This window comes from Pseudomonas soli (assembly GCF_021283165.2).
Lineage (GTDB): Bacteria > Pseudomonadota > Gammaproteobacteria > Pseudomonadales > Pseudomonadaceae > Aquipseudomonas > Aquipseudomonas soli.
Genome location: NZ_CP128543.1, coordinates 4184605 through 4242275, shown reverse-complemented (window position 1 = coordinate 4242275; position 57671 = coordinate 4184605). Strand labels below are relative to the sequence as shown.

Annotated in this window: 46 protein-coding genes and 11 tRNA genes (1 of these 57 running past the window's edge); 46 read left to right on the top strand and 11 right to left on the bottom strand. The window is 63.7% G+C overall.

Annotation, left to right across the window (positions count from 1 at the left end; translation table 11 throughout):
* Window positions 1-13: 13 nt before the first annotated feature.
* Window positions 14-89, bottom strand: a tRNA-Asn gene (locus tag LU688_RS19600).
* A 61-nt stretch (window positions 90-150) separates the two neighbouring features.
* Window positions 151-1347 (bottom strand): amino acid aminotransferase, encoded by a 1197-nt coding sequence (locus LU688_RS19595; RefSeq protein ID WP_038706545.1) that lies wholly within the window; start codon window positions 1345-1347, stop codon window positions 151-153.
* 288 nt (window positions 1348-1635) lie between these two features.
* On the opposite strand from LU688_RS19595, the gene uvrB reads away from it, so the two are divergent.
* The gene (gene uvrB / locus LU688_RS19590) at window positions 1636-3651 is read left to right on the top strand and encodes an excinuclease ABC subunit UvrB (RefSeq protein WP_038706544.1); all 2016 of its coding nucleotides are present in this window, start codon (window positions 1636-1638) and stop codon (window positions 3649-3651) included.
* Window positions 3652-3699: 48 nt separating this feature from the next.
* On the opposite strand, the gene LU688_RS19585 is transcribed toward uvrB, so the two are convergent.
* Together LU688_RS19585 and LU688_RS19580 are read right to left on the bottom strand one after the other, a co-directional pair.
* Window positions 3700-5250 (bottom strand): MDR family MFS transporter, encoded by a 1551-nt coding sequence (locus tag LU688_RS19585; RefSeq protein ID WP_094012466.1) that lies wholly within the window; start codon window positions 5248-5250, stop codon window positions 3700-3702.
* The gene (locus LU688_RS19580; RefSeq protein ID WP_232888123.1) at window positions 5240-6295 is read right to left on the bottom strand and encodes an HlyD family secretion protein; all 1056 of its coding nucleotides are present in this window, start codon (window positions 6293-6295) and stop codon (window positions 5240-5242) included. Before LU688_RS19580 ends, LU688_RS19585 begins: the two co-directional genes overlap by 11 nt.
* 140 nt (window positions 6296-6435) lie before the next feature.
* Here LU688_RS19580 and gltX point away from each other — a divergent pair, with 140 nt between their 5' ends.
* The 12 genes from gltX to LU688_RS19520 all read left to right on the top strand — a co-directional run bounded on the left by gltX (window position 6436) and on the right by LU688_RS19520 (window position 12575).
* Window positions 6436-7917 (top strand): glutamate--tRNA ligase, encoded by a 1482-nt coding sequence (gltX, locus tag LU688_RS19575; protein ID WP_094012468.1) that lies wholly within the window; start codon window positions 6436-6438, stop codon window positions 7915-7917.
* Window positions 7918-8198: 281 nt separating this feature from the next.
* Window positions 8199-8274 (top strand) — tRNA-Ala (locus LU688_RS19570).
* A 72-nt stretch (window positions 8275-8346) separates the two neighbouring features.
* Window positions 8347-8422, top strand: a tRNA-Glu gene (locus tag LU688_RS19565).
* Window positions 8423-8475: 53 nt separating this feature from the next.
* A tRNA-Ala gene (locus tag LU688_RS19560) sits at window positions 8476-8551 on the top strand.
* A gap of 42 nt (window positions 8552-8593) precedes the next feature.
* Window positions 8594-8669 (top strand) — tRNA-Glu (locus LU688_RS19555).
* A 67-nt stretch (window positions 8670-8736) separates the two neighbouring features.
* Window positions 8737-8812: transfer RNA gene (locus tag LU688_RS19550), tRNA-Ala, on the top strand.
* A 42-nt stretch (window positions 8813-8854) separates the two neighbouring features.
* Window positions 8855-8930, top strand: a tRNA-Glu gene (locus tag LU688_RS19545).
* Window positions 8931-9101: 171 nt separating this feature from the next.
* On the top strand, window positions 9102-9641 hold the full coding sequence (locus LU688_RS19540) for a TetR/AcrR family transcriptional regulator (protein ID WP_232888297.1): 540 nt from the start codon (window positions 9102-9104) through the stop codon (window positions 9639-9641).
* Between the two features lie 24 nt (window positions 9642-9665).
* Complete coding sequence (locus LU688_RS19535) at window positions 9666-10499, top strand: alpha/beta fold hydrolase (protein WP_160291294.1); 834 nt, start codon at window positions 9666-9668, stop codon at window positions 10497-10499.
* A gap of 44 nt (window positions 10500-10543) precedes the next feature.
* Entirely contained in the window at window positions 10544-10978 is a 435-nt protein-coding gene (locus tag LU688_RS19530) for an acyl-CoA thioesterase (RefSeq protein WP_023632910.1), read from the top strand.
* Between the two features lie 52 nt (window positions 10979-11030).
* On the top strand, window positions 11031-12002 hold the full coding sequence (locus LU688_RS19525) for a tRNA dihydrouridine synthase (protein ID WP_038706541.1): 972 nt from the start codon (window positions 11031-11033) through the stop codon (window positions 12000-12002).
* A gap of 129 nt (window positions 12003-12131) precedes the next feature.
* A complete protein-coding gene (locus LU688_RS19520) occupies window positions 12132-12575 on the top strand; it encodes an Hsp20 family protein (protein WP_031315058.1) in 444 nt (147 codons plus the stop codon).
* A gap of 74 nt (window positions 12576-12649) precedes the next feature.
* Here LU688_RS19520 and LU688_RS19515 read toward each other — a convergent pair whose 3' ends face one another.
* Both LU688_RS19515 and LU688_RS19510 read right to left on the bottom strand, forming a co-directional pair.
* Window positions 12650-15946: a PAS domain S-box protein gene (locus LU688_RS19515; protein ID WP_023630509.1), complete on the bottom strand. Its 3297-nt coding sequence runs from the start codon at window positions 15944-15946 to the stop codon at window positions 12650-12652.
* Window positions 15947-16008: 62 nt separating this feature from the next.
* Window positions 16009-16887: a LysR family transcriptional regulator gene (locus LU688_RS19510; protein ID WP_023630510.1), complete on the bottom strand. Its 879-nt coding sequence runs from the start codon at window positions 16885-16887 to the stop codon at window positions 16009-16011.
* 132 nt (window positions 16888-17019) lie between these two features.
* On the opposite strand from LU688_RS19510, the gene leuC reads away from it, so the two are divergent.
* The 4 genes from leuC to asd all read left to right on the top strand — a co-directional run bounded on the left by leuC (window position 17020) and on the right by asd (window position 21464).
* The gene (leuC, locus tag LU688_RS19505; protein WP_094012469.1) at window positions 17020-18453 is read left to right on the top strand and encodes a 3-isopropylmalate dehydratase large subunit; all 1434 of its coding nucleotides are present in this window, start codon (window positions 17020-17022) and stop codon (window positions 18451-18453) included.
* Entirely contained in the window at window positions 18450-19091 is a 642-nt protein-coding gene (leuD, locus tag LU688_RS19500) for a 3-isopropylmalate dehydratase small subunit (RefSeq protein ID WP_094012470.1), read from the top strand. Before leuC ends, leuD begins: the two co-directional genes overlap by 4 nt.
* A 114-nt stretch (window positions 19092-19205) precedes the next feature.
* Window positions 19206-20288, top strand: a complete 1083-nt coding sequence (gene leuB / locus LU688_RS19495) for a 3-isopropylmalate dehydrogenase (protein WP_023630513.1) — start codon at window positions 19206-19208, stop codon at window positions 20286-20288.
* Between the two features lie 63 nt (window positions 20289-20351).
* Window positions 20352-21464, top strand: coding sequence for an aspartate-semialdehyde dehydrogenase (gene asd, locus LU688_RS19490; protein ID WP_023630514.1), 1113 nt, complete (start codon window positions 20352-20354; stop codon window positions 21462-21464).
* 893 nt (window positions 21465-22357) lie between these two features.
* Here the strand turns inward: asd and LU688_RS19485 are convergent.
* The gene (locus tag LU688_RS19485; protein ID WP_104443889.1) at window positions 22358-23536 is read right to left on the bottom strand and encodes an integrase core domain-containing protein; all 1179 of its coding nucleotides are present in this window, start codon (window positions 23534-23536) and stop codon (window positions 22358-22360) included.
* A 355-nt stretch (window positions 23537-23891) separates the two neighbouring features.
* On the opposite strand from LU688_RS19485, the gene LU688_RS19480 reads away from it, so the two are divergent.
* From LU688_RS19480 to LU688_RS19405, 16 genes are all read left to right on the top strand, one after another.
* Window positions 23892-24899, top strand: a complete 1008-nt coding sequence (locus LU688_RS19480) for an aspartate-semialdehyde dehydrogenase (protein WP_038706539.1) — start codon at window positions 23892-23894, stop codon at window positions 24897-24899.
* A 71-nt stretch (window positions 24900-24970) separates the two neighbouring features.
* Window positions 24971-27604 (top strand): FimV/HubP family polar landmark protein, encoded by a 2634-nt coding sequence (locus LU688_RS19475; RefSeq protein WP_160290886.1) that lies wholly within the window; start codon window positions 24971-24973, stop codon window positions 27602-27604.
* Window positions 27605-27739: 135 nt separating this feature from the next.
* Window positions 27740-28594: a tRNA pseudouridine(38-40) synthase TruA gene (truA, locus tag LU688_RS19470; RefSeq protein WP_023632367.1), complete on the top strand. Its 855-nt coding sequence runs from the start codon at window positions 27740-27742 to the stop codon at window positions 28592-28594.
* A 59-nt stretch (window positions 28595-28653) separates the two neighbouring features.
* Entirely contained in the window at window positions 28654-29274 is a 621-nt protein-coding gene (locus LU688_RS19465) for a phosphoribosylanthranilate isomerase (protein WP_038706537.1), read from the top strand.
* A 208-nt stretch (window positions 29275-29482) separates the two neighbouring features.
* Window positions 29483-30376 (top strand): acetyl-CoA carboxylase, carboxyltransferase subunit beta, encoded by an 894-nt coding sequence (accD, locus tag LU688_RS19460; RefSeq protein WP_028690439.1) that lies wholly within the window; start codon window positions 29483-29485, stop codon window positions 30374-30376.
* Window positions 30376-31683 (top strand): bifunctional tetrahydrofolate synthase/dihydrofolate synthase, encoded by a 1308-nt coding sequence (gene folC / locus LU688_RS19455; protein ID WP_094012613.1) that lies wholly within the window; start codon window positions 30376-30378, stop codon window positions 31681-31683. The genes accD and folC overlap by 1 nt, the downstream gene beginning before the upstream one ends.
* Window positions 31667-32329: an SPOR domain-containing protein gene (locus tag LU688_RS19450; protein WP_094012614.1), complete on the top strand. Its 663-nt coding sequence runs from the start codon at window positions 31667-31669 to the stop codon at window positions 32327-32329. Before folC ends, LU688_RS19450 begins: the two co-directional genes overlap by 17 nt.
* Before the next feature lie 187 nt (window positions 32330-32516).
* Window positions 32517-33071, top strand: coding sequence for a CvpA family protein (locus LU688_RS19445; RefSeq protein WP_038706536.1), 555 nt, complete (start codon window positions 32517-32519; stop codon window positions 33069-33071).
* 42 nt (window positions 33072-33113) lie between these two features.
* On the top strand, window positions 33114-34619 hold the full coding sequence (gene purF, locus LU688_RS19440; RefSeq protein ID WP_023631895.1) for an amidophosphoribosyltransferase: 1506 nt from the start codon (window positions 33114-33116) through the stop codon (window positions 34617-34619).
* A gap of 15 nt (window positions 34620-34634) precedes the next feature.
* A complete protein-coding gene (locus LU688_RS19435) occupies window positions 34635-35846 on the top strand; it encodes an O-succinylhomoserine sulfhydrylase (RefSeq protein WP_232888288.1) in 1212 nt (403 codons plus the stop codon).
* Window positions 35843-36616 (top strand): SDR family oxidoreductase, encoded by a 774-nt coding sequence (locus LU688_RS19430; protein ID WP_031316683.1) that lies wholly within the window; start codon window positions 35843-35845, stop codon window positions 36614-36616. The genes LU688_RS19435 and LU688_RS19430 overlap by 4 nt, the downstream gene beginning before the upstream one ends.
* A gap of 250 nt (window positions 36617-36866) precedes the next feature.
* Window positions 36867-36942 (top strand) — tRNA-Val (locus LU688_RS19425).
* 81 nt (window positions 36943-37023) lie between these two features.
* A tRNA-Asp gene (locus LU688_RS19420) sits at window positions 37024-37100 on the top strand.
* A gap of 83 nt (window positions 37101-37183) precedes the next feature.
* Window positions 37184-37260, top strand: a tRNA-Asp gene (locus LU688_RS19415).
* 139 nt (window positions 37261-37399) lie between these two features.
* A tRNA-Asp gene (locus LU688_RS19410) sits at window positions 37400-37476 on the top strand.
* Between the two features lie 197 nt (window positions 37477-37673).
* On the top strand, window positions 37674-38561 hold the full coding sequence (locus LU688_RS19405; protein WP_232888289.1) for a DUF2242 domain-containing protein: 888 nt from the start codon (window positions 37674-37676) through the stop codon (window positions 38559-38561).
* A gap of 203 nt (window positions 38562-38764) precedes the next feature.
* Here the strand turns inward: LU688_RS19405 and LU688_RS19400 are convergent, their stop codons facing one another.
* Window positions 38765-39805: an AraC family transcriptional regulator gene (locus LU688_RS19400; RefSeq protein ID WP_038706533.1), complete on the bottom strand. Its 1041-nt coding sequence runs from the start codon at window positions 39803-39805 to the stop codon at window positions 38765-38767.
* Window positions 39806-39809: 4 nt separating this feature from the next.
* Window positions 39810-40928, bottom strand: coding sequence for a nitrilase-related carbon-nitrogen hydrolase (locus LU688_RS19395; protein WP_094012616.1), 1119 nt, complete (start codon window positions 40926-40928; stop codon window positions 39810-39812).
* A gap of 205 nt (window positions 40929-41133) precedes the next feature.
* Here LU688_RS19395 and LU688_RS19390 point away from each other — a divergent pair, with 205 nt between their 5' ends.
* The 3 genes from LU688_RS19390 to LU688_RS19380 all read left to right on the top strand — a co-directional run bounded on the left by LU688_RS19390 (window position 41134) and on the right by LU688_RS19380 (window position 45081).
* Window positions 41134-43170, top strand: coding sequence for an NADPH-dependent 2,4-dienoyl-CoA reductase (locus LU688_RS19390; protein ID WP_094012617.1), 2037 nt, complete (start codon window positions 41134-41136; stop codon window positions 43168-43170).
* 780 nt (window positions 43171-43950) lie between these two features.
* On the top strand, window positions 43951-44178 hold the full coding sequence (locus LU688_RS19385) for a hypothetical protein (RefSeq protein ID WP_289678221.1): 228 nt from the start codon (window positions 43951-43953) through the stop codon (window positions 44176-44178).
* Window positions 44179-44187: 9 nt separating this feature from the next.
* Complete coding sequence (locus tag LU688_RS19380; protein WP_094012581.1) at window positions 44188-45081, top strand: 1-aminocyclopropane-1-carboxylate deaminase/D-cysteine desulfhydrase; 894 nt, start codon at window positions 44188-44190, stop codon at window positions 45079-45081.
* Here LU688_RS19380 and LU688_RS19375 read toward each other — a convergent pair.
* Window positions 45072-45617 carry a cytochrome b gene (locus LU688_RS19375; RefSeq protein ID WP_023631611.1) on the bottom strand — a complete coding sequence of 182 codons (546 nt, stop codon included), beginning with the start codon at window positions 45615-45617 and terminating at the stop codon, window positions 45072-45074. The genes LU688_RS19380 and LU688_RS19375 overlap by 10 nt on opposite strands.
* A gap of 124 nt (window positions 45618-45741) precedes the next feature.
* Window positions 45742-46737, bottom strand: coding sequence for a DUF1853 family protein (locus tag LU688_RS19370; RefSeq protein WP_094012582.1), 996 nt, complete (start codon window positions 46735-46737; stop codon window positions 45742-45744).
* 44 nt (window positions 46738-46781) lie between these two features.
* Here LU688_RS19370 and LU688_RS19365 point away from each other — a divergent pair, with 44 nt between their 5' ends.
* The 10 genes from LU688_RS19365 to LU688_RS19320 form a co-directional block, all read left to right on the top strand.
* A complete protein-coding gene (locus tag LU688_RS19365) occupies window positions 46782-47672 on the top strand; it encodes an NAD(+) kinase (RefSeq protein ID WP_023632574.1) in 891 nt (296 codons plus the stop codon).
* Complete coding sequence (locus LU688_RS19360) at window positions 47672-48643, top strand: metallophosphoesterase (protein WP_038706529.1); 972 nt, start codon at window positions 47672-47674, stop codon at window positions 48641-48643. Before LU688_RS19365 ends, LU688_RS19360 begins: the two co-directional genes overlap by 1 nt.
* A complete protein-coding gene (locus LU688_RS19355) occupies window positions 48640-49524 on the top strand; it encodes a rhomboid family intramembrane serine protease (RefSeq protein ID WP_094012583.1) in 885 nt (294 codons plus the stop codon). The genes LU688_RS19360 and LU688_RS19355 overlap by 4 nt, the downstream gene beginning before the upstream one ends.
* 13 nt (window positions 49525-49537) lie before the next feature.
* A complete protein-coding gene (locus LU688_RS19350) occupies window positions 49538-49798 on the top strand; it encodes a YeaC family protein (RefSeq protein ID WP_023630887.1) in 261 nt (86 codons plus the stop codon).
* Entirely contained in the window at window positions 49795-50625 is an 831-nt protein-coding gene (locus LU688_RS19345; protein WP_038706528.1) for a DUF2797 domain-containing protein, read from the top strand. Before LU688_RS19350 ends, LU688_RS19345 begins: the two co-directional genes overlap by 4 nt.
* Window positions 50626-50638: 13 nt before the next feature.
* Window positions 50639-53296 carry an aminopeptidase N gene (gene pepN / locus LU688_RS19340; protein ID WP_094012584.1) on the top strand — a complete coding sequence of 886 codons (2658 nt, stop codon included), beginning with the start codon at window positions 50639-50641 and terminating at the stop codon, window positions 53294-53296.
* Between the two features lie 194 nt (window positions 53297-53490).
* Complete coding sequence (locus tag LU688_RS19335; protein WP_094012585.1) at window positions 53491-54507, top strand: WD40/YVTN/BNR-like repeat-containing protein; 1017 nt, start codon at window positions 53491-53493, stop codon at window positions 54505-54507.
* Window positions 54504-56897, top strand: coding sequence for an efflux RND transporter permease subunit (locus LU688_RS19330; RefSeq protein ID WP_094012586.1), 2394 nt, complete (start codon window positions 54504-54506; stop codon window positions 56895-56897). The genes LU688_RS19335 and LU688_RS19330 overlap by 4 nt, the downstream gene beginning before the upstream one ends.
* Window positions 56898-56994: 97 nt before the next feature.
* Entirely contained in the window at window positions 56995-57285 is a 291-nt protein-coding gene (locus LU688_RS19325; RefSeq protein WP_023631373.1) for a DUF5629 family protein, read from the top strand.
* Window positions 57251-57671, top strand: the start of a protein-coding gene (locus tag LU688_RS19320; protein WP_031315541.1) for a lactonase family protein. Its footprint extends 710 nt past the window's final position; only the first 421 of its 1131 coding nucleotides appear in the window; the start codon lies at window positions 57251-57253; its stop codon lies beyond the right edge, outside the window. Before LU688_RS19325 ends, LU688_RS19320 begins: the two co-directional genes overlap by 35 nt.

Here is a 57671-nt window from a genome sequence, read left to right as displayed (position 1 = left end):
GGTTTTCAGAGTTTGGCTCCGCGACCTGGACTCGAACCAGGGACCCAATGATTAACAGTCATTTGCTCTACCGACTGAGCTATCGCGGAATCTGCGCGTATCTTACTGCGTGTCTCGGGGAAGTCAAGCTTCCCCTAGACAATCAAGCAGTTACAGCACTTCGACGATGGCTTTGGTGACCACGTGGATGTTGCTCTGGTTCAGCGCGGCGACCGCGATGCGGCCAGTGTCCAGCGCGTAGATGCCGAACTCGTTCTTCAGGCGTGCCACTTGCTCAACAGTCAGGCCCGAGTAGGAGAACATGCCGCACTGGCGGCCGACAAAGCTGAAGTCACGCTTGGCGCCGTACTCCGCCAACAGTTCGACCATCTGCTTGCGCATGCCGTGGATGCGCTCGCGCATCTCGGCCAGCTCGGTTTCCCACATCTGGCGCAGCTCGGGGCTGTTCAGCACCGCGGCGACGATGCTGGCGCCGTGGGTCGGCGGGTTGGAGTAGGTGGTGCGGATAACCCGCTTGACCTGCGACAGCACGCGGGTGCTCTCGTCCTTCGAGGCGGTGACGATCGACAGCGCACCGACACGCTCCCCATACAGCGAGAACGACTTGGAGAACGAGCTGGAAACGAAGAACTCCAGGCCCGACTCGGCGAACAGGCGAACGGCAAAGGCGTCTTCGTCGATGCCGGCACCGAAGCCTTGGTAGGCCATGTCGAGGAATGGGATGTGGCCTTTTGCCTTGACTACTTCCAGCACATTTTTCCAGTCGTCCAGCGACAGGTCGACGCCGGTCGGGTTGTGACAGCAAGCGTGCAGCACGATGACCGAACCAGATGGCAGGCTGTTCAGGTCTTCGAGCATGCCGGCGCGGTTGACGTCCTGGCTGGCGGCATCGTAGTAGCGGTAGGTCTGTACCGGGAAACCGGCGCTCTCGAACAGCGCACGGTGGTTTTCCCAGCTCGGGTCGCTGATGGCGACCACGGCACCCGGCTGCAGGCGCTTGAGGAAATCGGCGCCGATCTTCAGAGCGCCGGTACCGCCGACTGCCTGCACGGTGACCACGCGGCCTGCGGCCAGCAATGGCGATTCGGTGCCGAAGATCAGCTTCTGCACGGCCTGGTCGTACTGGGCGATGCCGTCGATCGGCAGGTAGCCGCGGGAGGCGTGCTGGGCGGCACGGGCGGTCTCGGCTGCGATCACCGCGCGCAGCAGCGGGATGCGGCCTTCCTCATTGCAGTAGACGCCCACGCCCAGGTTCACCTTGTCGGTGCGTGGGTCGGCGTTGAATGCTTCGTTGAGGCCCAGGATAGGGTCGCGGGGTGCCAGCTCGACAGCGGAAAACAGGCTCATTGTTACCTTGGCTCTGATAGGAGAGTGATAGGGTCGCCACGCTCCAGCCGAAGGCACTGAAGCGGTGCGCAAACGGGGAGTCAGTATAGTGATACCCACCGGTCACTGCGACAGTCTGGCGCAGCTTTTCCGGCTGTTTGCGCAAATATTTTTCGACCATTGGTCGAATTGCCCGGTCCATTGCCTTGAAGGGGCGAGGGTCGCACTTGAATCTGGCGCCCGGGGGGCGCATTTGGGTATAGACTACTGGCTAAATTTACAGTTGCCGCGACATCCACGAGGTCCGTCATGTCCGAGTTCCAGCTCGTCACCCGCTTCCAGCCGGCCGGCGATCAGCCCGAGGCCATCCGCCAGATGGTCGAGGGTATCGACGCCGGCCTTTCGCACCAGACCCTGCTCGGGGTGACCGGCTCGGGCAAGACCTTCAGCATCGCCAACGTCATCCAGCAGGTGCAGCGCCCGACCATGGTGCTGGCGCCGAACAAGACCCTGGCCGCCCAGCTGTACGGCGAGTTCAAGGCATTCTTCCCGAACAACGCCGTCGAGTATTTCGTTTCCTATTACGACTACTATCAGCCGGAAGCCTATGTTCCGTCGTCGGACACCTTCATCGAGAAGGACGCCTCGATCAACGACCATATCGAACAGATGCGCCTGTCGGCGACCAAGGCGCTGCTGGAACGACGCGACGCGATCATCGTCACCACCGTGTCGTGCATCTACGGCCTGGGCAGCCCCGAGACGTACCTGAAGATGGTCCTGCACGTCGATCGTGGCGACAAGCTCGACCAGCGCGCCCTGTTGCGCCGCCTGGCCGACCTGCAATACACCCGCAACGAGATGGATTTCGCCCGCGCCACCTTCCGCGTGCGCGGCGACGTGATCGACATCTTCCCGGCCGAATCAGACCTCGAGGCCATCCGCATCGAGCTGTTCGACGACGAAGTGGAGAACATCGCCGCTTTCGACCCGCTCACCGGCGAGGTCATCCGCAAGCTGCCGCGTTTCACCTTCTACCCCAAGAGTCACTACGTGACCCCGCGGGAAACCCTGGTCGAGGCAGTGGACGGCATCAAGGAAGAGCTCAAGCAGCGCCTCGAGTACCTGCACGCGAGCAACAAGCTGGTCGAGGCCCAGCGCCTGGAGCAGCGCACCCGTTTCGACCTGGAGATGATTCTCGAACTGGGCTACTGCAACGGCATCGAGAACTACTCGCGCTACCTCTCCGGCCGCCCGGCCGGCGCGCCGCCGCCCACGCTCTACGATTACCTGCCGGATGACGCGCTGCTGGTGATCGACGAATCACACGTCAGCGTTCCGCAGGTCGGCGCCATGTACAAGGGCGACCGCTCACGCAAGGAAACCCTGGTGGAGTATGGCTTCCGCCTGCCGTCGGCACTCGACAACCGTCCCATGCGTTTCGATGAATGGGAGGCGGTCAGCCCGCAGACCATCTTCGTCTCCGCCACCCCTGGCCCCTACGAGGCCGAGCATGCCGGGCGGGTGGTTGAGCAGGTGGTGCGGCCGACCGGCCTGGTCGACCCGCAGGTCGAGGTGCGTCCGGCACTGACCCAGGTCGACGACTTGCTGTCGGAGATCGGCAAGCGCGTCGCCCTGGGCGAGCGCGTGCTGGCCACCACGCTGACCAAGCGCATGGCCGAGGACCTCACCGATTACCTGGCCGATCACGATGTGCGGGTGCGCTACCTGCACTCGGACATCGACACCGTCGAGCGGGTCGAGATCATCCGCGACCTGCGCCTCGGCACTTTCGACGTGCTGGTGGGGATCAACCTGCTGCGCGAGGGTCTGGACATGCCCGAGGTGTCGCTGGTCGCGATCCTTGACGCCGACAAGGAGGGCTTCCTGCGTTCGGAACGCTCGCTGATCCAGACCATCGGCCGTGCCGCACGTAACCTCAACGGTAGGGCGATCCTATACGCCGACAACATCACCGGCTCCATGCAGCGAGCCATCGATGAGACCGAGCGGCGCCGCGAGAAGCAGGTCGCTTTCAACCAGGCCAACGGCATCGTGCCCAAGGGCGTGGTCAAGGACATCACCGACATCCTCGAAGGCGCCACCGTGCCTGGAGCCCGCAGCAAGAAGCGCAAGGGCATGGCCAAGGCGGCGGAGGAGGCCGGGCGTTACGAGGTCGAGCTGCAGACCCCGGCGCAGATCACCAAGCGCATCAAGCAACTGGAAGAGAAGATGTTCCAGTTCGCCCGCGACCTGGAGTTCGAAGCGGCGGCGCAATTGCGCGACGAGATCGGACAGTTGCGCGAGCGGCTGATCGCCAGCTGATTGCCGCCTGTTAGTGTTATGTGGTGTGGAAGCGGGCTTGCCAATGGGTCAATGGGCTTCCCCAGCTTTCAACCCCTGCGGCAGCTTGCGCGTCAACAGCACCGCCAGCATGCTCACCACAAGGCCGATGCCGACGAAATGGAAGGCATCGTTGTAGGCCATGATCAGGGCCTGCTGGTGGGTGATCTCCGACAGCTTGCCCAGTGCCGCGTTGTCGCTGCCCAGGCGTTCAGCCAGTTGCGCCAGGCGTTCGGCCACCTGCGGATTGCTCGGCACCACCGCCTCGCGCAAATAGTCGAAATACACTTTGGTCCTCGCATCCAGCAGCGTTGCCAGCAGGGCTATGCCGATGGCACCCCCCAGGTTGCGCAGGATATTGAACAGGCTCGAAGCCGACCCCGCGTCCTGCGGCTGGATGTAAGCCGTGGCAATCAGCGAGATGGTCACCATGATCATCGGCTGGCCGAGGGCGCGGATCACCTGGATCTGGTTGAACTGCGGGCCGGCAAAGTCCGGGTTGAGCACGCCGGAGCCGAAACTGGCTGCGCCGAACAGGCAGAAGCCCAGGGCGCACAGCACCTTGGGCGGGATCACCTTCATCAGCTGCGGTACCAGAGGGATCAGGAACAGCTGCGGTATGCCCATCCACATGATCACTTTGCCGATCTGCAGCGCGTTGTAGCCCTGCACCTGCGCCAGATAGAGCGGCAACAGGTAGATCGAGCCATACAGGCCGACGCCCATGCCCAGGCTGGCGATGCTCGACAGGCCGAAGTTGCGGTTGCCGAGGATGCGCAGGTTGATCAACGGGTGCGGCCGGGAGAACTGGAGGATCACGAACAGGATAAGGGCGAGCAGGGCGACGGTGCCCAGGCTGACGATCAGGCTCGACTCCAGCCAGTCCTTGCGATGGCCTTCCTCGAGAAACACCTGCAGGCAACCCAGGCCCAGGCCGAGGGTGGCGATACCAGCGTAGTCGGTGCTCTTGAGCAGTTCCCAGTGCGCTTCCTTCTTTTCCAGCCCATAGAGCAGCCCGGCGATCATCAGCAGCCCCGGCGGGATGTTGATGTAGAAGATGTATTCCCAGCCCCAGTTCTCGGTCAGCCAGCCGCCCAGGGCCGGGCCGATGGATGGGGCGAAGGTGGCGGTCATGGCGAACATGGCCATGCCCTTGGCGCGGTGGTGCTCCGGTAGCTTGATGAGCGTCAGGGTGAAGGCCAGCGGGATCAGCGCGCCGCCGGTAAAGCCCTGCAGGGCGCGGAACACAATCATGCTTTCCAGGTTCCAGGCCATCGAGCACAACAGCGACGACACCAGGAAGCCCAGCGATACCCAAACCGCCAGGCGTCGGGCCGAAAGCAGCTGCACCAGCCAGGCGGTCAGCGGGATCATGATGATCTCGGCCACCAGGTAGGAGGTGGAGATCCACGAGCCTTCCTCCAGGGTCGCCGACAGCGCGCCCTGGATGTCCTTGAGCGAGGAATTGGTGATCTGGATGTCCAGCACCGCCATGAAGGCACCGAGCATCACGCTCATCACCGCGATCCAGTCGCGCCGGGTCGGCTCGGCGGTCGGGCGTAACAGCGCGTCACCGGCCATGCTGGTCGTCGTCTTCGCCGCGCAGGTCGACGGTGACGGTCACCGACATGCCTGGGCGGATGCGACCGTGCAGCGGGTTGTCCGCGGCGACGGTCAGCTTGACCGGCAGGCGCTGCACGACCTTGGTGAAGTTGCCGGTGGCGTTGTCCGGCGGCAGCAGGCTGAACTGCGCGCCGGAGGCGGCGAACAGGCTGTCGACCCGGCCTTCGATCGGGGTGTCGGGGTAGCTGTCGAATACCAGCTCGGCGCGTTGGCCGGGGTGCATCCCGCCGATCTGGGTTTCCTTGAAGTTGGCCTGTACCCAGATGTCCTCGTCGGGGACGATCGACATCAGGTAGGCGCCGGCCTGCACCACCTGGCCGTTGCGTGCGTTGCGCTGGCCGATGGTGCCGCTGATCGGCGCGTGGATCGCGCAGCGGGTCAGGTTCAGCGCGGCCTGGGCCAGGTCGGCGTGTGCATTGGCGATCTGCGCGTCGAGGCGCTTGAGCTCGGCGGCCAGGGCGTCGACCTGCTGGCGTTGGCCCTTGAGGTCAGCCTGGGCCTTGTCCACTTGGGAGCGGGCGACATGGCTTTCGGCCGACAGGGTAGTGACCCGCTCTTCGGAGACGAATCCAGGTTTGCGCAGAGCCTGGGCGCGGTTTAGGTCAAGTTGCGAGCGGTCGAGGTTGGCCTGGTTGGCGGCCACCTGGGCCCGGCCCGCGGCGATCAGGCTGCCTTGCTGGGTCAGGCGGCTGCGCGCCTGCGCGAGTTCGGCCTCGCGGCTGGCCAGTGCGGCACGGGCACGCTCGACGGCGAGTTCGAAGTCGGCGGCTTCCAGGCGCACCAACACGTCGCCTTTGCTCACATGCTGATTGTCCTCCACGCGCACCTCGTCGATACGCGCCCCCAACTGGCTGGAGATACGCGTGATCTCGCCCTGCACATAGGCGTTGTCGGTACTCTCGTAGAAGCGTCCCTTGAAGTACCAGTGGGCCAGGAAGGCGAGGCCGACCAGCAGTACCAAGGTAATGAAGACCAGCAAGCGACGTTTGAGTGGGCTAGGCATGGGGGTATTCGTTGAAAAGTGTAAGCAAATTTAACAGCTCTGGATGGCAAGGCCACAAGTGACGATAGCGCCATTGCTGGAGCCCGATGCCTGCTCCCTGCTAACATCGCGCCTTTGTTTCTCTTCGTTCGAGACTCTCAATGACCACCGTTCGCACGCGTATTGCGCCATCGCCCACTGGCGACCCCCATGTCGGCACCGCCTACATCGCCCTGTTCAACTACTGCTTCGCCAAGCAGCACGGCGGTGAGTTCATCCTGCGTATCGAAGACACCGACCAGTTGCGCTCCACCCGTGAGTCGGAGCAGCAGATCTTCGACGCACTGCGCTGGCTCGGCATCGAATGGAACGAAGGCCCGGACGTCGGCGGCCCGCACGGCCCGTATCGTCAGAGTGAGCGCGGGGAGATCTACGCCAGGTATGCCAAGGAGCTGGTCGATGCCGGCCACGCCTTCTATTGCTTCTGCACCGCCGAAGAGCTGGAGCAGATGCGTGCCGAGCAGATGGCCCGCGGCGAAACCCCGCGCTATGACGGCCGCGCCCTGTTGCTGAGCGACGAGGAAGTGCAGCGCCGCCTGGCCGCTGGCGAGCCGCACGTGATCCGCATGAAGGTGCCGAGCGAAGGCATTTGCGTGGTCCCGGACATGCTGCGTGGCGATGTCGAGATTCCATGGGATCGCATGGACATGCAGGTGCTGATGAAGAACGACGGCCTGCCGACGTACTTCCTGGCCAACGTGGTCGACGACCACCTGATGGGCATCACCCATGTGTTGCGTGGTGAAGAGTGGCTGCCATCGGCGCCCAAGCTGATCAAGCTTTACGAGTACTTCGGCTGGGAGCAGCCCAAGCTGTGCTACATGCCGCTGCTGCGCAACCCGGACAAGAGCAAGCTGTCCAAGCGCAAGAACCCGACCTCGGTCACCTTCTACGAGCGCATGGGCTTCATGCCCGAAGCCATGCTCAACTACTTGGGCCGCATGGGTTGGTCGATGCCGGACGAGCGCGAGAAGTTCTCGCTGGCCGAGATGGTCGAGCACTTCGACCTGTCGCGCATCTCCCTGGGCGGGCCGATTTTCGACATCGAGAAACTGTCCTGGCTCAACGGCCAGTGGCTGCGTGAACTGCCGGTGGAAGAGTTCGCCGCGCGCGTGCAGAAGTGGGCGTTCAACAGCGACTACATGATGAAGATCGCCCCGCACGTTCAGGGTCGGGTCGAAACCTTCAGCCAGGTCGCCCCGCTGGGTGGCTTCTTCTTCGAAGGCGCGCTGAAGCTCGACGCCAAACTGTTCGAGAGCAAGAAACTGTCGGCCGACCAGGTGCGCCAGGTGATGCAGCTGATCCTGTGGAAGCTGGAAAGCCTGCGCCAGTGGGAAAAGGATCGCATCACCGCCTGCATCCAGGCCGTGGTCGAGTCGCTGGAGCTCAAGTTGCGCGACGCCATGCCGCTGATGTTCGCCGCCATCACCGGCCAGGCCAGCTCGGTGTCGGTGCTCGACGCCATGGAAATCCTCGGCCCCGACCTGACCCGCTACCGTCTGCGCCAGGCCATCGACCTGCTCGGCGGCGTGTCGAAGAAGGAAAACAAGGAGTGGGAAAAGCTGCTGGCGAAAATCGCCTGATCCAGGCTTTTCCGGCCATGTGGGAGCGAGCTTGCCCCGCGATTGCGATGTCGGATTCATGACCGCCATCGCGGGACAAGCCCGCTCCCACTGGCCGCACTCCTCGCAGAGGGGCAGGGCAGGGCGGTAAGTGATTGTTATCTGTGAAAAATTTTTTGAATATTTTCGAAAATTCGTTTGACAGCCTTGCAATCCGATCTTAATATGCGCCCCGTCCACAGCGATGAACGAAAACGAAACGCCAGGCACCCAGCCAGCGCTTCGGTTCAAAGCGACATTGTGGGGCTATAGCTCAGCTGGGAGAGCGCCTGCATGGCATGCAGGAGGTCAGCGGTTCGATCCCGCTTAGCTCCACCAAATTCCGCTTGATGGCCAAGGTCCTCAGGCAAGACCGGTTCCAGAGAACGGGTCTTGAAGGTAAGAAGGTTCGTCCCCTTCGTCTAGTGGCCTAGGACACCGCCCTTTCACGGCGGTAACAGGGGTTCGAGTCCCCTAGGGGACGCCAGTTTTACACAAGCGATGTTGCATGATGTCGCTGGGCCGAGAGGCTAGAAATCCGGGGCTATAGCTCAGCTGGGAGAGCGCCTGCATGGCATGCAGGAGGTCAGCGGTTCGATCCCGCTTAGCTCCACCAATTTTGCCGCGATTCGCGAAGGCGGATCGGCACGAAGGTTACGTCCCCTTCGTCTAGTGGCCTAGGACACCGCCCTTTCACGGCGGTAACAGGGGTTCGAGTCCCCTAGGGGACGCCACTTTTACCCGCGTTTTGCGGGAGTTTAAAGGCTCATCATCCAGATCGATGCGTCTTTTGTTTTACTCGGGGCTATAGCTCAGCTGGGAGAGCGCCTGCATGGCATGCAGGAGGTCAGCGGTTCGATCCCGCTTAGCTCCACCAATTCGCCACGATTCGCAACAGCGGGTCGGCACGAAGGTTAAAGTCCCCTTCGTCTAGTGGCCTAGGACACCGCCCTTTCACGGCGGTAACAGGGGTTCGAGTCCCCTAGGGGACGCCAATTTTTTACCTGCGTTTTGCAGGACTTATAAGGCTCATTCGCTTATTGAATGGGCCTTTTGTTTTTTCTGCCTTCCAAAAAATCCAGCTGTGCCGATCAATGGCCGCAGATTCCGCTTGCCAGAAAATATTATGAGCATAATATGTCGATCATAATATTCAGAGGTGAGCCATGAGCGACAAGAAGAGCAAGACCCGCCAGCGCATCCTCGATGCGGCGCGCAGCGCGCTGGTCCAGCAAGGCCCGGCCGATCCGAGCGTAAGCCAGGTCATGGACGCTGCGGGGCTTACGGTCGGCGGCTTCTATGCCCACTTCGACAGCAAGGACGAGCTCATGCTCGAAGCCTTCAGCCAGTTGCTGGCCGAACGCCGTGCCTTGCTCGCCCAGCTCGATCCAGCCCTTGACGGTACCGAGCGCCGGGCGTTGGTCGCGGCCTTCTACCTGTCGCGCAAGCACCGCGATACCGAGGTGCAGGCCTGCCCGATTCCCAATGCGCTGAGCGAGATGCAGCGCCTGCCCGACGCCTTCCGTGACGTGCTGGCCGAACACATCGAGCTGATGACCGCGCAAATGGTCGACCGTCCCGAGGACATCGACAAGGCGCTCGCCGATTTCGCCCTGATGGTTGGCGGCCTCGCCGTGGCCCGCGCCCTGGGCGACGGCGAGTTGTCCGACCGGATACTGCGTGCCGCCAAGTCGGCGGTGATCTGAGCAACCTGACCCTGGAGCAAGGCGATGACTACCCTGAGCTGGATTCGTGGCGTCAATGGCACCCTCGGCCACCTGGCCCCTGAACATGTCGCCGGCAAGATGCGCCGCGCCTTCATGACTCCGCGTAACCTGCCGCCCAAACCGTGGGAGCTGCCGCTGCTGGCCAGGGCCGAGCGCATAACCTTGCGCTTCGGGTTGTCGGCGTTGCGCTGGGGGCAGGGGCCGACGGTATTGCTGATGCATGGCTGGGAAGGGCGCCCCACCCAGTTTGCGGCATTGATCGAGCGGCTGGTGGACAGCGGCCATACCGTGGTGTCGCTGGAAGGGCCGGCACACGGGCGTTCGCCCGGCGAGCAGGCGCATGTGGTGGCGTTTGCCCGCGCCTTGCTCGAGGCCGCCGCCGAACTGCCGCCGCTGCGCGCGGTGATCGGACACTCGATGGGTGGCGCCAGCCTGTTGCTGGCGCTGCAGTGGGGGCTGCGCACCGATGCGGCGGTAAGCATCGCCGCTCCGGCCCGTTTGCTCGGCGTGCTGCGTGGCTTTGCCCGGCGACTGGGCTTGCCGGCGCGGGCGCGGGCCGCGTTCATCCGCCAGGTGGAGCGCGATGTCGGCGTCCAGGTGGCGCGCCTGGATGTCAGTGCCTATCAGCTGGATGTGCCGGGCTTGGTGGTGCATGCCGAGGACGATCCCGTAGTGCCCGCCAGTGAGGCGCCGCTGATTCACCGGGCCTGGTTCGACAGCCGCCTGCTGCTGCTGGAGGAGGGCGGTCATCAGCGGGTGCTGGCCGATCCGCGCCTGGGCCAGGCAGTGATCGAGCTGCTCGCGCGCTCCACCGAGCGGGCGCGGCAAAGCGCCTGAGCATCCGGTACACTCTGCCCGTTCACTGAAAACCAGGAGCAGGCATGAGTTGGGATCTGGCGGCACCATTCATCATCGACCTTCGCGTCGGCAGCGAGGATATCGACGGCCTCGGCCACGCCAACAACGCCGTCTACGTCACCTGGCTGGAGCGCTGCGCCTGGCGCCATTCCCAGCGTCTGGGGCTGGACCTGGCCGAGTATCGTCGGCTGGACCGGGCCATGGCGGTGGTCCGCCATGAAATCGACTACCTCGCCGCCGCCTATGAGGACGACGAGCTGCAACTGGCCACCTGGATCATCGATTGGGACCAGCGCCTGCGCATGACCCGGCGCTTCCAGCTCAAGCGCCCGAGTGACGGCGTGACCTTGCTGCGGGCACAGACCACCTTTGCCTGCATCGAGCTGTCCAGCGGCAAGCCCAGGCGCATGCCGGCGGAATTCATCGACGGCTACGGCCCGGCGCTGACCGGCAGCTGACGGCTGGCGGAAGTTTGCTAGACTGCCGCCTTTTTCGTGGCGAGACCCTGAAATGCAAATTGCCCTGGCCCCCATGGAGGGGCTGGTCGACAACATCCTGCGCGACGTCCTGACCCGTGTGGGCGGTATCGATTGGTGCGTCACCGAGTTCATCCGCGTCTGCGACCGCCTGCTGCCGGCCTCTTCGTTCGACAAGCTGGCACCGGAGCTGCGCCAAGGCGCCCGTACCGCCGCTGGCGTGCCGATGCGCGTGCAATTGCTCGGCTCCGACCCAGTATGCCTGGCCGAGAACGCAGCGCTGGCCTGCGAGCTGGGCGCGCCGGTGATCGACCTGAATTTCGGTTGCCCGGCCAAGACCGTCAACAAATCACGGGGCGGGGCGGTGCTGCTCAAGGAGCCGGAGCTGTTGCATGCCATCGTCCGTGAAGTGCGCCGGGCGGTGCCGGCACATATCCCGGTGACCGCAAAGATGCGCCTGGGCTACGACAGCCCCGACGGTGCCCTGGACTGCGCCACGGCGCTGGCCGAGGGCGGCTCGGCGCACCTGGTGGTGCATGCGCGGACCAAGGTCGAGGGCTACAAGCCGCCCGCCCACTGGGAATGGGTGGCGCGGGTGCAGGATGTGGTCAAGGTGCCGGTGTTCGCCAATGGCGAGATCTGGACTGTCGACGACTGGCGGCGTTGTCGCGAAGTCAGCGGCGCCGAGCACATCATGCTTGGCCGCGGGCTGGTGTCGCGTCCGGATCTGGCCTTGCAGATCGCTGCGGCCCGGGATGGTATCGAGTATCAGCCGATAAGCTGGGAGGCGCTGCAGCCGCTGCTGCGCGAGTTCTGGCGCCAGGCACAGCATAAGTTGTCGCCGCGCTATGCCCCAGGGCGGATGAAGCAGTGGCTGGCGATGCTGACCCGCGGTTACCCCGAGGCGGTGGCGCTCTTCGCCGAGTTGCGTCGGGAGGATGACTGCCAGCGAATCAGCGGCTTGCTGGGGATGGAGGAGCAGGCGGCGCTAGTCTGTGTTGCCTGAGCCAACCTGGCGTAAATTTTTTCACGTTGGCCCTTGAAAGCCTTTTGCCCGGACATATCTCTTGAGTACGCGATGCCGAACTCGGGTCGCGTAGTGACTTAACTTGCTGAATCTCAGGAGTTCATGACCATGACTACCGCTTTCTCTCTCGCACCACTTTTCCGCAACTCTGTCGGTTTCGACCGTTTCAACGATCTGTTCGAAGCCGCCGCCCGTAATGAGGCCGGTAGCAGCTACCCGCCCTACAACGTGGAAAAACACGGTGATGACCACTACCGCATCGTGGTGGCCGCCGCTGGTTTCCAGGAGCAGGACCTCGATCTGCAGGTCGAAAAAGGCGTCCTCACGGTGACTGGCGGCAAGCGCGACGGCAGCAGCGAAGGCGTTACCTTCCTGCACCAGGGCATTGCCCAGCGTGCCTTCAAGCTGTCGTTCCGCCTGGCCGACCACATCGAGGTCAAGGGCGCGGGCCTGGCCAATGGATTGCTCAGCATCGAGCTGCTGCGCATCGTGCCGGAAGAAGCCAAGGCCAAGCGGATTCCGATCAACGGTGACAAGCCGGCGCTGAACTGATTTCAGCGCATGAAGAAAGGGTACCCTCGGGTGCCCTTTCTGCATTCTGTGGCGCAAGCAACTGTGTTTGGGCATCAGTAGTCCGCCGGTGCCTCCAGCAGCATCTGGCGAAACTCCGGCAATGGCAATGGGCGGCTGTGCAGGTAGCCCTGGTACAGGTGGCAGCCTTGTCGCTCAAGGAACTCCAGCTGTTCGGTGAGTTCCACCCCCTCGGCAATCACCGCGAGCTCCAGGCTGCGAGCCATGGCCACGATCGCGCGGACGATCTCGGCGTCGTTGGGGTCGACCGGTGCGTCGCGTACGAAGGTCTGATCGATCTTCAGCGCATCCACCGGCAGGCGCTTGAGATAGGTGAGCGACGAATAGCCAGTGCCGAAGTCGTCCATGGCGAAGCTCACGCCGTGACGCTTGAGTTCGCGCATCTTGCTGATGGTGTCCTCCAGGTTCTGGATGACGATGCCTTCGGTGATCTCCAGCGTGAGCATGCGCCGGGGCAGGCGGTAGTCGTCGAGGCTGCGCAGCACCCGGTCGACGAAATCGTTCTGGCGGAATTGCCGCGGGCTGATGTTGACGCACAGGCTGAAATCGTCGGCGTCGATCAGGCCATCGCCAAGCATCCGCGCACAGGCGTCGCAGGCTTCATCGAGAATCCAGCTGCCGACTTCGAGGATCAGCCCGCTTTCCTCCAGAACCTGAATGAACTGCGCCGGAGGTTGCTGGCCCAGTTGCGGATGATGCCAGCGCAGCAGCACTTCAGCGCCGACGATCCGGTTGTCGCGGGCATCGACCTGGGGCTGGAAGTGCAAGGCCAGTTCGCCGCGGGCGAGGGCCAGGCGCAAGTCGTTCTCCATGCGCAGCCGCTCACTGGCGGCCTTCTGCATGGTGGTGTGGAACAATTGCGTGGTGTTACGTCCGGAGTCCTTGGCGCGGTACAGGGCGATGTCGGCACGCTTGAGCAGGTCGGCGGGGGTGGCGCCATGGTCGGGGATCAGCGCCACGCCGATACTGGGTGTGACCTGCAGGCGCTGGCCGTCCAGCGACATCGGTTCGGCCAGCAGCTCGCGCAGGGTGTCGGCCAGTTCACGTACCTTGTTTTCCACCTGCTCGCGGCTGCCCTCCAGGCCGCTGAGCAAAACCACGAATTCGTCGCCGCCCAACCGCGCCACGGTGTCTTCCAGGCGCACACTGGCTTCGAGACGGGCGGTGATGATCTTCAACACCGTGTCGCCCACTGGGTGGCCGAGCGAGTCGTTGATGTGCTTGAAGTGGTCAAGGTCGAGGAACAGCAAGGCGCCGCGCAGGTTGTGGCGCTTGAGCAGGGCGATCTGCTGACTCAGGCGATCCATCAGCAGGGCGCGATTGGGCAGGTTGGTCAGTGGGTCGTGGTAGGCCAGGTGGCGGATCTGTGCCTGAGCGTTCTTCAACAGGCTGACATCGCGAGCGGTCAGCAGCAGGCAGTCGGTTTCGTTGAGGCTGATTGGCTCTACCGACACTTCCACAGTGAGGATATCGCCGCGCTTGTTGCGGCCGAGCATCTCCCGGTGATGCACCCGGCCGCGCTCGCGCAGTTCGTTGAGCAGGGCAGCGCGCTGTTTCTCATCGGCCCAGATGCCGATCTCGTAGACCGTGCGGCCCAGCACCTCCTCAGGCTTATAGCCGGTCAACCGGCTGAAGCCGTCGTTGACTTCCACATAGCGCCCGCTGTGGCGCTCGGTAATAGTGATGGCGTCGGGGCTGGAATGGAACGCCTTGGCGAATTTCTCCTCGCTTGCCTTGAGCGCTGCCTCGGCGCGTTGCTGCTGAGTAATGTCGCGCAGGGTGGTAACGCTGCACGGCTGGCTGTCTACGCTGATCAGGCGGCTGGAGATCACGCAGGTCAGCGGCGTGCCGTTGCGGTGATTGACCACCACCGCCACATTGCTCAGGGCCTGGTCGCGGATCACCCGCTCGATGCGCTGGGCACGTTCGGCCGACTCGGCCCACAGGCCGATTTCCTCGGCGGTGTGGCCGAGGATCTGCTCCGGGGCCCAGCCAAAGGTCTGGCTGAAGGCCGGGTTGATCTCGATGAACTGACCGCTGTCCTGGCGGGTCACGCAGATGGGGTCGGGGCTGACCTGGAACAGGCTGGCGAACTTTTCCTCTGAGGCCGTCAGACGCTGCTCGCGCTCCACCTGGTCGGTGATGTCGAGCAAAGTGCCGGCCATGCGCAGCGGGTTGCCCTGTTCGTCGCGGTATAGACGGGCGCGGCTTTCGATATAGCGCGAGGCACCGTTGTCGAGCTGTACGCGATAGGTGATCTGGTAATTGCCCGCCGGTCCTTCGCGCAGGCTGCGATAGGCTTGGCGCATGACGCTGCGTTCGTGCTCGGGCACGCCTTCGAAAAAGGCCTCGAACGATTCGTGGAAGGGCACTGGGTCCAGCCCGTGCAGTTGCGCGGCGCGGGCCGAACCGTAGAGCATGCCGCTGGGGATGTGCCAGTCCCAGGTACCCAGCTGGGCCGAGTCCAGGGCCAGATCGAGACGCTCCTGGCTGTCCTTGAGCGCCTGTTCGGCGCGTTTGCGCTCGGTGGTATCGACAAAGGTGCTGATCAGGTAGGTGCCACCTTCGAGTTCGATGCCTTGGGTACAGAGAATGCCATCGTGAATCTTGCCGTTGGTGGCGCGGAACTGCACCTCGAGGGTCAGTGGGCCGCTACCGGCGCGGGTGGCTTCCAGCACCTGGTGACGTTGCTCGGGGTTGACCCACAGGCCCAGTTCGACGCTTGTCTTGCCCACTACTTGAGCGCCCGGCCAACCGAACATGTGCTCGAAGTGCTGGTTGACCTCGATGATCAGGCCGTCATGGCGGCGAGTCAGGAGGATGGCGTTGGGGCTGAGGTGGAACAGGGTGGCGAAGCGCTTCTCCGAATGGATCAGCGCGGTTTCGCGCTCGCGCTGGCGGCTGATCTCGCGGATCACCCCGATCATCTGCGGGCGGCCATGGGGATCGTGGGTAAGGCTGCCGTTGATTTCCAGCCAGTGCACGCTGCCATCGGGCCAGCGGATGCGATGGCGCATGGCCTGCTCGACCGGTTCGCCATTGACCACGGCCTGGAACGCCTGGCGCGTCCGGGCGCGATCCTCCTCGGGCAGCAGGTCGAGGTAATCGATGTCGTTGGGCAGCGGCCGTTGCGGGTCGAAGCCGAACAGCGCCTGGGTGCCCCGCGACCAGCTCACCCGGCCACTCTCGATATCCCACAGCCAAGCCCCCAGGCGCGCGGCGTTGAGCGCGGCCAGCAACTGGGGAGCGTTCTGCCAGGCCTGTTCCGACTCCTGTGGGTCGGCCGCGGGAATACGGGGCAGGCGCGGAAAGCGGTTTGCTGATTTGGGCATCGATACCAGACCTTTGGCGGAAACGCGTCCTTGTGGAGAGAGAATGCCGTGCCTGCGACCGGTCAGGCAGCCCCGGCGTCGCTGTCGAGCAGCGCCATGAAGGCCCTGGCCGCATTCGATAGCGTGCGCTCCGTGTGCAATATGTAGCCTAGCTGGCGCGACAGCTGTATGCCGGGCAGTGCGATGGGCGCAACCTGCTCATCGAGCATAGTACGTGGCAGCACACTCCAGGCCAGGCCGATCGACACCATCATCTTGATGGTTTCCAGATAATTGGTGCTCATGGCGATATTCGGCACCAGGCCCTGGCTTTCGAACAGGCGCTGGACAATATGGTGTGTGAAGGTATTGCCGCCGGGGAACACCGCCGGGTGGCGCGCCACGTCAGCCAGGCTGACTCCGCCGTTGCTGGCCAGCGGGTGCTCCGGCGAGGCGACGAAGTCGAGGGCGTCATTCCAGACTTGAGTCGCCCTGATCAGATGGTGAGGTTCTGGGGCCAGGGTAATAACGGCAATCTCAGCGCGGCCATGGAGAATTTCATCGTAGGCAGCTTCTGAATCCATGAACTGAATATCCAGCGCTACTTCGGGGTGTTGCCGGGTGAAAGCCCGTAATACCGGGGGGAGTCGATGTAAACCGATATGGTGGCTAGTTGCCAGGGTTAGTCGACCTCCCACTTCACCCGTCAGATTGGTCAATGCGCGTCGCGTATCATCGAGCACGTTGAGGATCTGATAGGCCCTTGGCAGCAACGCGCGGCCAGCTTCGGTGAGGTTCACTTCACGGCCCAGCCGATCGAAAAGCCGCACATCCAATTGTTGTTCCAGCCCGGCGATGCGTTTACTGATAGCGGGTTGTGTCAGATGCAGACGCTCGCCGGCGCCGGAAAAACTGCCGGTTTCGGCAATGGCGATGAAGGCGCTGAGGTTGGCCAAGTCCATCTGATTTGAATTCCTGATGGTTATGCAAAGCATGAAAATTATGAATTTGAGTTATTCAATTTAACGCCATAGCATCGTCCGTACAAGCCAAGGGGTCTTTGGCATAGAAAGACGCTGATGAGGAACAGTCTGATGGCTGGTAAAACGCTCTACGACAAACTTTGGGAAGCTCATGAGGTCAAGCGCCGCGATGACGGCTCGTCCTTGATCTACATCGACCGTCATATCATCCACGAAGTGACCTCGCCCCAGGCTTTCGAAGGCCTGCGCCTGGCCAGCCGCCAGCCATGGCGCATCGATGCCAACATTGCCACCCCTGACCACAACGTGCCGACCACGCCTGAGCGTAAAGGCGGTATCGAGGCCATCGCCGACCAGGTTTCGCGCCTTCAGGTGCAGACCCTTGATGAGAACTGTGACGAATATGGCATCGTCGAATTCAAGATGAATGACGAGCGTCAGGGTATCGTGCACGTCATCAGCCCGGAGCAGGGCGCGACCTTGCCGGGCATGACCGTGGTCTGCGGTGATTCGCATACTTCCACCCATGGCGCGTTCGGTGCCCTGGCCCATGGCATCGGCACCTCCGAGGTCGAGCACGTGCTCGCCACACAGTGCCTGGTGGCCAAGAAGATGAAGAACATGCTGGTGCGCGTCGAAGGCCAATTGCCCGCCGGTGTCACCGCCAAGGACATCGTCCTCGCCGTGATCGGCAAGATCGGCACCGCCGGCGGTAACGGCCATGCCATGGAGTTTGCCGGCAGCGCGATCCGCGACTTGTCCATGGAAGGTCGCATGACCATCTGCAACATGTCCATCGAGGCCGGTGCCCGTGTGGGCTTGGTCGCGGTCGACGATACCACCGTCAACTACGTCGAGGGCCGTCCCTACGCGCCAAAGGGCGAGCAGTGGACGCAGGCCATCGAGACCTGGAAAGGATTGGTCTCTGACGCCGACGCAGTGTTCGACACCGTGGTCGAACTCGACGCCGCGCAGATCAAGCCACAGGTGAGCTGGGGCACCTCGCCGGAGATGGTGTTGGCCGTCGATCAGCGCGTGCCTGATCCGGCCGCCGAGCCCGACTTGATCAAGCGTGGCTCGATCGAGCGCGCCCTCAAGTACATGGGCTTGGCTGCGAACCAGGCGATCACCGATATCCAGCTTGACCGCGTGTTCATCGGCTCGTGCACCAACTCGCGCATCGAAGACCTGCGCGCAGCTGCTGAGATCGCCAAGGGCCGCAAGGTCGCCGCCAACATCAAGCAGGCGCTGGTGGTGCCGGGCTCGGGATTGGTCAAGGCCCAAGCGGAGCGCGAAGGGCTGGACAAGATTTTCCTCGAGGCCGGTTTCGAGTGGCGTGAACCAGGTTGCTCGATGTGCCTGGCGATGAACCCGGACCGCCTGGAAAGCGGCGAGCACTGCGCGTCCACTTCCAACCGCAACTTTGAAGGTCGCCAGGGCGCCGGTGGCCGTACCCACCTGGTCAGCCCGGCCATGGCCGCCGCCGCCGCAGTGACCGGCCACTTCATCGATGTCCGCGAGTTGATCCAAGGGAGCGCAGCATGAAAGCCTTTACCCAGCATACTGGTATTGTCGCACCTTTGGATCGAGCCAACGTCGACACCGATCAGATCATTCCCAAGCAGTTTCTCAAGTCGATCAAGCGCACTGGCTTCGGTCCCAACCTGTTCGACGAGTGGCGCTACCTTGACGTCGGCCAACCATACCAGGACAACAGCAAGCGCCCGTTGAACCAGGATTTCGTGCTCAACCATGCGCGTTACCAAGGAGCCAGCGTGTTGCTGGCGAGGGAGAACTTCGGTTGCGGCTCTAGCCGCGAGCATGCTCCGTGGGCACTCGATGAGTACGGTTTCCGCAGCGTGATCGCGCCGAGCTTCGCCGACATCTTCTTCAACAACAGCTTCAAGAATGGCCTGTTGCCGATCATTCTCGACGCCGCCGAAGTCGACGAGCTGTTCAAGCAGGTCGAGGCCAACCCGGGTTACCAGTTGACCATCGACCTCGACGCCCAGGCCGTGACCCGTCCGGACGGAAAAGTGCTGAAGTTCGAGATCGATGCATTCCGCAAGCACTGCCTGCTCAACGGCCTGGACGATATCGGCCTGACCCTGCAGGACAGCGACGCGATCAAGGCGTTCGAGGGCAAGCACCGCGCCAGCCAGCCGTGGTTGTTCCGCGATTGATCGAAGGCCTCATCACCACGCGTGGAAGCGGGCTTTCCCCGCGATGAGGTCCGTTGGACACTGAGTTTATCGGCGCGCCGACAGGGCGCGCCGCTTGATTGGATAGAGGAAAGCATGAGCAAGCAGATTCTGATTCTCCCAGGTGATGGCATCGGTCCGGAAATCATGGCCGAGGCGGTCAAGGTGCTGGAACTGGCCAACGACAAGTTCCAGCTCGGCTTCAGCCTCACCCACGACGTGATCGGTGGTGCGGCCATCGACAAGCACGGCGTGCCGCTGGCCGACGAGACCCTGGAGCGTGCGCGCCATGCTGACGCGGTTCTGCTGGGCGCCGTGGGCGGTCCGAAGTGGGACAAGATCGAGCGTGACATCCGCCCGGAGCGCGGCTTGCTGAAGATCCGTTCGCAACTGGGCCTGTTCGCCAACCTGCGCCCTGCCATCCTTTACCCGCAGTTGGCCGACGCCTCGTCGCTCAAGCCAGAGATCGTCGCTGGCCTGGACATCCTTATCGTCCGCGAGCTGACCGGCGGCATCTACTTCGGCGCGCCACGCGGCCAGCGCGAGCTGGAAGGCGGCGAGCGCCAGGCGTACGACACCCTGCCGTACAGCGAAAGCGAAGTGCGCCGCATCGCCCGCGTCGGCTTCGACATGGCCCGTGTACGCGGCAAGAAACTGTGTTCGGTGGACAAGGCCAACGTCCTGGCTTCCAGCCAGCTGTGGCGTGAAGTGGTCGAGGAAGTGGCCAAGGACTACCCGGACGTCGAGCTGAGCCACATGTACGTCGACAACGCCGCCATGCAGCTGGTGCGCGCGCCCAAGCAGTTTGACGTGGTGGTGACCGACAATATGTTCGGCGACATCCTGTCGGATGAAGCTTCCATGCTCACCGGTTCCATCGGCATGCTGCCGTCGGCGTCGCTGGATGCCGACAACAAGGGCATGTACGAGCCGTGCCACGGCTCGGCGCCGGACATCGCCGGGCAGGGCATCGCCAACCCGCTGGCGACCATTCTCTCGGTGTCGATGATGCTGCGCTACAGCTTCAACCAGACGGCCGCCGCCGAGGCGATCGAGCAGGCGGTGAGCCTGGTGCTGGACCAGGGCCTGCGCACTGGTGACATCTTCTCCGAAGGTTGCCGCAAGGTCGGTACGCAGGAAATGGGCGACGCAGTAGTCGCAGCGCTGCGGAATCTGTAATCTCTCTGGCCCGCCACCCAAAACTCCCGGTGGCGGCCCACTTTTAGCAAAGGTGTAGTTGCGATGAAACGTGTAGGTCTGATCGGTTGGCGTGGAATGGTCGGTTCCGTGCTTATGCAGCGGATGCTCGAAGAGCAGGACTTCGACCTGATCGAGCCGGTGTTCTTCACCACCTCCAATGTCGGTGGCCAAGGTCCGGCGGTGGGCAAGGACATTGCGCCGCTCAAGGATGCCTACAACATCGAAGAGCTCAAGACCCTCGACGTCATCCTCACCTGCCAGGGCGGCGACTACACCAACGAAGTATTCCCCAAGCTGCGCGAAGCCGGCTGGCAGGGTTACTGGATCGACGCGGCCTCCTCCCTGCGCATGCAGGACGACGCGGTGATCATTCTTGACCCGGTCAACCGCAAGGTCATCGACCAGCAGCTGGATGCGGGCACCAAGAACTACATCGGCGGCAACTGCACCGTCAGCCTGATGCTGATGGGGCTGGGCGGCCTGTTCGAAGCCGGCCTGGTCGAGTGGATGAGTGCCATGACCTATCAGGCGGCTTCCGGTGCCGGCGCGCAGAACATGCGTGAGCTGATCAAGCAGATGGGCGGTATTCACGCGGCGGTCGCCGACGACCTGGCCAACCCGGCCAGCGCCATCCTCGACATCGATCGCAAGGTGGCCGAGGCCATGCGTGGCGAAGGCTTCCCGACCGACAACTTCGGCGTGCCGCTGGCCGGCAGCCTGATCCCGTGGATCGACAAGGAACTGCCGAACGGCCAGAGCCGCGAAGAGTGGAAGGCCCAGGCCGAGACCAACAAGATCCTCGGGCGCTTCAAGAGCCCGATCCCGGTCGATGGCATCTGCGTGCGGATTGGCGCCATGCGTTGCCATAGCCAGGCGCTGACCATCAAGCTGAACAAGGATGTGCCTTTGGCGGATATCGAAGGCATGATCAGCCAGCACAACCCTTGGGTGAAGCTGGTGCCGAATCAGCGTGAGATCAGTATGCAGGAGCTGAGCCCTACCCAGGTGACCGGGACCCTGAACGTGCCGGTCGGGCGTTTGCGCAAGCTGAACATGGGGTCGCAGTACCTCGGGGCCTTCACCGTTGGTGACCAGTTGCTGTGGGGGGCTGCGGAGCCGCTGCGGCGGATGTTGCGGATTCTGCTGGAGCGGTGATCTGGGTGGTTTGAGTTTGGATTTTGAAGGACCCGTGTTGCGAGAGTGATGCGGGTTTTTTTATTGGTGCTAGATTGGTTGTTGGTTGTTTTGATTTTTTTATGCGCATTCATTTGAGATGTTGACGCTTATTCACCTTTCCGCCCTTACGGCGGGTCCCTTTTTGAAGGATCAAAAAGGAACCAAAAAATCCTCGCTCCATTCATCCGGCCCTCCGCTTCGCTCCGGGTTCCCTCACTCCGGCCTTGCTCCCGGGAGGACCGCGCTGAACACCCCATCCTGGGGCGCAGCGCTTGACGGGCATCCATGCCCGTCACCTCCCTCCGCAAGACCTGCGTTCGGCCTCCTGAAGTCGCGAAGTTACGGGCGGCGCCTGCACTAACGCAGCTAGTCTCTAGTTGCCATCGTGGGAACTCTAGATAAACACCGCGGGGCAAACCCGCTCCCACCATAGTTTGACTAAGTTATTCAACGTGGGAGCGGGCTTGCACCGCGATGGCGTAATGAAAAACAACATAACATCCACTAACAAACAAAAATCTCTGCTCTTGATCTGCTCTTGATCTGCTCTTGATCTGCTCTTGATCTGCTCTTGATCTGCTCTTGATCTGCTCTTGATCTGCTCTTGATCTGCTCTTGATCTGCTCTTGATCTTGCTTCTAAGTGCGCGATAGTTCAGGCGCCACCGATTGCGACTTCAGGAGGCCGAGTGGAGTTCTTGCGTAGTGGGGCGACGGCCATGGATGGCCGTCGAGCGCTGCGCCCCAGGATGGGGCGTACAGCGCGGTACCCACGGGAGCAAGAACGGAGCGAGGGAACCCCGGAGCGAAGCGTAGGGGCCGTATGAATGGAGCGATGTACGGATCACCCACATGGGTTACACAAAAGTTCACTCACATAGGTGACGACACCTTGAGTGTTACATAACCATCAGTGGCATCCCGCACATCGACTCTGCCAAGGATGATGGGACCGAAAATAACATCCCAGACGCCATCCCCAACCTGCTCCAGTCCAATGGTCTGGTGCTTGAGCACATAACCTACGTAGATCCTCAAGCCCCGGCGATTGATGATGCCGGAGCTATCAGCCGGCAAGCTCTCGATATGACTGGGATAGGTCATTTCGGGGAGCTTTTCAGGGAATGGGCGTGGAGATGGCTGGTAGCAAGACGCCGGTGTTTTCTGCTTCAGCGCTTCATGCAAGCGCTCGTGATTGTAGTGCTGCCGAAAGCGATCAAAGTGCCGTTGTTGAGCCTCCCAGGCCACTGCCGGCGGCGATGGGAGCGTGCTTTTGAGCGTTCGATGCATGCGCTCGTGGCGGCCATTTTGTTCAGGCCGACCAGGCGCAATGCGCTCGGGAATGATGCCTAGACGCAGCCACCAGATCGACAGCTGAGAAAGTCCCGCACGCCCCTTACTGGCAAACGGCACACCGTTATCGGTACGAATCCGCTCAGGCAAACCATTCTCTCGGAACACTTGGGTGAAAACGGCCTGGGTTTCCAGCAGGTTGGTATTGGGCATGCTGTGGCAGGCGAGCAGGAAACGACTGGCGTGATCCATGATCGTCAGCGGATAGCACCAGACGCCTGCACCTGTCAGAAATTGACCTTTGTAGTCCGCACTGAACAGCTGGTTAGGCGACTCGGCCTTCTCCAGGGGCTTGGGATAGACCGCTACACGCTGACGTAAGCGGCGTGGTTTGACCAATTGGGCTTTCTTGAGGATGTTGTAGATCGCTGTCTTCGAGGGCGGCGCCTGATCAGGGAAACGCTCCTGCAGCGCAGCCTGGATCTTTTTCGGCCCCGGTTCCGTTTCGCCTCGACTGCGCAATTCGATGATGGCTTCGCGAACTGCGGCGGGTACGACCCAATCCTGGTTCAACCGGCGGCGGCTGCGTTCTTCCAGCCCCGAAGGCCCCTCTTTCTCATATCGCTCGACCCATTTGTAGCCGGTCTTTCGGCTGATCTCGTAGGCCTGGCACAGGGCGCTGAAGCTGGGCGGCCCCTGCAGGTAATCCGCAATGAAAAGCATTTTAAGGTCCATAGGTTTCAGCTCTCGCCAAGGCATGGTCAGATCCTCGAAAACCGACCCTGCCAGTTAAAGACTGTTACCTATGTGCGTGAACTGATTTGTAACCCATGTGGGTGAGTCATACCGCCAGGATTTTTTGGTTCCTTTTTGATCCTTCAAAAAGGGACCCGCCGTAAGGGCGGAAAGGTGACTAGATGTCGACATCATCTCCGAATGCGCCTAAAAAATAAAAACCAACACCCTGATATCCGAATCCGAATCCGAATCCGAATCCGAATCCGAATCCGAATCCGAATCCGAATCCGAATCCGAATCCGCCCCTACCTCCCACTCCACAATCCAAGTAAAGTGCCGCTCCCCCGCCGTACCCCCTGGAAAAGGAACCGATCTCATGACCCCCAAAGCCCTGGACGTAGCCGTAATCGGCGCCACCGGCACAGTAGGTGAATCCCTCGTCCAGATCCTCGAGGAAGTTGCCTTCCCGGTCTCCACCCTGCACCTGCTGGCCAGCATGGAATCCGCCGGCAGTAGTGTCATGTTCGCGGGCAAGAAACTGAAGGTCCGTGAAGTGGACAACTTCGATTTCTCCCAGGTCAGGCTGGTCTTCTTCGCCGCCAGCCCAGCCGTCAGCCGCAGTTTCGCGCCGAAAGCCATCGCCGCCGGTTGCGCGGTGATCGACCTGTCCGGCGCCCTGGACGGCGCCACCGCGTTGGTCCCGGAAGCCAACGGCGAGCGCATCACCGAACTCGCACAGCCCGCACTGATCACCAGCCCGAGCGCCGGCGCAGTGGCCCTGGCGGTGGCGCTGGCGCCGCTCAAGGGTTTGCTCGATATCGAGCGCGTTCAGGTCAATGCCTGCCTGGCAGTTTCGGAGCAGGGCAGGGAGGCCGTCAGCGAGCTCGCCCGGCAGACCGCCGAACTGCTCAACGCACGCCCTCTGGAGCCGCGCTTCTTCGATCGCCAGGTCGCCTTCAACCTGCTCCCTCAGGTCGGGACACCCGATGAACAGGGCCACACCAATGTAGAGCGCCGTCTGGTGAATGAACTGCGTCAGGTATTGGACCTGCCGCAACTGAAGATTTCCGTGACCTGCATTCAAGTCCCGGTGTTTTTCGGCGATAGCTTCAGTGTCGCCGTGCAAAGCCGTAATCCGGTCGACCTGGTGGCCGTCAACGCCGCGCTGGAGGCTGCCGACGGCATCGAGCTGGTCGAGCCGGGTGATTATCCGACGCCTGTGGGTGACGCGGTGGGCCAGGACGTGGTCTATGTTGGACGTGTACGCCACGGTGTCGATGAAGACCAGCAGCTCAATCTCTGGCTGACCACCGACAATGTGCGCAAGGGCGCGGCGCTGAACGCCGTGCAGGCGGCACAATTGTTGATAAAACACATGGCGTAAAAGATACTGCGAGCTATTTTGTCCTGCACCGCACCAGGGTTTTCGGGACGTTTCATACAAGGGAAGAGTTCATGCTTCGAATTCGCAAACTGGTTCTGGCCATCGCGGCAGCCTCGGCGCTGTCGTCCGGGGTGGCGAACGCTCTGGGGTTGGGTGAGCTGACCCTCAAGTCGGCGCAGAACCAGCCGCTGGATGCCGAGATCGAACTGCTCGACGTGCGCGACCTCTCCGCGGCGGAAATGGCGCCAAGCCTGGCGTCGCCGGAAGAGTTCGCCAAGGCCGGGGTGGCCTTCCCGCCTTATCTCGAAGACCTCACCTTCACGCCAGTGATCAACCCCAACGGCAAGAGCGTGCTGCGGGTCACTTCCAGCAAGGCGCTGCCGGAGCCGGTGGTCAAGTTCCTGGTCCAGGTCATGTGGCCCCAGGGCCGCCTGCTGCGCGACTACAGCGTGCTGCTCGACCAAGCCCAGGCCCAGGGCAGCCAACCGGCCCCGGCGGGCATCAACCCGGCTGTCAGTGCGGGCAGCTACACCACCAAGCGCCGTGACACTCTCTGGCAGATCGCCGCGCGCAATACCAACGGCGGCTCGATCCAGCAGACCATGCTGGCCATCCAGGCGCTGAACCCGGATGCCTTCATCGGCAACAACATCAACCAGCTCAAGACCGGCCAGGTGCTGCGCCTGCCCGATCAGCAGCAGGTGCAGAGCATTCCCCAGGCCCAGGCCAACCGCGAAGTCGCCGAGCAGTACGCCGCCTGGCGCGAAGGCCGCCGCCTCGGTCCGCGTGCACGGCAGCTGGATGCCACCCGCCGTGGCGAGGCTGGCGCGGCCCCCGCGCGCATCGCCCAGGGCGACAACCTGCGCCTGGTGGCTCCGGGCGGCAAGGGCGCGGCCGGCGAGGCCAAGGCGCTGGGCGACAAGCTTGCCGTGGCCCAGGAAAGCCTCGACACCAGCCGGCGCGACAACGATGAACTCAAGAGCCGCATGGCCGACCTGCAGAGCCAGCTGGACAAGCTGCAGCGCCTGATCGAGCTGAAGAACGACCAGCTGGCGCGTCTGGAGGCCCAGGGCGCCGCGGCGCCACAGGCACCGGCAGCGGCGCTGCCGGGCGAGCCGGCTCCGGCGCAACCTGCGGTGAACGCGCAATTGACCCCTGCCGAGCCGGTGGTCGCCCCGGCGCCTGCCGCGGCCGACACCGCGCCACAAGACGCGGCAGCCGAGGCATCGGCCAGCGAAGAGCCGGGCATGCTCGACCAACTGCTGGGCAACCCGCTGTTGCTGGGCTTGATTGCCGGTTCCGCATTCCTGGTGCTGCTGTTGCTGTTGCTGCTTCTGGCCCGCAAGCGCAAAGCCCAGCAGGAAGCTGAAAAACACCTGCGCATGGCCCGTGCGCTGGCCGAGGATGGTGAGCGTGGCCCGGACCTGGACCTGCCGCCGAGCAGTTTTGAAGGTCTGGATGTGTCGGCGCCAAGCGTGACCCTGTCGCCTGCGGTAGTGGCGGCCTCGGCCGCTGCGGCCGTTGCGGCAGAAAAACCTGCGGTGCCTGCCGACGTCGTTGCTCCGGCGGCTGATCCGCGCGCGGCGTTGCTGGCCGAGGTGGATGAAAGCCTGGTCCGTGGTCGCCTCAACCACGCCGCCGACCTGCTCGAAGCGGCGGTGGCCTCCGAGCCGCAGCGCAGCGATCTGCGCCTTAAATTGATGGAAGTCTACGCACGTCAGGGCGACCAGGACGCGTTCGCTGGCCAGGAACGCAAGCTGGCGGTCAACGACACGAACCAGGCCGAGGTCGCCGCGCTCAAGGAGCGCTTCCCGGCCATGCTGGGTGTCGCGGCGGTGGCGGCAGGCGCTGCCGGGGCCGCGGCCCTGGCAGCCGAGTTGGATGAGCAGTATGTCCAGGATCTCCTGCAGGACAAGGAGCTGGAGCTGGGTGAAAGCGCGCCGGAACTCGTCGTGGAGCCGGTCGTGGCGGCCGAGCCAGAGCCTGAGCCTGTGGTCGAAGAGGCCGATCTGGACAGTGCCTTCGACCTGAGCCTGGACGATGACCTGCCGGCAGATGACCACCTCGACATGGTCGGTCTCGAGGATCTGGTCGTCGAGGCGCCCGAGGCCGAGGCTGCACCCGCCGTTGCCGAAACCGATGCCGACGACGACTTCGAGGCACTGCTCGCCCAGGCGCAGGCGACACCGCAAAATGTCGACGACTTGGCCGAATTCGACCTGGATGTCGCCGAAGACCCGGTGGCTCCGACCGGCAGCGAGGAAGCCCCGGTGGACGTGGCGGCCGAGCTGGCGGCCTTCGAGGCCATTCCGGAGTTCGATCCGATTTCCGAGCTGGAGCTGCCGGACGACTTCGACCTGTCGCTGTCGCTGGACGACGACTCGCCGGCGGCGAAGAACTTCGCCTCGGAGCTGGACGACGTCAACGCCGAGCTCGACAAGCTGTCGCAGAACCTCGAGACCCCATCGGTTGCGCAGCCATCGTTCACCGCCGAGGACGCTGCGCTGGAGCCCGAGCCGCTGGACGACCTGGACTTCGACTTCTTCTCCGGCGCCGACGAGGTGGCCACCAAGCTCGACCTGGCCCGCGCCTACATCGACATGGGCGACCATCAGGGCGCCCGTGACATCCTCGACGAAGTAGTCAAGGACGGTGACGACAGCCAACGCCAGGAAGCCAACGAGATGCTCTCACGCCTGGTCTGACGCAAAGCTGTACATCGCGGGGCAAGCCTGCTTTCACGCAAGACGTGGGAGCGGCCTTGCCCCGCGATCATTTCGGCCCCTGCACGGTTTGCCGGTATACTCCCGCCTTTCGTTTCATCATCAGGTTTGCCGCTCTTGGACATCATCGATACCGCCGCCGCCGAATCGGCTGCCGAAGGCTACACCCGCATCGCTTTGGGCGTGGAATACAAAGGTTCGCGCTATCGCGGCTGGCAACGCCAGGCCAGCGGCGTGCCGAGTGTCCAGCAGGCCCTGGAACAGGCGCTGTCGACGGTGGCCAACGAACCTATCTCGGTGATCTGCGCCGGGCGCACCGATGCCGGCGTCCATGGCTGCGGGCAGATCGTGCATTTCGACACCCGCGCCGTGCGCGACGAGCGCGCCTGGACCCTGGGCACCAACTTCAACCTGCCCCACGACATCAGCGTGGTCTGGTCGGCGCCCATGCCTGCGCACTTCCATGCCCGCTTCAAGGCCACCGCGCGGCGCTACCGCTATGTGATCTACAACGACCCGATCCGTCCGGCGCACCTGGCCGAGGAAGTCACCTGGAACCACCGCCCGCTGGACGTCGAGCGCATGGCCGAGGCCGCGCAATACCTGCTGGGCACCCATGACTTCAGCGCCTTCCGCGCCAGCCAGTGCCAGGCCAAGTCGCCGATCAAGCACATCCACCACCTGCGTGTGACCCGGCATGGGCGGATGATCGTGCTGGATGTGCGTGCCACCGCGTTCCTGCACCACATGGTGCGCAACATTGCCGGCGTGCTGATGACCATCGGTGCCGGCGAGCGTCCGGTGGAGTGGGCCCGCGAGGTGCTGGAAGGGCGCAACCGCCGTGACGGCGGGGTAACCGCGCACCCTTACGGTCTTTACCTGGTGCAGGTGGAATACCCGGAAGAATACGCGCTGCCGCAGCGTTACATCGGCCCACACTTTCTTACTGGCTACGAGGCGCTGGCGGACTGACGGGGCACAGGTCATTTGCTACCATCGACGCTTTCCCGATCACTCAAGGTTCGCTGTCCATGAGCAATGTTCGCAGCAAGATCTGCGGGATTACCCGCATCGAGGATGCCCTGGCCGCGGTCGAGGCCGGCGCCGACGCCCTCGGTTTCGTCTTCTATGCGAAAAGCCCGCGGGCGGTGGACGTGCGTCAGGCGCGTGCGATCATCGACGCGCTGCCGCCGTTCGTGACCACCGTGGGGCTGTTCGTCAACGCCTCGCGCTGCGAGCTCAACGAGATCCTCGAAGTGGTTTCCCTGGACCTGCTACAGTTCCACGGCGATGAAACCCCGGCCGATTGCGAGGGCTACCACCGCCCCTGGATCAAGGCCCTGCGGGTGCGCCCGGGGGATGACCTGGAGGCCGCCTGTCGGCACTACGCTGGCGCTCGCGGCATCTTGCTGGATGCCTATGTGCCGGGCGTGCCGGGAGGAACCGGCGAGGCGTTCGACTGGTCACTGATTCCGCAACACCTGAGCAAGCCGATAATCCTTGCCGGTGGCCTGTCGGCCGACAACGTCGCCGAGGCCATTCGCCAGGTGCGCCCGTACGCGGTGGACGTCAGCGGCGGCGTGGAGCAGGCCAAGGGCATCAAGGATGCGGCAAGAATCGAAGCCTTCATGCAGGCGGTCAAGCGCGCGTGAACGCGGATGTGACGGCTGGCCGCGCGCCATCGTCCATAGCTTTCGCAGCCCGGTGCTGCCAGGCCGCGCCAGAGCGCGGGGCGTGCCGGGGAAGAATTGGAGGTGGGGCGGCCCGAGGTCGGCCCGTCGTCGCTTTACAGAAGAATTTGAGCTCAAGGGCAGGGCGGGGCCGCAAAGGTCTCCCCGGCCAATACTGGAGAAAGCAAGCATGAGCAACTGGTTGGTAGACAAACTGATCCCTTCGATCATGCGTTCCGAGGTGAAGAAGAGCTCGGTGCCGGAAGGACTGTGGCACAAGTGCCCGTCCTGCGAAGCCGTGCTGTATCGCCCGGAGCTGGAAAAGACCCTCGACGTCTGCCCTAAGTGCAACCATCACATGCGTATCGGCGCCCGCGCGCGCATCGATATCTTCCTCGATCCAGAAGGTCGCGCCGAACTGGGCGCCGACCTGGAGCCGGTCGACCGCCTGAAGTTCCGTGACGGCAAGAAGTACAAGGACCGCCTGACCGCCGCGCAGAAGCAGACCGGCGAGAAGGACGCGCTGATCTCCATGAGCGGCACCCTGATGGGCATGCCGATCGTGGTCAGCGCCTTCGAGTTCTCCTTCATGGGCGGCTCGATGGGCGCCATCGTCGGCGAGCGTTTCGTGCGCGCTGCCAACTACGCACTGGAAAACCGCTGCCCGATGGTCTGCTTCTCCGCTTCCGGCGGCGCGCGCATGCAGGAAGCGCTGATCTCGCTGATGCAGATGGCCAAGACCTCCGCCGTGCTGGCGCGCCTGCGCGAAGAAGGCATCCCGTTCATCTCGGTACTGACCGACCCGGTCTACGGCGGCGTTTCCGCCAGCCTGGCGATGCTTGGCGACGTGATTGTCGGCGAGCCGAAGGCGCTGATCGGCTTTGCCGGCCCGCGGGTTATCGAGCAGACCGTGCGCGAGAAGCTGCCGGAAGGCTTCCAGCGCAGCGAGTTCCTGCTGGAGCACGGTGCCATCGACCTGATCATTTCCCGTGACGAGCTGCGTCCGCGCCTGGCCCGCCTGCTGGCGCAGATGACCGGCCAGCCGACCCCTGAAGCGGCCAAAGAGGTCGCCGCGGTCGCGTGATGAACCAGCGCAGCCTGGGCGACTGGCTCGCCTACCTCGAACAGTTGCACCCCTCGGCCATCGACATGGGCCTGGAGCGCTCGCAACAGGTGCTTGCGCGCCTGGGGCTGGGCACGCTGGCGCCCCGTGTGGTCACGGTGACCGGCACCAACGGCAAGGGCTCGACCTGCGCCTTCATGGCCGCGTTGCTGCGCTCGCAGGGGCTAAGGGTCGGGGTGTACAGTTCGCCGCATCTGCTGCGTTACAACGAACGGGTGCTGATCGACGGCCAGGAGGCCAGCGATGAGCGCCTGTGCGAAGCGTTCGCTGCGGTGGAGGCGGCGCGTGGCGACATCTCGCTGACCTATTTCGAGATGGGCACCCTGGCGGCGTTCTGGTTGTTCAAGCACTCCGCGTTGGATGCGGTGGTGCTTGAGGTCGGCCTGGGTGGCCGGTTGGATGCAGTCAACCTGGTGGATGCCGACGTGTCGCTGGTCACCAGCATTGGCGTCGACCACGTCGATTACCTGGGCGATAGCCGCGAGTCGGTAGCCTTCGAGAAGGCGGGAATCTTCCGTCGGGGTAAGCCGGCGCTGTGCGGTGACCTTGATCCGCCGCAGCCTTTGCTGGACAAGGTGCGTGAGCTGGATTGCCCGTTCTTCCTGCGTGGACGTGATTTCGACCTGGATAGCAGCGTTGACCACTGGCATTGGCGTGGTTGCCAGCTCGACGGATCGCCCGTTGAACTGCGTGACCTGCCGTTGCTCGACCTGCCCATGGAGAATGCCGCCCTGGCCTTGCAGGCCTTCCTGCTGACGGGGCTGCCGTGGGATGCCGGCAAGGTTCGTCAGGCTTTGCTGGATACTCGTATCACTGGCCGTCTCGACCGACGTGAGCTGCTGCTCCAGGGCAGGCGCGTGGAGTTGTTGCTGGATGTCGGCCATAACCCACACGCCGCCGAGTACCTGGCACGCCGCTTGGCGGCACGCCCGGTGAAGGGGCGACGTCTGGCGGTCTTCGGCCTGTTGGCCGACAAGGACCTGGCCGGCGTGCTTGCGCCGCTGCGCGGCCAGGTCGCCGACTGGGCAGTGGCGCCGCTGGACACGCCGCGCAGCCGCCCGGCCGCAGAGCTGGCGGATGCTTTGACGAACCTCGGTGCGTCAGTGAAGTCTTACGCCAGTGTCGCAGCTGCCCTCGAAGGGCAGTGCGCCCAGGCGACGGCGGATGACCAGATCCTGCTGTTCGGTTCGTTTTTCTGCGTTGGCGAGGCCCTGGCCTGGCTTGAACGGCAGGTTTCCGAGGATGGAGTAGATGGCAGTGCTGGATAAAGGGATGAAGCAGCGCATGGTCGGTGCGCTGGTGCTGGTGGCGCTGGCGGTGATCTTCCTGCCGATGCTGTTCACCCGCGAGGACGAGATGCGCCAGGTGCGTGTCGAGGCGCCGGAAGCGCCGGCCATGCCCAATCTGCCTCAGGTGCAGGTAGAGCCTGTCCAGGTGCCGGAGCCACAACCGCTGCCGGAGCAGAGCGACCAGCCTGTAGTGGTGGTTGATGAGTCCACGGCGCCGGTAGCTACGCCGAGCCAGCCGATCACCCCGGCACCGACTGCGGCGCAGCCTCAGCCCAAACCGCAGACTTCGGTACCCCCTCCGGCGGTAGCCAAGGTCGAGCCCCGTTTGGCGCCTGCTGCTGCCGCGGCCAAGCCCGCTGCACCTTCGAAGATCGACGTCAACGGCCTGCCGGTGAGCTGGTCGATCCAGCTGGCCAGTCTGTCCAATCGGGCCGGTGCCGAGAACCTGCAGAAGACCCTGCGCAGCCAAGGCTACAACGCCTATATCCGTTCGGCGGATGGCATGAATCGGGTATTCGTCGGGCCGTTGATCGAGCGGGCAGAAGCCGAGCGCCTGCGTGATGTGATCAATCGCCAGCAGAACCTGAAAGGCATCGTCGTGCGTTTCCAGCCGGAGCGTGGTTGACATTCCATCGCGGGGCAAACCGGCTCCCACCTGTCGCGTGGGAGTGGGCTTGCCCCGCGATGGTTTTCAAACCTGCAAAGCTGTCCCAGGAGTCAGCCTGCAGCCCTTCAAACACCTGACATTCCGCTTACCCCAAGCCCCCTTGCTCTGGTAAAATGCGCCGCCTCAAACGTCGGCAGGCAACACCGTGGCATTTACCTGGGTTGATTGGGCGATCATCGCGATCATCGCCATTTCCTCACTGATCAGTCTCAAGCGCGGCTTCGTCAAGGAAGCCTTGTCCCTGCTCATCTGGATTGTCGCCGGCGCGGTGGCCTGGATGTTCGGCGGCTCGCTTGCGCAGTATCTGGAAAGCTATATCCAGATGCCGTCCGCACGGGTCATTGCCGGCTGCGCCATTCTTTTCGTCGCCACGCTGCTGGTCGGGGCGATGCTCAATTTCCTCATCGGCGAGCTGATTCGCGTGACCGGGCTGTCCGGCACCGATCGCTTCCTCGGCATGGCCTTCGGCGCCGCGCGCGGGGGGCTGCTGGTGGTGGTGGCGGTCGGGCTGTTGAGCCTGGGGCCTGTGCAACAGGATCCGTGGTGGCAGGAATCGCGCCTGATACCACAATTTCTATTGGTAGCCGATTGGTCGAAGAACCTCATACTCGGGTTCAGCGGCCAGTGGATGTCCAGTGGGGTCAGCGCACCCGTTGACCTTCCGTTCAAGGAGCAGTTGCTCGGGCCGACCAAGCCCTGAGCGCGCTTCACTCAAGTTTCATCAAAGTAGGGGTTGCGTCGCATGTGTGGCATCGTCGGTATCGTCGGTAAGTCGAACGTCAATCAGGCGCTGTATGATGCGCTAACCGTGCTTCAGCACCGCGGCCAGGACGCTGCCGGTATCGTGACCAGCCACGACGGCCGGTTGTTCCTGCGCAAGGATAACGGCCTGGTGCGCGATGTCTTCCAGCAGCGCCACATGCAGCGCCTGGTGGGCAGCATCGGCATCGGCCATGTGCGTTACCCGACCGCTGGCAGCTCCACCTCGGCAGAGGCCCAGCCGTTCTACGTCAACTCGCCGTACGGCATCACCCTGGCGCACAACGGCAACCTGACCAATGTCGAGCAGTTGGCCAAGGAGATCTACGAGTCCGACCTGCGCCACGTCAATACCAACTCCGACTCCGAAGTGCTGCTGAACGTGTTCGCCCACGAACTGGCCGTGCGCGGCAAGCTGCAGCCGACCGAAGAGGACGTTTTCGCCGCCGTTTCCCACGTGCACAGCCGCTGTGTCGGTGGCTACGCGGTGGTAGCGATGATCACCGGCTACGGCATCGTCGGCTTCCGTGACCCCAACGGCATCCGCCCGGTGGTGTTCGGCCAGCGTCACACCGACGAAGGCGTCGAGTACATGATCGCCTCGGAAAGCGTGGCCCTGGACGTGCTCGGCTTCACCCTGATCCGCGACCTGGCGCCGGGTGAGGCGGTGTACATCACCGAAGGCGGCCAGATGTTCACCAAGCAGTGTGCGGAAAACCCGAAACTCCAGCCGTGCATCTTCGAGCACGTCTACCTGGCTCGTCCGGATTCGATCATCGACGGTGTCTCGGTGTACAAGGCGCGCCTGCGCATGGGCGAGAAGCTCGCCGAGAAGATCCAGCGCGAGCGCCCGGACCACGACATCGACGTGGTCATCCCGATTCCCGACACCAGCCGCACCGCGGCGCTGGAACTGGCCAACCACCTGGGCGTCAAGTTCCGCGAAGGTTTCGTCAAGAACCGCTACATCGGCCGTACCTTCATCATGCCCGGCCAGGCCGCGCGCAAGAAGTCGGTGCGCCAGAAGCTCAACGCCATCGAGCTGGAATTCCGCGGCAAGAACGTGATGCTGGTGGATGACTCGATCGTGCGCGGCACCACCTGCAAGCAGATCATCCAGATGGCCCGCGAAGCCGGCGCCAAGAACGTCTACTTCTGCTCCGCGGCCCCTGCGGTACGCTACCCCAACGTCTACGGCATCGACATGCCGAGCGCTCACGAACTGATCGCCCACAACCGTACCACCGAACAGGTGGCCGAGTTGATCGGCGCCGACTGGCTGATCTATCAGGACCTGCCGGACCTGATCGAATCGGTCGGTGGCGGCAAGATCAAGATCGAGCATTTCGATTGCGCGGTGTTCAACGGTGAGTATGTCACCGGCGATATCGACGAAGCCTACCTCGACCGCATCGAGCAGGCCCGTAATGACCTGGCCAAGGTGAAGACCCAGGCGGTCAGCGCGATCATCGACCTGTACAACAACTGATTTGGGAGCGACGGCATGACCGAACAATGGGATGCCGGTCGACTGGACAGTGACCTCGAGGGTGTCGGTTTCGACACCCTGGCGGTGCGCGCCGGTCAGAACCGTACACCGGAGGCCGAGCACAGCGAAGCGCTGTTCCTGACCTCCAGTTATGTTTTCCGCACGGCTGCCGACGCTGCCGCGCGCTTTGCTGGCGAAACGCCTGGCAACGTCTATTCACGCTACACCAACCCGACCGTGCGTGCCTTCGAGGAGCGCCTGGCGGCCATGGAAGGCGCCGAGCAGGCCGTGGCCACCTCCACCGGCATGGCGGCGATCCTCGCCGTGGTCATGTCGCTGTGCAGTGCCGGCGACCATGTGCTGGTATCGCAGAGCGTGTTCGGCTCGACCATCAGCCTGTTCGAGAAGTACTTCAAGCGTTTCGGCGTGCAGGTGGACTACGTACCGCTGGTCGACCTGGGCGGCTGGGAAAAAGCCATCAAGGCCAATACCAAGCTGTTGGTCGTCGAGTCGCCGTCCAATCCGCTGGCCGAGCTGGTCGATATCAGCGCCCTGGCCGAAATCGCCCACGCCCGTGGCGCGCTGCTGGTGGTGGACAACTGCTTCAGCACCCCGGCCTTGCAGCAACCGCTCAAGCTCGGTGCCGATATCGTGTTCCACTCTGCGACCAAGTTCATTGACGGCCAGGGCCGTTGCATGGGCGGCGTGGTGGCCGGTCGCAGCGAGCAGATGAAGGAAGTCGTGGGCCTCCTGCGTACCGCCGGCCCGACCCTCAGCCCCTTCAACGCCTGGGTCTTCACCAAGGGCCTGGAGACCCTCAAGCTGCGCATGCGCGCCCACTGCGAGAGCGCCCAGGCGCTGGCCGAGTGGCTCGAGCAGCAGGACGGTGTCGAGAAGGTCCACTACGCCGGCCTGCCGAGCCATCCGCAACATGAACTGGCCAAGCGCCAGATGAGCGGCTTCGGCGCGGTGGTCAGCTTCGAGGTGAAGGGCGGCAAGGAAGGCGCCTGGCGCTTCATCGACGCCACCCGGGTGATCTCGATCACCACCAACCTCGGTGACAGCAAGACCACCATCGCCCACCCGGCAACCACCTCCCACGGCCGTCTGACGCCGCAGGAGCGTGAAGCGGCGGGTATCCGCGACAGCCTGGTGCGTGTGGCGGTCGGGCTGGAAGATGTGGCCGACCTGCAAGCCGATCTGGCCCGCGGCCTGGCGGCGCTGTGATCGACTGGAAGGGTGGCGAGCCCGGCCATAATGGTCGGGTGGCCCTGGTGACCGGTGCCGCCCGCGGCATCGGCCTGGGCATTGCTGCCTGGTTGATCTGCGAGGGCTGGCAGGTAGTGCTCAGCGACCTGGACCGCCCGCGTGGTGCCAAGGTTGCCAAGGCCCTGGGTGACAATGCCTGGTTCATTACCATGGATGTGGCCGACGAGGCCCAGGTCAGTGCTGGAGTGTCCGAGGTGCTCGGGCAGTTTGGCCGGCTGGATGCGCTGGTGTGCAATGCGGCGATCGCCAATCCGCACAACCAGACTTTGGAGAGTCTGTCCCTGGCCCAATGGAATCGGGTGCTGGCGGTCAACCTCAATGGCCCGATGCTGCTGGCCAAGCACTGCGCACCTTACCTGCGCGCCCATGGTGGTGCGATCGTCAACCTGGCCTCCACCCGTGCCCGGCAATCCGAACCGGATACCGAAGCCTATGCTGCCAGCAAGGGCGGGCTGGTCGCATTGACCCATGCCCTGGCCATGAGCCTGGCGCCGGAGATCCGCGTGAATGCCGTGAGCCCGGGGTGGATCGATGCCCGTGACCCCTCGCAGCGGCGCGCCGAGCCGCTGAGCGACGCCGACCATGCCCAGCATCCGGCTGGCCGGGTAGGGACGGTGGAGGACGTGGCGGCGCTGGTGGCGTGGCTGCTGTCGCGCCAGGCGGGGTTTGTCACCGGCCAGGAGTTCGTGGTCGATGGCGGGATGACCCGCAAGATGATCTACGCCTGAGCTGTAACCTGTTGAGATGTAAGACAAAGGGGCCGAAAGGCCCTTTTTTGTCGGTTGTCCCGGCCCTGTCGCGGGGCAAGCCCGCTCCCACGCTGTGGGCGTCTGGATTGTGGGGGGCGTGCTTGCCCCGCGATCAGGCTGCCTTTTTTGCCCTTTTTGAAAAAAACTTCAATGGGGGTATTGACTTAGCATCGGTACCTGCGTAAATTTCGCGGCCTCAGCGAAGCAAACGCAACAAGCAACATCGCGGGGGTGATTAGCTCAGCCGGGAGAGCATCTGCCTTACAAGCAGAGGGTCGGCGGTTCGATCCCGTCATCACCCACCACTTCCTGAGAGCGTTTCTGGTCCAAGGTGCTTTGCAAGAAGCCCTCTGGCAGAGAGAAACAGGACGCAAGTCCAGCACTGCGCGGCGGTAGTTCAGTCGGTTAGAATACCGGCCTGTCACGCCGGGGGTCGCGGGTTCGAGTCCCGTCCGCCGCGCCATTTTATTCCAGATGGGTGCTTGCACCGGTCTGAGGCCGAAAGGCCAGGTCCCAGTTTCAATCAGGCGCAAGCCTGAACGATACGCAGCGGTAGTTCAGTCGGTTAGAATACCGGCCTGTCACGCCGGGGGTCGCGGGTTCGAGTCCCGTCCGCTGCGCCATCTTTCGCCAAGAGCCCCATGAACGCTCGAGGCAAGCAGAAAAGGCGATGATAAGTCGCCTTTTTTGTTCCTGGCTTTCGCGCTGTAGCGCTTGAAAGCTCAGATCCCAGTTTCAATCGGGTGCAAGCCCGAACGATACGCAGCGGTAGTTCAGTCGGTTAGAATACCGGCCTGTCACGCCGGGGGTCGCGGGTTCGAGTCCCGTCCGCTGCGCCATCTTCGCCTCGAGGCCCTTTGAACACCTCGAAGCAACGGAAAAGCGACCTTAGGGTCGCTTTTTTCGTTTCAGCAACTTGCCCGACCATGGGCAAGGATTTCCAACAAAGCTGACAGACTCTTCACCGATCAAAGGTTTCAGCCGCTGATCGATGTGATGCACAATACGCCCCATTCGTTTCTTCCCGGAATTGGCAATGTCTAGATCAACCGTCTATGGCGCGCTCGGGCTGGCCCTCGTGCTGGCGGGCGTGTCCGGCTGTTCCTCGAAAAAGGCCGCCGTCTACGAGCATGAGAACTTCGATGACTCGGGCACCTTTTCCCGCACCTTCGCCACCAGCGAAGCGGGCTCCTGCGAGGCGGCGCGCCGTGCGCTGCTCAGCCAGGGCTACATCATCACCAGCAGCGATGCCAACCAGGTCGCCGGCAACAAGAGCTTCCAGCAGAACGCCGAGAACCACCTGCAGATCAGCTTCAACATCACCTGCGTTTCGGACATGAGCGACAAGCATCGCTCGACCATGTTCGCCAACGCCCTGCAGGATCGCTATGCCCTGAAGAAGTCCAACACTTCCGCCAGCCTCGGCGTGGGCGTGCTGGGCTCGGTGTCGATGCCGATCGGCTCCACCGACGACTCCATGGTCAAGGTGGCCAGCGAGACGGTCACTGCTGCGCAGTTCTACGATCGTTACTTCGCCCTGGTCGAAAGCTACCTACCGAAACCGAAGAAGCCGGAGAAGTCCGAGCCTGCCGCCGAGCCGAAGGTGGAAAAACCTGCCGCCGACCTGGGCCTGCCGGAGCCTGCGCCCGCAGCCCTCGCGCCCGTACCGCAGCCCGCCACGCCGGTAGCCGAAAGCGTGGCAGAGACACCGGCTCCGGTATCGACACCGGTTGCTGCCGCCCCTGCCGCAGCGCCTGCGCCCGTTGCCACCCCAGCGCCTCCCGTGCCGTCCAGCGAGGCCCCGGCCGCGCCGGTGGTGGATGACAGCAAGGGCTCGCAACCCATCGCGCCGCCTGTCGAGCCAGCGCCGATCCAGATCCAGCAGGAATCCCCGGCGGCAGAGCAGGCGCCGGCGCCACTCTGACTCGTCGATAACTTCCTGGATGCCTGCTACGTTTATCGTTCATAGGGCTGTAATCATTCTGTCATTACGCTGGCTTAGGTTGGCGCAATGACAGAAGAACGACGAATGAGGGGCGTGAAGATGGACGATTACCAGGAAGAACTGCTCGAGTTCCAGGCCTATGAGCTGGACCTGCCGGAGCCGGCCGACGACGCCACCGAGCTCTAACCGACTTGCCGCTGATGGCGGCGAAACTCCCCCGGGGTCAGCCCCGTCCAGCGCTTGAACGCGCGCTGGAACGCCTCTGCCGAGGCGAATCCCAACAGATAGGCGATCTCGCCGAAGGCCAGTTCCGTATCGCGGATATAGGTCTCGGCCAGGTCACGCCGTGTGTCGTTGAGCAGGTTGCGAAAGCGCGTGCCTTCCTCGGCCAGCTTGCGGCGCAACGTCCAGGTCGGCAGTTGCAGGTGCCGCGCCACTTCCTCCAGGTCCGGTTCGTGCCCGCCATTGAGCAGTGGGCCCAACAGGTGGGTGATGCGCTCGCCCAGGCTGCGCACACGGGTGCGCTGGGCCAGTTCCGCTTCGCACAGCTGCAGTAGGTGCTGCCAGGTACTGGGGCAGTGCTGCAGGTTGGGCAGGTCCAGGGTGGCCCGGCTCAGGCGCAGTTGGTTGGCCGTGCCACCGAAATGCACGGTGCCCGTACACAGGCCTTGGTATTGCGTGGCGTAGGTGGGAGTGTCGAATTCGATCTCAAGACGTTCGGCTTGCACCGGCCTGGCGCTGAGGGCACCGAGCTGCGCGAGCCAGCCCGCGAGCATCGAGTCGACCACGAAGTGGTTGTAGCTGTTGTAGGGGCTGATGGAATAGAACCTCAGCCAAGCGCCCTGGGTATCTTCGTGGAAACTCGACCGACCCCGGTAGTTGGCGGCATACAACGGTTCGAAGCGCAGCAGGGTGCGGGCGGCTTCGCCGAGGGTGGGGGCCTGGGCGGCAGTCACCCCGGCCAGCCCGGCCTGGGCCAGGCGGCTCAGGCGCCCCATGTGTAGGCCCAAGGCAGGTTCGGCGGACAAGGCGATCGCTGCATGCCCCAAGTGCATGTAGCGCGGAATCGACAAGCGTGCACCCGGCTCGGCCAGGCGCCTGGCGTCAAGGCCGTAGCGTAGCAGCAGCGGCTGCGGGTCATGGCCGAGCTTGGCAAGTGCTTCTGCCAGGGGCTGGACGAAACCTACCGACAGGTCACCCAGGCGCACACGGGGGCGGGGCATCGCGTCACAGCCACAGGTTGAGCAGGCGCGCACCGTGGCTGTCGTTACCGACCCACAGTGTGCCGCTTTGGCTGGCAAAGCCCTGCCCGTCGCTGCCCAGCTCCCAGAACTGGCCGCGCATGAACACGCTCATGCTCGGGGTGCCGGCATTGGCGGCCAGCGGTAGTTGTTGCCAGGCGCGTTGCTCACTGACTTCGCCTCGTCGCAGCGGGAGGTCGGCCGCCTGCGCCTGATGGCGGTTCCCACGCCAGGGCGCCTGCCAGCTGTGCTTGCCACTGAGGAAGACCGGGTTGGCGATCACTTGCACCGATTGCGCGGCCAGTTGCCGGTGGTTGTCCGGATACCAGCTATCGCTGCCAATCAGCACGCCCAGGCGCCCGGCGGGGGTCTGCAATACCTGCAGAGGATGATGCCGGCCATCATGGATATAGCGCCGGTTTTCGCTGTCGGGGTATTGCTGTGACTGCGGCTGGCCGAGCACCGAACCATCGCTGGCGAACACCAGGCTGCTGTTGTACAACGGGCCGTTGCCGGTGCGCAGGACGCCATTCTCGACGTAGGGCGCCGGCAAAACGATGGAGCCCGCCACCAGAGTGACGCCGAATTCCCGGGCCAGGTTGCCGAACAGTTGCTGGTAATCGGCGGCCATCTGGGCCGCTTTCATGCGCAGGTGGGCATCCGAGCGGCGGTCGTCACCGCTGGCTGCTAGCATGGCCAGGCCATAGCGCAGAGGATTGCTCAACTCCAGCCATTGCCAAGCCTCGCTGCGTTGGGTCACCTGGTAAAGCTCGCGCTTTTCGCCACGGGCCCACAGCCAGGTGCCAATATGCTCGGGGAGTACCACCACGGTACGTGGATTGACCAGCCCTTGCGCGCGCGCCTGCTCCAGATAGGCCGAGAGCTTGCGGTGCAGGCGTGTCAGATTCTGATAGTCGCCTGGATACAGCAGTGGCTCGACCCCGAGCAGGTTGCCGTGCTCGCCTGGCACGCCTTGGTTGAGGGCCAGGTCGATGCGCAGGTCAGACAGGTAATGGCCCTCAGGGCGCTGCAGGGTCCAGAAGCCGTAGCCACAGAGGGCGGCGAGGGTGACCAGCGCCAAGGCGCCGACTAGCAGTTTTCGCATGGAGCGTTCCAGCGTTGTGCGGTAGAGGTGCCTTAGGGTAGACCTGCTGTGCAGCAGGATCAATAAGTTGTCAGTTTCGATCATTGAGCGCGTTCAAACGCCTGTTTAATGTCGGCCTCAGACAACCGACGGGCCCCGCGAGCTGGTGTAGACAGCGGCAGAGGCGCCCGCATTCCCGTGATCACGCCAACTGTGGAGTTCATCCATGGCTACTGAACGTTACCCGCACTTGCTGGCTCCACTCGACCTGGGCTTCACCACCTTGCGCAACCGCACCCTGATGGGTTCGATGCACACAGGCCTCGAAGAACGCCCCGGCGGCTTCGAACGCATGGCCGCATACTTCGCCGAGCGTGCCCGTGGTGGCGTCGGCCTGATGGTCACCGGTGGCATCGCGCCCAACGATGAAGGCGGCGTTTACTCCGGCGCGGCCAAGCTCAGCACCGAAGAAGAGGCCGCAAAGCACCGGGTCGTCACCGAGGCCGTGCATGCCGCCGGTGGCAAGATCTGCCTGCAGATCCTCCACGCCGGGCGCTATGCCTACAGCCCGAAGCAAGTGGCGCCCAGCGCCATCCAGGCACCGATCAACCCGTTCAAGCCCAAGGAGCTGGACGAGGAAGGCATCGAGAAGCAGATCCGCGATTTCGTCACCTGCGCAAGCCTGGCCCAGCGCGCCGGCTACGACGGCGTCGAGATCATGGGTTCGGAAGGCTATTTCATCAACCAGTTCCTCGCCGCCCATACCAACCACCGCACCGACCGCTGGGGTGGCAGTTATGAGAACCGCATGCGCCTGGCCGTGGAAATCGTGCAGCGGGTGCGCGAGGCGGTGGGGCCGAACTTCATCATCATCTTCCGTCTGTCGATGCTCGACCTGGTTGAGGGCGGCAGCACCTGGGACGAGATCGAGCTGTTGGCCAAGGCCATCGAGCAGGCTGGCGCCACACTGATCAACACTGGCATCGGCTGGCACGAGGCGCGCATCCCGACCATCGCCACCAAGGTGCCGCGCGCGGCGTTCAGCAAGGTCACCGCCAAGCTGCGTGGCGTGGTGAGGATCCCGCTGATTACCACCAACCGCATCAATACCCCGGAAGTGGCCGAGGCCGTGCTGGCCGAGGGCGATGCCGACATGGTCTCCATGGCCCGGCCGTTCCTGGCCGACCCCGATTTCGTCAACAAGGCAGCCGAAGGCCGTGGGGACGAGATCAACACCTGCATCGGCTGCAACCAGGCGTGCCTGGACCACACTTTCGGCGGCAAGCTGACCAGTTGCCTGGTCAATCCGCGGGCCTGTCACGAGACGGAGCTCAACTACCTGCCTGTGCAGGCAGTCAAGCGCATCGCCGTGGTCGGCGCCGGACCGGCGGGCCTGGCGGCCGCCACCGTGGCTGCCGAGCGCGGCCATGCAGTGACGCTGTTCGATGCTGCCGGCGAGATCGGTGGCCAATTCAATGTGGCCAAGCGGGTGCCGGGCAAAGAGGAGTTCTACGAGACCCTGCGCTACTTCCGTAACAAGGTGAAGTCCACGGGGGTTGAGCTGCGCTTGAATACCCGTGTCGACGTCGCCGCGTTGGTGGCCGGCGAGTATGACGAAGTCATCCTGGCCACCGGTATCGCACCGCGCACGCCGGCCATTCCCGGCATTGACAATGCCAAGGTGCTGAACTACCTGGACGTGCTGCTCGAGCGCAAGCCGGTGGGCCAGCGGGTGGCGGTGATCGGTGCGGGTGGTATTGGTTTCGATGTGTCCGAGTACCTGGTGCACCAGGGCGTGGCCACCAGCCAGGACCGTGAAGCGTTCTGGAAGGAGTGGGGGATCGATACGCAGCTGGAGGCTCGTGGTGGTGTGGCCGGGGTGAAGGCAGAGCCTCACGCGCCGGCGCGCCAGGTCTACCTGCTGCAGCGCAAGAAGACCAAGGTTGGCGACGGCCTGGGCAAGACCACCGGCTGGATCCACCGCACGGGGCTGAAGAACAAGCAGGTGCAGATGCTCAACAGCGTCGAGTACCTCGGCGTGGACGATGCCGGCCTGCATGTGCGCATCGGCGAGGGCGAGCCGCAGGTGCTGGCGGTGGACAACATCGTTGTCTGCGCGGGGCAGGAGCCGCTGCGTGAGTTGCATGATGGCCTTGTGGCGGCCGGGCAATCGGTGCACTTGATCGGTGGCGCTGATGTGGCGGCTGAGCTTGATGCCAAGCGGGCGATTAACCAAGGGTCGAGATTGGCGGCCGAATTGTAATTGTTTGAACTGGTGATGAGCCAACTTTCACAGGTGAGGTTTTCCTTTGGCAGTTGGCTTGTCAGCGAGTAGCTGTAATTGAAGAAGCACTGCGAGTAGTGTTCATATGCTCCATGTATCTTGCTCTTGTTCTTGCTCTTGCTCTTGCTCTTGCTCTTGCTCTTGCTCTTGCTCTGCTTTTGCTTCTAAGTGCGCGATAGTTCAGGCGACACAAATTGCGACTTCAGGAGGCCGAACGTAGGTCTTGCGGAGGGAGGTGACGGGCATGGATGCCCGTCAAGCGCTGCGCCCCAGGATGGGGCGTTCAGCGCGGTCCTCCCGGGACCCCGGAGCGAAGCGTAGGGGCCGGATGAATGGAGCGAGGATTTTTTGGTTCCTTTTTGATCCTTCAAAAAGGGACCCGCCGTAAGGGCGGAAAGGTGATTATGCGTCACCGTCGGAAATGAATGCGCTTATAAATTTCAAAACACACACTGTGTAAGTCAAAGTCAAAGTCAAAGTCAAAGTCAAAGTCAAAGTCAAAGTCAAATGCGATTGGCGTGGGTTTCCACAGTTATAAGCGCATTCATTTGCTATAATGACGCATATTCACCCTTTCGCCACCCGGCGAGTCACTTTTTGTCAAACGCCCGGAGCGCCGGCCGGACAAAAGTAACCAAAAAACGCTGCGCTCCATTCATCCGGCCCTCCGCTTCGCTCCGGGTTCCCTCACTCCGGCCTTGCTCCCGGGAGGACCGCGCTGAACGCCCCATCCTGGGGCGCAGCGCTTGACGGGCATCCATGCCCGTCACCTCCCTCCGCAAGACCTGCGTTCGGCCTCCTGAAGTCGCGAAGTTACGGGCGGCGCCTGGGCTGACGCAGCTGTCGCTAGCTGGGTATGGCGCTAGACTCCTGATCGGCAACGGCAACGGCAACGGCAACGGCAACGGCAACGGCAACGGCAACGGCAACGGCAACGGCAACGGCAACGGCAACGAGCAGCACGTATGCATCTGCGTGATCAGATAAACTGCCTTCATGTCTGATTTTTCTCTCCCCCAAGCCCCCCTGCAACGCCTCGACCTATCTTGGTTACGCCACGCGGGAATCGAAGCTGCGGTCCTGCGCCTGGACCTGATCGACCCGCTGATCAGCGGCAACAAATGGTTCAAGCTGCGTCATCACCTGCTCCAGGCCCGCAAGGCCGATGCACCGGGCCTGATCAGCCTGGGTGGCAACCATTCCAACCATCTCCACGCCTTGGCCACCGCCGGCAAGCGCTTCGGCTTTGCTACCGCCGGGCTATTGCGTGGCCACCCCCGGGAAACACCGACGGTACAAGACCTTCGAGCCCTGGGCATGGAGATGCACTGGCTCGGTTTCGGCGGCTACCGCAATCGCCATGAACCCGGCTTCTGGGAGCCCTGGCAGGCCCGCTACCCGGGTTGGCACTGCATCCCTGAAGGCGGTGGCGGCCAAGCTGGCGCGCAGGGCTGCGGTTTGATCGTCGCGCAATGCCGAGCGCAATTGGCAACGCTCGGCTGGACGGACTACGACGCCTGGTGGCTGGCGGCAGGCACCGGCACGACCTTGGCCGGAATGGTGCTGGAAGAGGCGGGCAGGCATGTGGTCCATGGCGCCCTGGCCGTGCCCCTCGACCACGGTGTACCGGAAACCGTCGCGGCGCTGGCGGGTGCGCACGGCTATCAGTTGCACGACGCCAGCCGTGGCGGCTTTGCCCGTATCGATGACGCACTGCTGGCGTTTATCGCCGACACCGAACGGCAAACCAGCATGCCGCTGGAGGCGCTCTATACCGGCAAAGCCCTGCTGGCCCTGCGTGACCAGGTCGAGGCCGGGCGTTTTGTCCCCGGCACCCGCCTGGTGTTCCTGCACACCGGAGGCCTGCAGGGACGACGCGGTTACTTGTAGGGCAGCATGCGCAACAGCGTGTTGTCGCGCCGTACATAGTGGTGATAGAGCCCGGCCAGCGCGTGCAGGCCAATCAGCCAGTAGCCCCAGCTGCCGATGCGTTCATGCCAGCCCTTGATGAACTTGCTCAGGTCCGGGTCGGGGGCGACGATCGCTGGCAGCTCCAGGCCATAGAACGGGATCGGCTTGTCGGCGGCACTGAGTATTGCCCAACCGGCCAGCGGCAGGCCGATCATCATCAGGTACAGCAGCAGATGCACCAGGTGCGACAGACCCGTCTGCCAGGCCGGAGGCTTGGGCACGATCGCCGGAGTGGGGCGCGACAGGCGCATGGCCAGACGTAGCCACACCAGTACGAACACTGTCAGGCCGAGCATGAAGTGCAGGTCCTTCATCAAGTCACGTTCGGCACTGCCCTTGGGGAACAGGCCGCGCAGTTCAATGCAGGCGTAGACGGCGGCCAGCAGCACCAGCATCAACCAGTGCAGGGCGATCGACAGCCGCGCGTAATGGGTCGCGGGAGTGGATGAAACCATGGGGAGTCCTCGTCATCAGGTCGGAGAGGGCGCTCTTGTTGGCGCCTGGCTGTCATCGTACGGGTGCTGTGTAAAAATTGTGTTGATATGGATAGGCAAGATGGCCCCTTACAGGATGTTCTACTCAACCAGCCCGGGGAAGATGTGGCCATTTGTCTGCCACCAGAAACACCCGCTCGGCTTCTTGCCAAGCGCCGTGCGCATCCTCCTCAAGCCTGACGAGCAATTGTGCCGGGGCCACCTGATCCAGTTCTTGCAACCAACGATCAAACTGCTCAACTGTCCAGCAACTGCCTGCTTCGACCCGTGCCGGCGCCAGCCACCCATGCCGGGGCAGTGGCTGCCAGCGTCCGGCAGGACAGCGCTCGAGGTAGTCCGCCCAATCCCGCCGATGCAACCAGTGCCCGCGTGAATGCGCCGGATGGGCGCCAGCGGGTGCCTCGGCATACCCAGGCCAGGGGTAGAACAGATAGCCGCCGAGCCACAACCGGGCTTCAACTTCTGCGATTCCCAGCGCGGCCAGTGCGGCGCGGCTATGGGGCTGGCCGGAGATGGTCAGTTGGTGCCCAGCCAGGTGTGCCAGCTTGGTCCCGAGGCGGTCGTGGCAGCCGGGGCCGAGCCAGCGCGCTGGGTCTTGGCCATCGCCAGAAGGCGGACCAAGGTAGAGCTTGATGGCCAGCTCCAGATGATGATCGCCTTCGTAGTCGCGCAGCAGTATGTCCAACTCGCCCAATGTACGTCCGCCATTGCGAATTGCCAGATTGGCCGCCAGTAGCTCGACGCCCGGTGCCTGGTGCAGGGCGAACTGCCATAGGCTTTCGTAGTACATGCCCAGCCGCCGACTGTTCAGGCGTTCCAGCCAGCTCGACAGCGGCGCAGGCGCTCGATCGAGCACCGCGAGCCAGTGGTCCAAGTGCTGTGGATCAGTGGCCCAGGCGCTACCCTTCAGCGGATGGCGCTGAGGGCAGCCGGCCTGCGCCAGCAGTGGGGGGGACAGCAGCGCCCAGGCCAGATCGCGCACGGCGGGGTGATGCAGTTGGCGGGGCAGGTGCTCAAGTTCGGCGAAGGGCATCATCCTGCCAGCATAGCCGGTTTGCTGCTGGCCGGTCCTTTCGCCCATAATCCCGGCATTGTCACCCCGCCGCAGAGCCTCGCAGGAGCACCATGGAGCAATTTCGCAATATCGGTATCATCGGCCGCCTTGGCAGCTCCCAGGTGCTTGACACCATTCGCCGACTGAAAAAATTCCTCCTCGAGCGCCACCTGCACGTGATTCTCGAGGACACTATCGCCGAAGTCCTGCCCGGTCATGGCCTGCAGACCTCGACACGCAAATTGTTGGGCGAAGTTTGCGACCTGGTCATCGTCGTCGGCGGCGACGGCAGCCTGCTTGGCGCCGCCCGCGCTCTAGCCAGGCACAATATCCCGGTGCTGGGAATCAACCGTGGCAACCTGGGCTTTCTCACCGATATCCGCCCCGACGAGCTGGAGGAGAAGGTTGCCGAGGTACTCGACGGTCATTACCTGGTGGAGAACCGGTTCCTGCTGCAGGCCGAGGTGCGCCGTCACCATGAGGCCATCGGCCAGGGCGATGCGCTCAACGACGTGGTGCTGCACCCGGGCAAGTCGACGCGGATGATCGAGTTCGAGATCTACATCGACGGCCAGTTCGTCTGCAGCCAGAAGGCCGACGGCCTGATCGTCGCCACTCCGACCGGCTCCACCGCCTACGCGCTGTCCGCCGGTGGCCCGATCATGCACCCCAAGCTGGACGCTATCGTCATCGTGCCGATGTACCCGCATACCTTGTCCGGCCGGCCGATCGTGGTCGACGGCAACAGCGAGCTGAAGATCGTCGTGTCGAAGGACCTGCAGATCTACCCGCAGGTCTCCTGCGACGGCCAGAACCACTTCACCTGCGCTCCGGGCGATACCATCACGGTGAGCAAAAAGCCGCAGAAACTGCGCCTGATCCATCCGCTGGATCATAACTACTACGAGGTCTGCCGCACCAAGCTCGGCTGGGGCAGCCGCCTGGGCGGCAGGGACGACTGATGCTCGATCCGGCGCGCAGTTTCGACATCATCGGTGACGTGCACGGTTGCGCGCTCACCCTCGAACGCTTGCTCGACGCCCTCGGCTACAAGCGCATCGGCGGGGTCTGGCGGCACCCGCGGCGCCAGGCGTTGTTCCTGGGCGACATCGTCGACCGCGGCCCGCGCATCCGCGAGGCGCTGCACATCGTTCATGACATGGTCGAGGCCGGCCAGGCGTTCTGCATCATGGGCAACCATGAGTACAACGCCCTGGGCTGGGTCACCCCGGCGTTGCCGGGCAGTGGCAAGGCCTTCGTGCGCGAGCACACCCCACGCCATGCCCGGCTGATCGACGAGACCCTCACCCAGTTCGCCCAGCACCCCGGCGACTGGCACGATTTCATCCAGTGGTTCTACCAGCTGCCGCTGTTCATCGACGCCGGTCGCTTCCGTCTGGTGCATGCCTGCTGGGACCCGCGGCTGATCGAGCCGTTGCGCCTGCAGTACCCCACGGGCTGCATCGACGAGCACTTCGTGCAGGCTTCGGCAGTGTCCGGCAGCTTCGCCTCGACGGTGTGCAACCGCCTGCTGCGCGGCACTGACATGCGCCTGCCGGACGGCCTGACCTTGACCGGTGGCGACGGTTTGACCCGCGCCTTCTTCCGCACCAAGTTCTGGGAGGAGGACCCGCAGACCTACGGCGACATCGTCTTCCAGCCCGACGCACTGCCCGATGAAGTGGCCCGCACGCCGCTCAGCCACAGCCAGAAGAACGCCCTGCTGCGCTATGCCGAGGACGAACCGTTGCTGTTCGTCGGCCATTACTGGCGCAGTGGCCGGCCGGCGCCGATCCGCGACAACCTGGCCTGCCTGGACTACAGCGCCGTGCTCTATGGCAAGCTCGCGGCCTACCGCCTGGACGACGAGACCCGCATCGATCCGCACAAGTTCGTCTGGGTCGATGTCGACCGCCCGCAGGCTAGCCAATGAATGTGATCGAAGTGCTGCGCCTGCCGCTGGCGGTCGATCTCAGCGGTTTCGTCGTCCTGCTGCGCCGTCTGCAGGTGCCGCACCGGGTGGTGGAGGAGGGCGAGGAGCAGGTGCTGTGGGCGCCGCCGGCCATGGCCCACGACGTACTGGAACTCTATCGGCGCTTCCCTGAGGGCAATGCCGACCTAGAAGCGATACCCGAACCTGTGGACGCTGGCATGCCGACCGCCCCGGCGGCGCCTTCGCTGAAGGAGCAGGCCATGGCCTGCAAGGTCACCGCCGCCGTACTGATCCTGAGCCTGGTGGTCGCCGGGGTGACCGGCCTGGGTGACAACCTCTCGACCATCGGCTGGTTCACCTTCCTGTCGTTCAAGGTGCAGGGCGACTACCTGTACTTCACCCCCTTGCTCCAGGGCCTCGCCGAAGGCCAGTGGTGGCGCCTGGTGTCACCGATGCTGCTGCACTTCGGCGTGCTGCACCTGGCCATGAACGGCCTGTGGTATTGGGAGCTGGGCAAGCGCATTGAGCTGCGCCAGGGCCCGTGGATGTTGCTGGGGCTGACGCTGTTGTTCAGCCTGGTATCCAACCTGGCCCAGCATTTCACCAGCGGGCCGAGCCTGTTCGGCGGGCTGTCCGGCGTGCTCTACGGCTTGCTCGGGCATGTCTGGCTGTACCAGTGGCTGGCGCCGAACCCGCAGTTCAACCTGCCCAAGGGCGTGCTGGTGATGATGCTGATCTGGCTGGTGATCTGCCTGAGTGGCGTGGTCGGCCAGCTCGGCTTTGGCCAGATCGCCAACGCCGCACATGTCGGTGGGTTGCTCATCGGATGCCTGACGGGGCTCTTGGGTGGCGCGCTGGCGAGGCGTAAACTGACGGCCTGACTGAGGAGACAGCATGTCCACATTCGCGCAAATGATCGAAAACATCACCCCCGAGATCTACGAGAGCCTGAAGACAGCGGTTGAAATCGGCAAATGGTCCGATGGCCGCAAACTGACCGCCGAACAGAAAGAACTGTCGCTGCAGGCGGTGATCGCCTGGGAAATCAAGAACCTCCCCGAAGAGCAGCGTACCGGCTACATGGGCCCGCAGGAGTGCGCCTCGAAGTCGGCGCCGATCGCCAACATTCTGTTCAAATCGGACTCGGTACATTGATCGAACTCGCTCGTGGCTCTCTGAGCAAGATGGCGGTGCGCCTGGACGCACCGGTCGTTCAATACAGTTTCCGCCTGGATGACACCGAGGTGCCGGTCAATCCGCTGATCGGCCAGTCGATCCGCCTCGAGTACCTCGGCGCGATCCACTGCAGCCATTGCGGCAAACGCACCAAGACCAGCTTCAGCCAGGGCTACTGCTACCCGTGCATGACCAAGCTGGCCCAGTGCGACGTGTGCATCATGGCCCCGGAACGCTGCCACTACGACGCCGGCACCTGCCGCGAGCCGTCGTGGGGTGAGCAGTTCTGCATGACCGATCACGTGGTGTACCTGGCCAACTCGTCGGGCATCAAGGTCGGCATCACCCGCGCCACCCAGTTGCCCACCCGTTGGCTCGACCAGGGCGCCAGCCAGGCGCTGCCGATCATGCGCGTGGCCACCCGCCAGCAATCCGGGCTGGTCGAAGACGTGCTGCGCAGCCAGGTGCCGGACCGCACCAACTGGCGCGCGCTGCTCAAGGGCGACGCCGAGGTACTCGACCTGCCGGCCATCCGCGAGCAGATCTTCGACGCCTGCGCCGACGGCATCCGCGCCTTGCAGGAGCGCTTCGGCCTGCAGGCCATCCAGCCGCTGCCCGACGCCGAAGTGGTGCAGATGCGCTACCCGGTCGGGGCCTACCCGAAAAAGATCGTCAGCTTCAACCTCGACAAGGATCCCGTCGTGGAAGGCACGCTGCTGGGCATCAAGGGCCAGTACCTGATCTTCGACACCGGCGTGATCAATATTCGCAAGTACACGGCCTACCAGCTGGCCGTGCTCCAGTAAAAGGATCGTCACCATGCGTACCGAACAACCGCAAGTGATCTACCTCAAGGACTATCAGGCCCCCGAGTACCTGATCGATGAGACCCACCTGACCTTCGAACTGTTCGAGGACCACAGCCTGGTCCATGCGCAGCTGGTCATGCGCCGCAACCCCGAGCGCGGCGCCGGCCTGCCGCCGCTGGTGCTCGATGGCCAGCACCTGGAGCTGCTGAGCGTGCAGCTGGACGACCAGGCGCTTGCTGCCGGCGACTACCAGCTCGATGACGACAGCCTCACCGTGCATCCCAAGGCCGAACGCTTCACCCTGGATACCAGCGTGAAGATCCACCCGGAGAACAACACCGCGCTGGAAGGCCTGTACAAGTCCGGCAAGATGTTCTGCACCCAGTGCGAGGCCGAGGGCTTCCGCAAGATCACCTACTACCTCGACCGCCCGGATGTGATGAGCGTCTTCACCACCACGGTGATCGCCGAGCAGCATCGCTACCCGGTGCTGCTGTCCAACGGCAACCCGATCGGCAGCGGGCCGGCCGAAGACGACCGCCACTGGGCGACCTGGGAAGACCCGTTCAAGAAGCCGGCCTACCTGTTTGCCCTGGTAGCCGGTGACCTGTGGTGCGTCGAGAGCGAGTTCACCCGCCAGTCCGGCCGCGACGTGACCCTGCGTATCTATGTCGAGGAAGAAAACCTCGACAAGTGCGACCACGCCATGGTCAGCCTGAAGAAGTCCATGCGCTGGGACGAGGAAGTCTATGGCCGTGAGTACGACCTGGACATCTTCATGATCGTCGCGGTCAACGACTTCAATATGGGCGCCATGGAAAACAAGGGCCTGAACATCTTCAACTCCAGCTGCGTGCTGGCCCGCGCCGAGACCGCCACCGACGCCGCCCACCAGCGGGTCGAGGGCGTGGTGGCCCACGAGTACTTCCACAACTGGTCGGGCAACCGCGTGACCTGCCGCGACTGGTTCCAGCTGTCGCTCAAGGAAGGCTTCACGGTGTTCCGCGATGCCGAGTTCAGCGCCGACATGAACTCGCGCACGGTCAAGCGCATCGAGGACGTCGCCTATCTGCGTACCCATCAGTTCGCCGAAGACGCCGGCCCCATGGCCCACCCGATCCGCCCGGACAGCTTCATCGAGATCTCCAACTTCTACACCCTGACGGTGTACGAGAAGGGCGCCGAGGTGGTCGGCATGGTCCACACCCTGCTGGGGGCCGAGGGCTTCCGCAAGGGTAGCGACCTGTACTTCGAGCGCCATGATGGCCAGGCCGTTACCACCGACGACTTCATCAAGGCCATGGAAGACGCCAACGGCGTCGACCTGGCCCAGTTCAAGCGCTGGTACACCCAGGCCGGCACCCCGCGCCTGGAGGTCAGCGAGGCCTATGACGCTGCCGCGCAGCGCTACAGCCTGACCTTCCGCCAGAGCTGCCCGCCGACACCGGGGCAGGTTGAGAAACTGCCGTTCGTGATCCCGGTGGCGCTGGGCCTGCTGGATGCCCAAGGCAACGACCTGCCGTTGCGCCTGGCCGGCGAAAGCGCCGCCACTGGCACCAGCCGCGTCCTGTCGGTGATCGAAGCCGAGCAGACCTTCACCTTCGAAGGTATTGCCAGTCAGCCGCTGCCGTCGCTGCTGCGCGGCTTCAGCGCACCGGTCAAGCTGAGCTTCCCCTACGACCGCGACCAGTTGATGTTCCTCATGCAACACGACAGCGACGGCTTCAACCGCTGGGAAGCAGGGCAGCAGTTGGCCGTGCAGGTGCTCCAGGAGCTGATCGGCCAGCACCAGCGTGGCGAAGCACTGGCCCTCGACCAGCGCCTGATCACTGCACTGGGCACTGTGGTTGGCAATGAGTCGTTGGACCCGGCCATGGTCGCCGAGATGCTCTCGCTGCCGGGCGAGGCCTACCTCACCGAGATCAGCCAGGTGGCCGACGTGGATGCCATCCACGCCGCCCGTGAGTTCGCCCGCCGGCAGATCGCCGAGCAGCTGTTCGATGCGCTGTGGGCGCGTTACCAGGCCAACCGCGAGGTCTCGCGCAAGACCGCCTACGTGGCCTCGGCCGAGCACTTTGCCCGTCGTAGCCTGCAGAACATCGCGCTGTCGTACCTGATGCTCAGCGGCAAGCCGCAGGTGCTCGAGGCGACCCTGGAGCAGTACGAGCACTGCGACAACATGACCGAGCGTCTCACCGCCCTGGCGGTGCTGGTCAACTCGCCGTTCGGGGCCGAGCGCGCCAAGGCCCTGGAAGCCTTCGCCGAGCACTTCAAGGACAACCCGCTGGTAATGGACCAGTGGTTCAGCGTGCAGGCGGCCAGCACCCTGCCGGGCGGCCTGGCGCGGGTCAAGGCATTGATGCAGCACCCGGCCTTCACCCTGAAGAACCCGAACAAGGTGCGTGCGCTGATCGGTGGTTTCGCCGGGCAGAACCTGGTCAACTTCCACGCCGCTGACGGTTCGGGGTATCGCTTCCTGGCGGACCTGGTGATCGAGCTCAATGCGCTGAACCCGCAAATCGCCTCGCGTCAACTCGCCCCGCTGACCCGCTGGCGCAAGTATGACGACCAGCGTCAGGCGCTGATGAAGGGCGAGCTGGAGCGGATCCTCGCGTCCGGGGCGCTGTCCAGCGATGTGTACGAGGTGGTGAGCAAGAGCCTGGCGTAAGTCGGGCGAAGTTTGGGGCCGCTTTGCGGCCCCAGTCATTTTCTATGGTTAACAAAACATAACGTCCCGCTCGTTGTTTTCTGTCGGACAAGCCCGATACGATGGTCAGAAGCTATTCCAGGCCTCTGGACCAGGGGTTTCGGCAGTGCCTGGCAATAGATTGACCCACCACAAGAACACAACAGGGGGCAGTCATGAGAGAGCGGATAACGCCACGCCGCAGGCTGGCGGCAGGCGCGATGCTGGCACTGGTGCTGGGCATCGGCGCCGGCAATGCCGAGGCGGCGGTGGCCGCCGAGGAATACTCGGTGGAGTCGGCCAAGGCCAGCCAGAGCCTGTTGATCGGCGCCACCCACGCAGGCCAGCGCCTGGTGGTGGTCGGCGATCGCGGCCATATCCTGTTCTCCGACGACCAGGGCAAGACCTGGACCCAGGCCCGGGTGCCCACCCGGCAACTGCTCACCGCAGTGTTCTTCCTCGACGACAAGCGCGGCTGGGCGGTCGGCCATGATGCTCAGATCCTCGCCAGCAACGACGGCGGCGCGACCTGGAGCAAGCAGTTCGAAGACCTGTCCCGCGAAGCGCCCTTGCTCGACGTGCGTTTCATCGATGCTCAACATGGCTTTGCCGTCGGCGCCTATGGCGCGCTGCTGGAGAGCACCGATGGCGGCCAGCACTGGCAGGACGTCGCCGAGCGCCTGGACAACCCCGACCAGCTCCACCTCAACGCCATCACCCAAGTGAAGGACGCCGGCCTGTTCATCGTCGGCGAGCAGGGCAGCATGTTCCGCTCCAGCGATGCTGGCCAGAGCTGGACGACGGTGCAAGGCCCCTACGAGGGTTCGCTGTTCGGTGTGATCGGCACCGCCCAGCCCAACACCCTGTTGGCCTACGGCCTGCGAGGCAACCTGTTCCGCTCCACCGATTTCGGCGACAGCTGGCAGCCGATCGAACTCAAGGCCGAACGCGGCCCGCTCGAATTCGGCCTGGCAAGCGCTACGCTTCTCGAGGACGGCAGCCTGGTGCTGGTCGGCAATGGCGGCAGCGTGCTGCGCAGCCATGATGACGGGCAGACCTTCAGCGTGCGCAACCGCGCCGACCGTATCGCCCTGTCGGGTGTCAGCGGCCTGGGCGGTGGCGGCCTGTTGCTGGTCGGGCAAGGGGGCGTGCACCTGGCCTCGGCCGACGGTACCCAGGAGGCGCGTCCATGACCAGCCGGGAGAGCTTCGACATGCAGCACAAGGACAAGGCCACCCTGCTGGAACGCCTGATCTTCAACAACCGCCCCGTGGTCATCGGCATCTGCCTGCTGGTGAGCGTGTTCCTGTTCTGGCAGGCCACGCAGATCCGCCCGTCCACCAGCTTCGAGAAGATGATCCCGCTGCAGCATCCGTTCATCGAGCAGATGATGGAGCACCGCAACGACCTGGCCAACCTCGGCAACACCGTCCGCGTCTCGGTGGAGGCTGTCAATGGTGACATCTTCGACAAGGACTACATGGAGACCCTGCGCCAGATCCATGACGAGGTGTTCTACATCCCCGGTGTCGACCGCGCCGGGCTGAAATCGCTGTGGAGCCCGAGCGTGCGCTGGAGCGAGGTCACCGAAGAGGGCTTCTCCGGCGGCGAAGTGATCCCCAATACCTACAATGGCTCCCAGGACAGCCTCGACACCCTGCGCGACAACGTGCTCAAGTCGGGCCAGGTGGGGCGCCTGGTGGCCAACAACTTCAAGTCCAGCATCATCGATATCCCGCTGCTGGAGAACCATCCCGACCCGCAGGATCCGGGGCGCCAGGTCAAGCTCGACTACCAGCAGTTCTCCCACCAGCTGGAAGAGAAGATTCGCGACAAGTTCCAGGCGCAGAACCCGAACGTGAAGATTCACATCGTCGGTTTCGCCAAGAAGGTCGGTGACCTGATCGACGGCCTGGTGATGGTCGCGATGTTCTTCGGCGTGGCGCTGGTGATCACCTGGGCGCTGCTGTACTGGTTCACCTGGTGCATTCGCAGCACCATCGCCGTGCTCATCACCACCCTGGTAGCGGTGGTCTGGCAGTTGGGGCTGATGCATGCGGTGGGCTTCGGCCTGGACCCGTACTCGATGCTGGTGCCGTTCCTGATCTTTGCCATCGGCATTTCCCACGGGGTGCAGAAGATCAACGGCATCGCCCTGCAATCCAGTGACGCCGACAACGCCCTGACCGCGGCCCGGCGCACCTTCCGCCAGCTGTTCCTGCCGGGGATGATCGCCATCCTCGCCGACGCCGTGGGCTTCATCACCCTGCTGATCATCGACATCGGCGTAATCCGCGAGCTGGCCATCGGCGCCTCGATCGGCGTGGCGGTGATCGTGTTCACCAACCTGATCCTGCTGCCGGTGGCGATCAGCTATGTCGGCATCAGCCAGAAGGCCATCGCCCGCAGCAAGAAGGACGCGACCCGCGAGCATCCGTTCTGGCGCCTGCTGTCCAACTTCGCCAGCCCCAAGGTGGCGCCGGTATCGGTGGTGCTGGCGCTGCTGGCCTTCGGTGGCGGCCTCTGGTACAGCCAGAACCTGAAGATCGGCGACCTCGACCAGGGCGCGCCGGAGCTGCGCCCGGACTCGCGCTACAATCAGGACAACAGCTTCATCATCAGCAATTACTCGACCAGTTCCGATGTGCTGGTGATCATGGTCAAGACCCCGGCCGAGAGCTGCTCGATCCACTCGACCATGGCGCCGATCGACGAGCTGATGTGGACCATGGACAACACCCCCGGGGTGCAGTCGACCATCTCCCTGGTGACCGTGTCCAAGCAGGTCATCAAGGGCATGAACGAGGGCAGCCTGAAATGGGAAACCCTGTCGCGCAACCCGGATATCCTCAACAACTCCATCGCCCGTGCCGACGGCCTGTACAACGCCGACTGTTCGCTGGCGCCAGTGCTGGTGTTCCTCAACGACCACAAGGCCGAGACCCTGGAGCGGGTCACCGCAGCGGCCAAGGCTTTCGCCGACAGCCACAGCAAGGAAGGCCTGCAGTTCCTCCTGGCGGCGGGTAATGCCGGCATCGAGGCGGCCACCAACGAAGTGATCAAGTCGGCCGAGCTGACCATCCTGATCCTCGTGTACATCTGCGTGGCGGTGATGTGCATGATCACCTTCCGCTCGTTCGCCGCGACCCTGTGCATTGTCCTGCCGCTGGTGCTGACCTCGGTACTGGGCAACGCGCTGATGGCCTTCATGGGCATTGGCGTGAAGGTCGCCACGCTGCCGGTGGTGGCGCTGGGCGTGGGCATCGGCGTGGACTACGGCATCTACATCTACAGCCGCCTGGAGAGCTTCCTGCGCGCCGGCCTGCCATTGCAGGAGGCCTACTACGAGACCCTGCGCTCCACCGGCAAGGCGGTACTGTTCACCGGCCTGTGCCTGGCCATCGGCGTGTGCACCTGGATCTTCTCGGCGATCAAGTTCCAGGCCGACATGGGCCTGATGCTGACCTTCATGCTGCTGTGGAACATGTTCGGCGCCCTGTGGCTGCTGCCGGCGCTGGCGCGGTTCCTGATCAAGCCAGAGAAATTGGCGGGCAAGGAGGGCGGCTCGATCTTCGCCCATTGAGTGACGCCATGATCGCGGGTCAAGTCGCATCGGCGCACCGCCGCGACTTGACCCGCGATTGCGTATAATGGCGGCCTTTGTCTGAAATGGTATTACCATGACCACCCTCGCCACCGCCCTCGCAGCCTGCGACATGCTCCTGATCGACGGCCTGCACGCCTTCGACTTCACCCTCGACGAATCCGGCCTCACCATCGAATGCATGGACGGCCGCCAACTGCGCCGCTGGTCCTTCACCCCCGAGCAGATCGCTGCCGCCACTGGCGCGGGCGACGACTGGAGCCTGGCCACTGATGAAGGCGAGCATCGTCTAGTCTGTATGAGTGCTTTTCGTGCCCCGGATGAAGAAGACGATGAACAGGAAATGGACACGCCTGCTGACCGCTAGCCTGATGGCTTTGTCAGTCAACGCCCAGGCCGCCACGTTGCTGGTGGGCAGCTACACCGACAACGGCAGCGAAGGGATCTACCGCTACGACTTCAACGCTCGCACTGGCCAGATCGACGCCAAGCCCCGGCAGGTGGTCAAGAGTGTCAGCCCCTCGTGGCTGGTGCTGTCTGCCGACCAGCGCCAGCTGTTCGCGGTAAATGAAACGCCCAAGGGCAACGTCAGCAGCTTCTCGCTAAGCAGCAAGGGCGAGATCAAGCTGCTGAACCAGGTGCCCAGCCAGGGCGACGAGCCGACCCACGCCAGCCTGAGCCATGACCAGCGCTACCTGTTCGTCGCCAACTACGCCGTCGCTCCCGACCCCGGTGGCAGCCTGGTGGTGATCC

Bases quoted from the DNA above. Each gene is read 5' to 3' on its own strand.
- LU688_RS19595 (WP_038706545.1), bottom strand. From the start codon at position 1,347: ATGAGCCTGTTTTCCGCTGTCGAGCTGGCACCCCGCGACCCTATCCTG.
- uvrB (WP_038706544.1), top strand. From the start codon at position 1,636: ATGTCCGAGTTCCAGCTCGTCACCCGCTTCCAGCCGGCCGGCGATCAG.
- LU688_RS19585 (WP_094012466.1), bottom strand. From the start codon at position 5,250: ATGGCCGGTGACGCGCTGTTACGCCCGACCGCCGAGCCGACCCGGCGC.
- LU688_RS19580 (WP_232888123.1), bottom strand. From the start codon at position 6,295: ATGCCTAGCCCACTCAAACGTCGCTTGCTGGTCTTCATTACCTTGGTA.
- gltX (WP_094012468.1), top strand. From the start codon at position 6,436: ATGACCACCGTTCGCACGCGTATTGCGCCATCGCCCACTGGCGACCCC.
- LU688_RS19540 (WP_232888297.1), top strand. From the start codon at position 9,102: ATGAGCGACAAGAAGAGCAAGACCCGCCAGCGCATCCTCGATGCGGCG.
- LU688_RS19535 (WP_160291294.1), top strand. From the start codon at position 9,666: ATGACTACCCTGAGCTGGATTCGTGGCGTCAATGGCACCCTCGGCCAC.
- LU688_RS19530 (WP_023632910.1), top strand. From the start codon at position 10,544: ATGAGTTGGGATCTGGCGGCACCATTCATCATCGACCTTCGCGTCGGC.
- LU688_RS19525 (WP_038706541.1), top strand. From the start codon at position 11,031: ATGCAAATTGCCCTGGCCCCCATGGAGGGGCTGGTCGACAACATCCTG.
- LU688_RS19520 (WP_031315058.1), top strand. From the start codon at position 12,132: ATGACTACCGCTTTCTCTCTCGCACCACTTTTCCGCAACTCTGTCGGT.
- LU688_RS19515 (WP_023630509.1), bottom strand. From the start codon at position 15,946: ATGCCCAAATCAGCAAACCGCTTTCCGCGCCTGCCCCGTATTCCCGCG.
- LU688_RS19510 (WP_023630510.1), bottom strand. From the start codon at position 16,887: ATGGACTTGGCCAACCTCAGCGCCTTCATCGCCATTGCCGAAACCGGC.
- leuC (WP_094012469.1), top strand. From the start codon at position 17,020: ATGGCTGGTAAAACGCTCTACGACAAACTTTGGGAAGCTCATGAGGTC.
- leuD (WP_094012470.1), top strand. From the start codon at position 18,450: ATGAAAGCCTTTACCCAGCATACTGGTATTGTCGCACCTTTGGATCGA.
- leuB (WP_023630513.1), top strand. From the start codon at position 19,206: ATGAGCAAGCAGATTCTGATTCTCCCAGGTGATGGCATCGGTCCGGAA.
- asd (WP_023630514.1), top strand. From the start codon at position 20,352: ATGAAACGTGTAGGTCTGATCGGTTGGCGTGGAATGGTCGGTTCCGTG.
- LU688_RS19485 (WP_104443889.1), bottom strand. From the start codon at position 23,536: ATGCCTTGGCGAGAGCTGAAACCTATGGACCTTAAAATGCTTTTCATT.
- LU688_RS19480 (WP_038706539.1), top strand. From the start codon at position 23,892: ATGACCCCCAAAGCCCTGGACGTAGCCGTAATCGGCGCCACCGGCACA.
- LU688_RS19475 (WP_160290886.1), top strand. From the start codon at position 24,971: ATGCTTCGAATTCGCAAACTGGTTCTGGCCATCGCGGCAGCCTCGGCG.
- LU688_RS19465 (WP_038706537.1), top strand. From the start codon at position 28,654: ATGAGCAATGTTCGCAGCAAGATCTGCGGGATTACCCGCATCGAGGAT.
- accD (WP_028690439.1), top strand. From the start codon at position 29,483: ATGAGCAACTGGTTGGTAGACAAACTGATCCCTTCGATCATGCGTTCC.
- folC (WP_094012613.1), top strand. From the start codon at position 30,376: ATGAACCAGCGCAGCCTGGGCGACTGGCTCGCCTACCTCGAACAGTTG.
- LU688_RS19450 (WP_094012614.1), top strand. From the start codon at position 31,667: ATGGCAGTGCTGGATAAAGGGATGAAGCAGCGCATGGTCGGTGCGCTG.
- purF (WP_023631895.1), top strand. From the start codon at position 33,114: ATGTGTGGCATCGTCGGTATCGTCGGTAAGTCGAACGTCAATCAGGCG.
- LU688_RS19435 (WP_232888288.1), top strand. From the start codon at position 34,635: ATGACCGAACAATGGGATGCCGGTCGACTGGACAGTGACCTCGAGGGT.
- LU688_RS19405 (WP_232888289.1), top strand. From the start codon at position 37,674: ATGTCTAGATCAACCGTCTATGGCGCGCTCGGGCTGGCCCTCGTGCTG.
- LU688_RS19400 (WP_038706533.1), bottom strand. From the start codon at position 39,805: ATGCCCCGCCCCCGTGTGCGCCTGGGTGACCTGTCGGTAGGTTTCGTC.
- LU688_RS19395 (WP_094012616.1), bottom strand. From the start codon at position 40,928: ATGCGAAAACTGCTAGTCGGCGCCTTGGCGCTGGTCACCCTCGCCGCC.
- LU688_RS19390 (WP_094012617.1), top strand. From the start codon at position 41,134: ATGGCTACTGAACGTTACCCGCACTTGCTGGCTCCACTCGACCTGGGC.
- LU688_RS19385 (WP_289678221.1), top strand. From the start codon at position 43,951: ATGCCCGTCACCTCCCTCCGCAAGACCTGCGTTCGGCCTCCTGAAGTC.
- LU688_RS19380 (WP_094012581.1), top strand. From the start codon at position 44,188: ATGTCTGATTTTTCTCTCCCCCAAGCCCCCCTGCAACGCCTCGACCTA.
- LU688_RS19375 (WP_023631611.1), bottom strand. From the start codon at position 45,617: ATGGTTTCATCCACTCCCGCGACCCATTACGCGCGGCTGTCGATCGCC.
- LU688_RS19370 (WP_094012582.1), bottom strand. From the start codon at position 46,737: ATGGGCGAAAGGACCGGCCAGCAGCAAACCGGCTATGCTGGCAGGATG.
- LU688_RS19365 (WP_023632574.1), top strand. From the start codon at position 46,782: ATGGAGCAATTTCGCAATATCGGTATCATCGGCCGCCTTGGCAGCTCC.
- LU688_RS19360 (WP_038706529.1), top strand. From the start codon at position 47,672: ATGCTCGATCCGGCGCGCAGTTTCGACATCATCGGTGACGTGCACGGT.
- LU688_RS19355 (WP_094012583.1), top strand. From the start codon at position 48,640: ATGAATGTGATCGAAGTGCTGCGCCTGCCGCTGGCGGTCGATCTCAGC.
- LU688_RS19350 (WP_023630887.1), top strand. From the start codon at position 49,538: ATGTCCACATTCGCGCAAATGATCGAAAACATCACCCCCGAGATCTAC.
- pepN (WP_094012584.1), top strand. From the start codon at position 50,639: ATGCGTACCGAACAACCGCAAGTGATCTACCTCAAGGACTATCAGGCC.
- LU688_RS19335 (WP_094012585.1), top strand. From the start codon at position 53,491: ATGAGAGAGCGGATAACGCCACGCCGCAGGCTGGCGGCAGGCGCGATG.
- LU688_RS19330 (WP_094012586.1), top strand. From the start codon at position 54,504: ATGACCAGCCGGGAGAGCTTCGACATGCAGCACAAGGACAAGGCCACC.
- LU688_RS19325 (WP_023631373.1), top strand. From the start codon at position 56,995: ATGACCACCCTCGCCACCGCCCTCGCAGCCTGCGACATGCTCCTGATC.